Raw genomic sequence first — 56,293 nt, forward strand, 5'->3', positions numbered from 1 at the left:
CGCTGGTCGAGCTCGGCCACGGAAAAGGCCGCGCTCACGCCCAGGTGCTCGGGCGCGGCCTCGGGGCCCAGGCGGATGCCGTCCCAGATTTCGCGCTCCAGGTCTTTGGGCTGGCAGAACAGCGTGGTCTCGCCCTCGGCGGTGATCACCAGCCAGGCGTTGGGTTCGGAGAACCCGGTCAGGTAATAGAAATAGCTGTCGTGGCGGAACAGAAAGTCGCTGTCGCGGTTGCGCTGGCGTTCCAGCGCGGTCGGCACGATGGCGATGCCGCCGGGGCCCAGCTGGGCGGCCACGCGGGCGCGGCGTTCGGCGTAGAGGGAGTGGGTGGTGTGAGCGTCCATGGGGGCATTCTCCGTGTTTTGCAACGACCCCGTAGCGCCACTGCCCGGCGCGCAGTTCAACCAAGGATGCGGTGGAACCGGCTTTGCCGGGCCACTCGCATCGCCCCTTGGGGGGTGACGCCGCAGGCGGCGCGGGGGGAGCCGATTCGTTCAGCCCAACTCTTTCAGCGGCTCGGGCGTTCCCATGGCGGTCCAGGGCTGTCCCTCGGCGGATGGAAAGTCGGTCGTTTAGAATGCCGCCCGTCGAAAAAGAATTGGTCGGCTCGGTAATCCCGACCCCTGCTTGCTCAGCAGGTCTGCATCGCCCAGGCGATACCCACGGCATCAACCCGACTGAGGTCGGGCATGGTGTTCGCGTGGGTGACGTTTCGACCGATCTCCCGATCTCTGTGTCCGATTCAGAGTTCCAACGGAGATCACATGCGTCCTGAAACAAAAATCCATACCGTCGTCGCGATCCTGATGTCATTTGCCATGGCATCGCTCTTTTCAGGCTATTTCGCCTGGCTGAACCTTGGCTTCACGCCTGCGTGGATAAAGGCCTGGGGTCACAACCTCCTGAGAGCCTGGCCAATCGGCTTTGTCGCCGCTCTGCTTCTTGGGTATCCCATCAGAGTCCTCGCCACCCAGTTGGTCGCTGGCGCTGCACGCTAAGCCCGACCAAGGTCGGCTCTGGCCATTTGTCAGCGCGACAAATCCAACCATTCACCCATCGCAAAATTTTCGGAAATTGATATGACCCCCAAAGTTCTCATCGCCGGCGCTGGCCTCGGCGGCCTGGCCCTTGCCCAGATGCTCAAGGGCGCCGGCATTGCCGTCGAAGTCTTCGAGCGCGATGCCAGTCCGTTCGAGCGCGCCCAGGGCTATCGCCTGCACATCGATGCCGACGGCGTTGGCGGCATGAGTGCCGTCTTGCCCCCCCGCCTCCTTGCCTTGTTCGAAGCTACCGCGATGCGCGCGCTGCCCTACACGACGATGATCAACGGCGATCTGTCGTTGAAGAAGCGCATTCCGATCGATACCTACAGCCACACCGAGCACCATGTGACGGCAGGGCTTTCGACACACGTCAACGTGGACCGCGCCATCCTGCGTCAGATTCTTCTGACCGGTCTGGATGACGTCTGCCACTATGGCAATCCGGTGATCGCGTACGAAAACCATGAGGATGGCGTGGCAGCTGTTCTTGCCGACGGAACCAAGGTCACCGGGGACGTCCTGGTGGGGGCCGACGGTGTTCGTTCGGCCATCCGGCGGCAGCGCGCGCCGCATGCACAGACCATGGACACCGGTGTGCGGTGCATCTACGGTCGCTTGCCGGCCTCAGAAGCGCGCCGCCTCGCTCCGGCGCATGTCGTGGCAGATGTCTTCACCTTCAGTTCGGACGAGAGAAAAGTTCTTCTTGGCATGGGAGGCGTGCTCTTCCCGATGGAGCCATCGGCTGCCTCGAAATGCCTGGTCCCCGAGGCCAAACTTCCGGCGCGCGAAGACTATGTGGCCTGTATCGTTGCCGCCCGTTCGCAGTTCATCGGCAAGGACGATGCCGAAATGCGCAAGCTGAGCAGCGACGAACTTCAGCAACTTGCCGTTGAACTCATCAAGGACTGGCCTGACCAAGGGAAGACGTTGATCGCAGCCGGCGAGCGTGGCTCGTTCTTTTACGTGGAAATGTACAGCTCGATTCCCTGCGATCTCGGCTCTTTTCCCAATGTCACCCTCCTCGGTGATGCCGCGCATGCGATGTCGCCGAGCCTGGGGCGAGGAGCCAATGTCGCCCTTCGCGATGCGGCCAATCTCGGACGCCAGCTCATAGCGGTGGCAAACGGCCAGATCGCTCTTGGCGATGCGCTGCGCCTCTATGAGAAGGACATGGTCGAATACGGTTTCGAGGTCGTCCGCAATGCGGTGAACAAGGGCGTCATGGTGATCGGTCAGAACCCCTTGCCGGACACGGGTCGGTGAGGCGTGCGATGGTGTGGACGCAGTCCACACGGTGCACCCGGACAGTCAGCCCAGTTCCTTGAGCCGCTCGGGCGTGCCCACGTCGGTCCAGGGGCCGGTGTAGAGCTCGGCGCTGACCCGTCCGGCGTCCATGGCGCGGCGCAGCAGTGGCGCCAGCGGCTCGGCCGCGCCCTGGGGGTTGCCGGGCAAGACCTCGCACCAGGGCGCTTCAAAGAGCGCGCGGTGGTACAGGCCGATGGTGCTGTAGGTGAATCGCTCGCCGTCGGCCGTGTTGAGGGCGCGTCCGTCGGCCGACAGGCCGAAATCGCCCCGGAGGTTGTGCGCCGGGTTGGGCACGAGCCAGATGTGCGCCAGCATGCCGCTGGCGGCGAAGCGGTCCACGCTGGCCTGGCGGAAGGCGAAGTCGGGCGCGTACACGTCGCCCGCCAGCACCCAGAACACGTCGCCCAGCAGCGGCAGCGCGCGCGAGATGCCGCCGGCCGTCTCCAGCGCGTAGCCGAAGTCCTGGCCCTCGTGGGAAAACGCCAATTCGGCACCCGGGTGCGCCTGCGGCCAGCCGGCGAAGTGTTCTTCGATCTGTTCGCCCAGCCAGGCGGTGTTGACCACCAGCCGCGTGAAGCCACCCGCTTGCAGCGCCTCCATGGCCCACTGCATCAGCGGTTTGCCGCGCACCGTCAGCAGGGGTTTGGGCGTGGTGTCGGTCAGCGGGCGCATGCGCACGCCGCGTCCGGCAGCCAGCAGCATGGCGGCGGTGGGTGGGTGAAGGGGGTGGGTGCGCAGCATGGGTGTGGGGGTGCTTGGGCCCTCGAATTATGTGCGTGCGCCGCAGGTGGCCGACCCCCACCGCGCCGGGCCATGGGGCGGCCCGATAAAATCCTGGGTTTGGCGCTTTCGCGCCGCCATCCCCCCACCCTCCGGTTCCCCCCATGCTCGACGCCGCCAACACCCCCACCAGCCCCGCCCCAGTCGCCGCCCCCGGTGTGTCGCCCCAGACCCAGGCCAACGCCATCCGCGCGCTCGCCATGGACGCGGTGCAGGCCGCCAACTCCGGCCACCCCGGCGCCCCCATGGGCATGGCCGACATGGCGGTCGCCCTGTGGGGCCGCCACCTGCGCCACAACCCCACCAACCCGCAGTGGGCCAACCGCGACCGCTTCGTGCTGTCCAACGGCCACGGCTCCATGCTGATCTACGCGCTGCTGCACCTGACCGGCTACAAGCTGCCCATCGGTGAACTGAAGAACTTCCGCCAGCTCGGCAGCAAGACCGCGGGCCACCCCGAAGTCGGCCACACGCCCGGCGTGGAAACCACCACCGGCCCGCTGGGCCAGGGCATCAGCAACGCGGTGGGCATGGCGCTGGCCGAGAAGCTGCTGGCGGCCGAGTTCAACCGCGAAGGCCACGCCATCGTGGACCACCACACCTTCACCTTCCTGGGCGACGGCTGCCTGATGGAAGGCATCAGCCACGAAGCCTGTGCGCTCGCCGGCGCCTGGAAGCTCAACAAGCTGATCGCCCTCTACGACGACAACGGCATCTCCATCGACGGCCAGGTCGCGCCCTGGTTCATCGACGACACGCCCAAGCGCTTTGAGGCCTATGGCTGGAACGTGATCCGCGCCGTGGACGGCCACGACGTGGACGCCGTGGACCGCGCCATTGCCGCCGCCAAGAACTGCGTCGACAAACCCACGCTGATCTGCTGCAAGACCAGCATCGGCAAGGGCAGCCCGAACCGCGCCAACACCGCCAAGGCCCACGGCGAGCCGCTGGGTGCCGAAGAAATCAAGCTCACCCGCGAGGCCCTGGGCTGGAGCCACGCGCCGTTCGCGGTCCCGAAAGACGTGTACGCCGCCTGGGACGCCAAGGCCGCCGGCAAGACCACCGAGGCCGCCTGGGACGCGCAGTTCGCCACCTACAAGGCCGCCTTCCCCGAGCTGGCCAAGGAATTCACCCGCCGCATGAAGGGCGAGCTGCCCAAGCAGTTCCACCAGGTCGCCGTGGACGCCGTGCTCGCCGCCCACACCAAGGCCGAGACCGTGGCCAGCCGCAAGGCCAGCCAGATCGCGCTGGAAACCTTCACCGCCGCTCTGCCCGAGCTGCTCGGCGGTTCGGCCGACCTGACCGGCTCCAACCTCACCAACACCAAGTCCACGCCCAGCCTGCGCTTTGATCTGGCGGGCAACGTGGTGAAGACCGAGGCCGGCCAGGGTGGCCGCCACATCAACTACGGCGTGCGCGAATTCGGCATGGCCGCGATCATGAACGGCGTGGCCCTGCACGGTGGTTTCATCCCCTACGGCGGCACCTTCCTCACGTTCAGTGACTACAGCCGCAACGCGATCCGCATGGCAGCGCTGATGAAGCAGCGCGTGATCCACGTGTTCACGCACGACTCCATCGGCCTGGGCGAAGACGGTCCGACGCACCAGTCGGTCGAACACGCCGCCAGCCTGCGCCTGATCCCCAACCTGGACGTCTGGCGCCCGGCCGACACGGCCGAAACCGCCGTGGCCTGGGCCGTGGCCCTGCAAAACAGCCACAAGCCGACCGCGCTGCTGCTGAGCCGCCAGAACCTGGCCTACGCGCCCAAACACGACCTGGGCGACATCAGCCGCGGCGCCTACGTGCTGGCCGAGCCGACCGAGGTGGGGCTGAAGAAAAAGGCCCAGGCGGTGATCATCGCCACCGGTTCCGAAGTGCAGCTCGCGCTCAAGGCGCAGGAGCTGCTGGCCAAGGAACACAAGATCGCGGTGCGCGTGGTTTCCATGCCCAGCACCACCACCTTCGACCGCCAGGACGCGGCCTACAAGGCGAGCGTATTGCCCAAGGGCCTGCCGCGCATCGCGGTGGAAATGGGCTCCACCGACGGCTGGTGGAAATACGGCGTGGCCGCGGTCGTCGGCCTCGACACCTACGGCGAGTCCGCCCCGGCGCCGGTGCTGTTCGAGCACTTCGGCTTCACCGCCGGCAACGTGGCCGACACGGTGCGCACTGTGCTGGCCAAGTAAGCGAGTTTCGGTTTCTTTTTTCTTTTTCATCCATCCACAGGAGCAGAGGACATGGCTATCAAAGTCGGTATCAACGGTTTCGGCCGCATCGGTCGCAACGTGCTGCGCAGCGCGATCCAGAACTTCCCGGACATCGAGATCGTTGCCATCAACGACCTGCTCGAACCCGACTACCTGGCCTACATGCTCCAGTACGACAGCGTGCACGGCCGCTTCAAGGGCACGGTCAAGGTCGAGGGCGGCAACATCGTCGTCAATGGCAAGACCATCCGCCTGACGCAAGAGCGTGACCCGGCCAACCTCAAGTGGGCCGACGTCGGCGCCGACGTGGTCATCGAGTCCACCGGCCTGTTCCTCGACAAGGTCACGGCCCAGAAACACCTGGACGCCGGCGCCAAGAAGGTCATCCTCTCCGCCCCCTCCAAGGACGACACCCCCATGTTCGTCTACGGCGTGAACCACACCACCTACGCCGGCCAAGCCATCATCTCCAACGCCAGCTGCACCACCAACTGCCTGGCCCCCGTGGCCAAGGTCTTGAACGACAAGTGGGGCATCAAGCGCGGCCTGATGACCACCGTGCACGCCGCCACCGCCACCCAGAAGACCGTGGACGGCCCGTCCAACAAAGACTGGCGCGGTGGCCGCGGCATCCTGGAAAACATCATCCCCAGCAGCACGGGTGCTGCCAAGGCCGTGGGCGTGGTGATCCCCGAGCTGAACAAAAAGCTCACCGGCATGAGCTTCCGCGTGCCGACCTCCGACGTCTCCGTGGTCGACCTGACCGTGGAACTCAACAGCGAAGCCAGCTACGCCGAGATCTGCGCCGAAATGAAGGCCCAGAGCGAAGGCGCCCTGAAGGGCGTGCTGGGCTACACCACCGACAAGGTGGTGGCGACCGACTTCCGTGGCGAGACCTGCACCTCGGTGTTCGACGCCGACGCCGGCATCGCGCTGGACAGCACCTTCGTCAAGGTCGTGGCCTGGTACGACAACGAGTGGGGCTACTCCAACAAGTGCCTGGAGATGGCGCGCGTCGTGGCCAAGTAAGCTTCCAGACAGGGTTTTAGTAACAAAGGGCGCCCCGGGCGCCCTTTGTTTTTGATCTGATCCCACGGCTGCAGACCTATGCCGGGCTGATTCACTAAATGGTAGCGTGTTGGTAAATTCACCATTGACTTAAGATAAATAACGGCTAGAGTTTGCTGCATGTCTATTGGTGTGCGCCGGGGAGTAGTGTAGTGAAAATGGAAGATAAACAAAAAATCAACCGATCAAAACAGAATGAGGAGCACGCAACGCCCTTTAATTTGGAGGCAAATGGCGAAGGAATCGAGCTCGTTTTTGGATTGGTGGCGCCCACGGGAGTGGATTTAAGTAAAGTGAATGACAGCCTAAGGGCGCAGTTGAAAACTGTTAACTATAATGCGGAATTTATTAGATTAAGCGAACTAATAACCCCGTATTTGACATTGGGGAAATCCACTGGTCCAGCCTCTTCAAGTGAATACAGCAGGATTAAATCCTTGATGGAGAGTGGCACTAGCCTGAGAGAGAAAACTGGCCAGGACGATATTGTTGGACGCCTTGGAGTGGCAAGAATACGTTCGAAGAGAAAAGAGGCTACGGGCAGCGAATATAAACCAAGAGAGCGAACAGCCTATATTGTTAGTTCGTTTAAGCGCCCTGAAGAAGTTGAATTGTTTCGGCTAATTTATGGGAAGGCATTTACACTAATTTCGGTCTATTCTCCGAGGCAGAGTCGAATTGATGACTTGACGCGGCGGCTAAAGCCATCTACATCAGGAAGCAAGAAGGCCGCCGAAAATGCAGTTGAGCTTGTTGAGAGAGATTATGAAGAAGAAGGCCGGAAGCGTGGGCAACGGATGGGGAAGACTTTCCCATTGGCTGACTATTTCATTACAGTCGAATCAAAAGCTGAAATAGACAGAAACATTCTTCGATTGATTAAATTAACTTTTGGTTATCCATATATATCTCCCAGCAAAGACGAGCAAGGTATGTTTTTTGCTCAAGCGGCAGCGTTGAGATCATTGGATTTGTCTCGGCAGGTCGGGGCGGCCATTGTTGACAATGATGGTGCGATTTTGTCAACTGGTTGCAATGAGGTTCCAAAATCGGGAGGAGGACTGTATTGGGAGGATGATGAGATTCCAAAGCGTGATTTTGAGTTGGGGCATGATGCAAATGTGCAGGCTAAAGCAGATATTCTTGAGGACTTATTTCTTCATTTGAAGGAGAAGAAGTGGCTTTCTCCTGCAATTCAAACACAATCGAACAAAGCCTTGGTTGACAAATCACTGTTTGGCGATCAAGCTTTTCTCAAGAGTTCCCTTGTGTTTGATGTTATTGAATTTGGGAGAGCGGTCCATGCAGAAGCAGCTGCTATCTCTGAAGCGGCTAGGAGAGGTGTTTCAGTATTGCAAGGTCGTCTTTTTTGTACCACTTTTCCATGCCATATCTGCGCTAGGCATATCGTTGCGGCTGGATTGGATGAAGTAGTGTTTATTGAGCCTTATGAAAAGAGTCGAACGCGTGAACTATATTCAGATTCGGTGAGCGTGGAGCCGCAGGAGCCATCCCATAGCAAGGTAAATTTTAAGGCTTTTGTTGGTGTTGCCCCTAGAAAGTATATGGACTTTTTCCAAGCGCTGAATTCTCGTAAAACAGTAAATGGTAAAGTTCTTGATATAGAAGATATTTCTAATGAACCCAGAATTAAGCGAATTATCCTGACATATTTAATGGTTGAAGAGATAACTATTCGTGAAACAATCCCGATTGCAGCGACCACAAGGAGATAGGCATGGATGAAATTTCTCTTAGGAGCTTTTTTAATCAGTTCACTTCATCACAGAGAAACATTAGCAAATGGCCCACTTGGATGCAAGAGTCCACGAAGGTTGCATCAGCATCATTTCCAAAGCCAAATGCACCCACCGAACGAGTCAAAGTTGAAACAAATTCATCGGGCGGGCAAAAACCAAAAGATAAGCACTTCTTGTCGAAATAGGTGTGCGTAGTGGTCAAGTAAGCCCTTGCCCAACTCGCGCCACTGAATAAGCGCCTTCGGGCGCTTTTTTGTTGGGCAACGGGTGTGCATCGGGGCCCGTGAACCGAGGTGACAGCCGGGTGCTTGACACTAGACCGACCGGTCTATAGATTTGCCCCATGTCCGAAATGTCCACCCCAGGCACCCGCGAACGCCTCGTCGCCGCCATGACCGACGCGCTGCGCCGCCGTGGCCTGCACGGCGTCGGTCTGACCGAGTTGCTGCAGCAGGCCGGCGCGCCCAAGGGCGTGCTCTACCACCACTTCCCCGGCGGCAAGACCGAGCTGGCGATCGCGGCGATCGACGCGGTGGTGGACCGCATGCTGCGCGGGCTCGACGCCCTGCTGGCCGCCACACCCGACCCGCTCGACGCCCTGCGCCGCTGGCTTGCCGGCGCCACCGCCCGGCTGCAGGACAGCGGTTTCGAGTCCGGCTGCCCGCTGGCCACGGTGGCGCTGGAGAGCACCGCCCAGGACGCCGCGCTGCGCGAAGCGCTGGCCCGGGCGTTCACCCGGGTGCGCGAGCGCATCGCTCAGGCGCTGGAGCTGGCGGGCGAGCCACGCGTCCAGGCGCAGGGCCTGGCCGCCCTCATCGTGGCCGCCTACGAAGGCGGCCTACTGCAGGCCCGCGTGGCGCAGAGCAGCGAACCGATCCAGCAGGCCACGACGAGCCTGCTGGCCCTGCTGTCGGCGCGCCCGCCCGGCGCGGTCGCCCATCCTCAAGGAGTCTGATCCCATGCACCCCTCTGTCGATCTGGATACCCCGGCGGCACCCGTCACCGGTGAACGCCTGAGCCTGCGCGCGGCCGATGGCTACCCGCTGGTGGCCCACCGTTTCAGAAGCGCCACGCCTCCGCGCGCGCACCTGGTGGTGGGCGGTGCCACCGGCGTGCCTCAGGGCTTCTACCGGCGCTTCGCCGAGCACGCGGCGCAACGCGGCTTCGACGTGCTCACCCTGGACTACCGGGGCATCGGCCAGTCGGCCCCGGCCACGCTCAAGGGTTTCCGCATGGACTACCTGGACTGGGGCCGGCTCGATCTGGCCGCTGGCGTCGAGGCCATGCGCCAGGACGGCATGCCGCTGTACCTGGTCGGCCACTCCTACGGCGGCCATGCGCTGGGGCTGCTGCCCGACCCCGGCGCGGTGGACGGCGCCTACACCTTCGCCACCGGCGCCGGCTGGCACGGCTGGATGCCGCCGCTGGAGCGCCTGCGCGTGCTCTTCATGTGGCGCGTGCTCGGGCCGGTGTGGACGCGTGCGGCGGGCTACCTGCCCTGGAGCCGGCTGGGCATGGGCGAAGACCTGCCGCTGGACGTGTACCGCCAGTGGCGACGGTGGTGCAACTACCCGCGTTATTTCTTCGACGACCCGCGCATGCAGGCCGTCACCGAGCGCTTCGCCGACGTGCGTTTCCCCATCGTGGCGGTCAACGCGCTCGACGACGCCTGGGCGCCGCCGGCCTCGCGCGACGCCTTCATGGCCGGCTACCGCAACACCGAGGTGCGCGCCGTGAGCATCGACCCGCGCCGCGCCGGTCTGGGGGCCATCGGCCACATGGGCTACTTCCGTCCGAAAGCCCGGCCCCTGTGGAACGACGCGCTGGACTGGTTCGAGGCCCAGCGAGTGCGTGCCCAGCCGGTGGCGGTGGCTGGCTGAGCGCCGCCGTCTCAGTTGCAGCGCTTGAGCGGTTTGCCCGCGAGCAGGGCGCCCAGCCCGGCCACGGCGTCGCGTTGCGTGGGGGTGATGCGGGGCAGGCGCAGTGTGTAACTGACCGACTCGGCGCGCTCCTGCGCGATCCGGGCCGTGCGCACGCCGGTGCGCACGACGGCCTCCAGGGCCTTCTCGGCCGCGGCTTCGCTGGAATAGGTGCCCAGGGCCAGGCCGGGGCCCAGGCCGGCCGCGGACAACTCGCGGAACGCCACCTTCAGCTCCCGCAACTCGGCCTTCTTGCGTTCCACCTGTTCCTGGTTGTCGTAGCGGCCCATGTAGACGATCCAGCGCCCGCCGCTGCGGGCTTCGTTGAACTGCCAGCCGTTGCGTGGCAGGTCGAGCTGGCCCAGAGAACCGCGCAGCGCCTCGGTCTGGGCCTCGGTGAAGCCACCGGCCTGCCAGCAGGCCGTGGCCTCCGGTGCCTGGGCCACGGGGGCCGGCGCGGGAACGGGCGGTGGTGTGGATGGGCTGGCCGGTGGCGCGGTCTCGTTGGCCGGCGCCGCGACGGGTTCGGACGGTGTGGCGGGCGCCCCGGCATCCGGGGTCGCGGCCTCCGGGCTGGGCGCTGTTGTGGCGGCCGGGTTCAGCGGCGACACCGCGCGCGGCCCGTTGAGCAGGCGCAGCATGTCGGGTTGCACCTGCCCCTGCAGGCGTTCGGGTTCACGCTGTTCCTGGGGCGCCAGACCCAGCGCTCCCAGATAGCCCTGGGTCCAGGCGAAGTAGCCCGCGTTGGACACCAGCAGCAACCACAGCGCCCACCTCAGCATGGCCGCACGCTCACTTCCGAGCTGTTGATGGTGCGCATGCCCTGGTCGGTCAGCACCAGCAGGGCGCCCTGCTCGTTGACGCCGCAGGCCGACCCCTGGGTGCCGTCGGTGAGCTGCACCGCGCGGCCGTGCAGCGCGTCGCGCTGGGCGAAGCGCTGCGCAAACGCGGCAAAGCCCTGGGATTCAAAGGCCAGCACGTCGCGCACCAGCGCCGGGGCCACCCGTTCGAGCACCTCGCCCGCAGTGAGCCCGACCAGCACCTCGGCCAGTCCGGCCGGTGGCACGGGCGGCAGCGCCGCGCCGGGGCTGGCCAGGGCGCTCACGGCAGCGGCCTCGGGCCGGGCGATGTTGATGCCCACACCGATCACCACCAGCCGCCGCGGCCCGGTGCTTTCGGTGCCGTTGCTGGCGGTTTCCACCAGGATGCCGCCGAGCTTGCGTTCGTGCAGCCAGAGGTCGTTGGGCCATTTCAGTTGCACGTCGGGGTGCAGGCTCTGCGCCAGGCTCACGCCCACGGCCAGCGACAGCCCGGACCAGTCGGCCGGGGCCAGCGGTAGGGCCAGCGAGAAGGTGAGCGACTGGCCGGCGCGGCTGTGCCAGGCCTTGCCCAGGCGCCCGCGCCCGGCGGTCTGCTCCTCGGCGGCCAGCAGCACCGGCTCCATGGCGCCGGCGCGCGCGCGGCGCATGAGCTCGGTGTTGGTGGAATCGATGCTGGGCAGCACCTCGACGGTGAAACCCGGCAGATCGGGCACAACCGCCTGCCAGACGGCTTCGACGTGAGCGAGCAGGTCAGACATGGGCGCGAAGTGCCTTCAGACCAGAACACCGCGCAACCGGCTTTGCCGGGGCGCAGGTGTTGTCCCCCCTCAGGGGGGAAGACGCGAAGCGGCGCAGGGGGGTCATCCTAGCTTCGACGCTTTGCCGGCCCGCTTCGGCGCCAGCAGCGTGCCGCGGCAGCGGGGCGCGCCGCACCAGCAGGGGTACTCGGCCTTGAGCTTGGGCGTGTAGGGCTCGTCGATCACCAGGCCGTAGTCGTAGAACAGCTCTTCGCCCGCGGCGATGTTGCGCTGGGCCCGGATGAACACCCGGCCGTCGTCCACCTCGGCTTCGCAGTTGGGGTTGCAGCTGTGGTTGATCCAGCGCGAGGAGTTGCCGCCCACCTTGGCGTCGATCACGTGGTCTTCGTCGATGTGGAAATAGAAGGTGTGGTTCGGGTCGCTCGGGTCGTGCGGGTGGCGGCGCAGCGCCTCGTCCCAGGTGATGATCTCGCCCACGTATTCGATCAGGGTCTCACCCTCGGCCAGGTCCACCACGGCGTAGACGCCCTTGCCGTGCACGCCGGAGCGGCGCGTCTGGATGCGGCGGCTGCCCGAAGCGGGCTTCTTCGCGGCGGGCGCGGGGCGCGACGGGCGCGGGCTTTCAGCGAAACCAGTGGTTTTCGTCACGTCCAAAAATTTTGGTAAGGTTGTTTCATGCAGGTGCGCGCGTGTGTGTGCGTACCCATGTGTGCGCGTGTATGCGCGCGTGAAAGTTGATTGTAGAGATGAAAACCGAAGGTTTCGCCAAAACGCTGGTCATCGCCGAGAAGCCCTCCGTGGCTCAGGACATCGTGCGAGCGCTCACCCCGGTGGCGGGCAAGTTCGACAAGCACGACGATCATTTTGAAAACGACGCCTATGTGGTGACCTCCGCCGTGGGCCACCTGGTGGAGATCGCCGCGCCCGAGGAATTCGACGTCAAGCGCGGCAAATGGAGCTTTGCCCACCTGCCGGTGCTGCCGCCCTACTTTGAATTGAAGCCGATCGACAAGACCAAGTCGCGGTTGAGCGCGGTGGTCCGCCTGGCCAAGCGCAAGGACGTGGCCCGCCTCATCAACGCCTGTGACGCGGGCCGCGAGGGCGAACTGATCTTCCGCCTGATCGAGCAGTACGCCGGCGGCTTCAAGGGCGGGGCCTACCAGACGCTGGGCAAGCCGGTGCAGCGCCTGTGGCTGCAGTCCATGACGCCCGCGGCGATCCGCGACGGCTTCGAGCACCTGCGCAGCGACGCCCAGATGCAGGGCCTGGCCGACGCGGCGCGCAGCCGCTCCGAGGCCGACTGGATGGTCGGCATCAACGGCACGCGCGCCATGACGGCGTTCAACTCGCGCGACGGCGGCTTCTTCCTCACCACGGTGGGTCGGGTGCAGACGCCCACGCTGTCCATCGTGGTCGAGCGCGAAGAGAAGATCCGCGCCCACCGCAGCCGCGACTACTGGGAAATCCACGGCTCCTTCCTGGCCGAGGCCGGCGAGTACCCGGGCAAGTGGTTCGACCCCGCGTTCAAGAAACCCACCGGCGACGATGCCGACCCGGAGCAGCGCGCCGACCGCGTCTGGAGCCAGCGCGAGGCGCTCGCCATTGCCGACGCGGTGCGTGGCAAGGCCGCCAGCGTCAAGGAAGAAAGCAAACCCACCACCCAGGCCAGCGGCCTGCTGTACGACCTGACCAGCCTGCAGCGTGAGGCCAACGGCCGCTTCGGTTTCTCGGCCAAGACCACGCTGCAGCTCGCGCAAAGCCTGTACGAGCGCCACAAGGCCCTGACCTACCCGCGGACCGATTCGCGCGCCCTGCCCGAGGACTACCTGCCCACGGTGAAGCAGACCTTCGAGATGCTGGCCGGCAGCGGCATGAAGCACCTGGCGCCACATGCCCGGACCGCGCTCGACGGCGGCTACATCCGCCCGAGCAAGCGCATCTTCGACAACAGCAAGGTGTCGGACCACTTCGCCATCATCCCGACCTTGCAGGCACCGAGCGGCCTGTCCGAGGCCGAACAGAAGCTGTACGACCTGGTGGTGCGTCGCTTCCTCGCGGTGTTCTTTCCCAGCGCCGAGTTCATGGTGACCACGCGGATCACGAGTGCGGTCGGTCACCACTTCAAGACCGAAGGCAAGGTGCTGGTCAAGCCGGGCTGGATGGCGGTCTACGGCAAGGAGGCCGCCGAAGACGTGGTCGACGCGAAAGAGGGCGACAAGGGTCAGAACCTGGTGCCGGTGCGCGAAGGCGAGACTGTGCGCACCGAATCCGTCGAGACGAAAGGCCTGAAGACCAAGCCGCCCGCGCGTTATTCGGAAGCCACGCTGCTGGGCGCCATGGAAGGCGCGGGCAAGCTGGTGGACGACGACGAGCTGCGCGAAGCGATGCAGGAAAAAGGCCTGGGCACCCCGGCCACGCGCGCGGCCATCATCGAAGGCCTGCTGACCGAAAAATACATGCTGCGCGAAGGCCGCGAGATCATCCCCACCGCCAAGGCCTTCCAGCTCATGACGCTGCTGCGTGGTCTGGGCGTGGAAGAACTGTCCAAGCCCGAACTCACCGGTGAGTGGGAGTACAAGCTGGCCCAGATGGAGCACGGCAAGCTCAGCCGCGCCGCCTTCATGGGCGAGATCGCCGCCATGACCGAACGCATGGTGAAGAAGGCCAAGGAATACGACCGCGACACCATCCCCGGCAACTACGCCACCCTGCAGACGCCCTGCCCCAACTGCGGCGGCGTGGTGAAGGAAAACTACCGCCGCTACGGCTGCACCGGGGCCGACGGCAACAGCGAAGGCTGTGGTTTCTCGTTCGGCAAGTCGCCGGCGGGCCGCACCTTCGAGCCCGAAGAAGCCGAAACCCTGCTGCGCGACAAGAAGATCGGCCCGCTCGAAGGTTTCCGCTCCAAGGCGGGCTGGCCTTTCGTGGCCGAGATCGTGATCAAGTTCAGCGAAGAAGACCAGAACTGGAAGCTCGAATTCGACTTCGGCGACGACAAGAAGAACGAAGAGACCGGCGAACTGGTCGATTTCAGCGGCAGCGAGTCGCTGGGCGCCTGCCCCAAATGCGGCGGCGCGGTGCACGAGCACGGCGCCAACTACGTTTGCGAAAAGTCTGTGCCCACCATGGCGCAGGCCACGCCGAGCTGCGATTTCAAGAGCGGCAAGATCATCCTGCAGCAGCCGGTGGCGCGCGAGCAGATGCAAAAGTTGCTCGCCACGGGCAAGACCGACCTGCTCGACAAGTTCGTCTCCATGCGCACACGCCGCGCCTTCAAGGCCTTCCTGGCCTGGGACAAGGAAGCGGGCAAGGTGAACTTCGAGTTCGAGCCGCGCACCAGCAAATTCCCGCCGCGCAAGACGGCGGCCGGCGCACCCGCGCGCGCGGCCACGGGCAAGACCGCGCCCGCGAAGAAGGCGGCGCCGGCCAAGAAAGCCGCGGCCAAGAAGACGCCCGCGGTGAAGACCCCCAAGGCGCCACGCAAGACCACCGCGGCCAGCGGCAAACAGCCCAGCGCCGCGCTGGCGGCCGTGATCGGCGAAGGCGCCGTTTCGCGCCCCGAGGTGGTGAAGAAGCTGTGGGACTACATCAAGGCCAACGGCCTGCAGGACGCGACCGACAAGCGCCGGGTGAACGCCGACGCCAAGCTGCGCCCGGTGTTCGGCAAGGACCAAGTCACGATGTTCGAGATCGCCGGCATCGTGGGCCAGCACTTGGAATAACCCGCGCTGAGCGACCGGCCCTACTCCTGCGGCGTGGTTCTGCGCGGCGCGAACCGCACCGAGGCCCGCAGCCCCGGGTTGGGGCGGCCGGGCTGGGCGTCGTCCATGTGCACGGTGGCGCCGTGCTGCTGGGCGATTTCGTGCACGATGGCCAGCCCCAGGCCGGAGCCGTCCACATTGGTGCCCAGCGCCCGGTAGAACGGCTGCAGCACGAACTCGCGCTCGTTCTCCGGGATGCCCGGGCCGTCGTCTTCCACCTGCAGAATCATCACGCCGCTGAAGCGATCGACCAGCATGCGTGCCGTGACCACCCCGCCCCGGCCTGCGTAGTTGATGGCGTTGTCCACCAGGTTGCGGACCATTTCTTCGAGCAGGGTCGGGTTGCCTTCGATCAGGCATTCCTGGGGCACCTGCTCGGGGCCCTCGTAGCCCAGGTCGATGCCGTGTTCCAGCGCGCGTGGCACCGATTCGCGCACCACGTCCGTGACCAGCCGCGCCATGTCCACGGTGCCGCTGGGCAGGGTGCGGCCCGTGGTTTCGGCGCGCGCCAGTGCCAGCAACTGGTTCACCGTGTGGGTGGCGCGTGAGCTGGCGCGCGCGATCTGCTGCAGCGAGCCGCGGATCTCCACCGGATCGGTCTCGCGTTGGGCCAGCTCGGCCTGCATGCGCAGGCCCGCCAGGGGGGTCTTGAGCTGGTGCGCCGCGTCGGCCAGAAAGCGCTTCTGCGTCGTCAGCGAGGTCTTCAGCCGCGTCAGCAGGTCGTTGATGGACGAGACCAGCGGCGCCACCTCCTGCGGGATGAACGACTCTTCGATCGGGCTCAGATCGTCGGGCTTGCGCGCGCGGATGCGCTGCTCCAGCTCGTTGAGCGGGCGGATGCCGCGCACCAGCGCCAGCCAGACCAGCAGCACCGCCAGCGGCAGGATGACGAACTGCGGCACCATCACGCCCTTGATGATTTCGGTGGCCAGCGTGGAGCGTTTGCCCTTGGTTTCGGCCACCTGCATCAGCACCAGCCGCTGCATGCTGTTGTTGCGCGAGAGCCAGGTGTAGGCCACCCGCACCTCGTCACCGCGCACGATGTCGTCGCGCAGCAGCACCCGCCCGGGTTCGGGGGTTTCGTTGTCGCGCGGCAGCGGGAAATCGCTCTCGCCGCTGATGAGCTCGCCGCGCGGGTCCAGCACCTGGTAATAGACCAGATCGCTGTCGTCCGCGCGCAGCAGGTCGCGCGCCTGCGGCGTGAGGTTGAACGTGACCCGGCCATCGTTGCTGACCACGAACTGCGTGAGCGCCTGCAGGTTGAATTCGAGGGCGCGGTCGAAGGGCTTGCTGGCAATGCCCTGCGCGACGAACCAGGTCAGCGCCAGCGACAGCGGCCACAGCAGCAGCAGTGGCGTGAGCATCCAGTCCAGGATCTCGCCGAACAGGCTGCGCTGCTCACGCTGGAACAAGCCGAAGGACACCGGGCCGCTGTCCTGTTTGTTGTCTTCGGACATGTCAGCCGCAACGTTTCAACGCAGACCGACGCGGCGCGAAGTGTCCGAACCCAGGGCACCGTGGAACCGGCTTCGCCGGGCCACAGGTGCCGCCCCCCCCAGGGGGGTGACGGGCTGCAAGCCCGGCGCAGGGGGGATCAGATCTTCTCAAGGCAATAGCCCAGGCCGCGCACGGTGGCGATGCGGATCGGCCCCTTTTCGATCTTCTTGCGCAGCCGGTGGATGTAGACCTCGATGGCGTTGTTGCTCACCTCTTCGCCCCACTCGCACAGGCGCTCGACCAGCTGGTCCTTGCTCACCAGCCGCCCGGCGCGCTGCAGCAGCACTTCGAGCAGGCCGAGCTCACGCGCCGAGAGCTCGATCATCTTGCCGTCGATGGTGGCCACGCGGCCGGCCTGGTCGTATTCCAGCGGGCCGTGCTTGATGGTGTTGGTGCTGCCGCCCATGCCGCGGCGCGTGAGCGCGCGCACCCGCGCTTCGAGTTCCTGCAGCGAAAACGGTTTGGCCATGTAGTCGTCGGCGCCGTAGTCCAGGCCCTTGACGCGTTCCTCGATGCTGTCGGCCGCGGTCAGGATCAGCACCGGCAGCGCCGAACCGCGCGAGCGCAGGCGCTTGAGCACCTCCAGCCCGTGCAGCTTGGGCAGGCCCAGGTCGAGGATCAGCAGGTCGAACTCGTTGTTCGTCATCAGGGCCGCGTCGGCCTCGCTGCCACTGGCCACATGGTCCACCGCCGCGCCGGCCGCTCGCAGACTGCGCAGCAGGCCATCGGCCAGGACCTGGTCGTCTTCGGCAATCAGGATGCGCATGAAGGTCTCCTGGGGAGCGGGCGCGAGCGCCTTGTTATCGGGTCGGACGGGCCGGTTCGGACGCGTTCCGCGGCGTGTGCCCCATGCCGGCCAAAGGGGATCGGTCCATTTTAGTTCTCCATGCCGCCAGGGCATCACCCGCTGCGCATGAAACGACGCACAAGCCGGGGGCGGCGTGAAAGCGGCTTGGTCGGGCCTGTCCCCTTCGAGGGGGTGACGAGCGCAGCCCGGCGCGGGCGTGTTTCACCGGAGCTGGCGCCGGACGGGCTCCGCCGCTTCCGAGCCGTAGGCCTCCAGGCCGAGCGCCACCACGGTGGCCACCTCGTCGCCGACCTGGGCGCGGAATTCCGATTCGGCCTGTGCCACGGCCCGCCTGAACGCCTCCAGCCAGAGCAGGCCGGTGTCGGTGAACACGATGCGCCGGGCCCGGGCGTCCAGTGGGTCGGCCTCGCGCCGCACCAGGCCCCAGGCGTCGCACTGCGTCACCAGGTCGCCCATGGCCTGCTTGCTCATGCCGGCCAGCCGCGCCAGCTCGGTCAGGCGCGAGCCCTGCAGGCCGAGGTGGCGGGTGATGTGGATGTGGGCCGCCCCGACCTGCGCGCGCGCCGCCAGATGGGACAACGCCAGCGGCACATGGGGGTCGTGCGCCATCAGGTGCAGCACGCGCTCGTCAAAGCGGCGCAACGCATGGCCCAGCAGGCGACCCAGGTGGCCAGCGCGCCAGCGGTCATCGGGCAGGAGAGGGGGCGGGGTCATGGTCGAAAATGGTAAGGCAAACTGACGATATTTTGGTGTTTTGTTTTTCAACATCGCTGTAAACTGCTGTTCAAGCATCCAGCCTGTACACAAAAACACATTCTGGAAGCGAACACCCACTCACACGCTCAGGAGCCGTCACCATGGACCCCATCACCAAGCCCAATCCCCTCAACAGCGAAAAAGCCAAGGCCTTGCAGGTCGCGCTGGCTCAGATCGAGAAGCAGTTCGGCAAGGGCACGATCATGCGGCTGGGCGAGGGCGAGGTGATCGAGGACATCCAGGTCGTGTCCACCGGCTCGCTGGGGCTGGACATCGCTCTGGGCGTCGGCGGCCTGCCGCGCGGCCGCGTGATCGAGATCTACGGCCCGGAATCCTCCGGCAAGACCACGCTCACCCTGCAGGCCATCGCCGAGATGCAGAAGCTCGGCGGCCAGTGCGCCTTCGTCGATGCCGAACACGCGCTGGACATCCAGTACGCGCAGAAACTCGGCGTCAACCTGCAGGACCTGCTGATCTCCCAGCCCGACACCGGCGAACAGGCCCTGGAAATCGTGGACAGCCTGGTGCGTTCCGGCGCGGTGGATTTGATCGTGGTCGACTCGGTGGCCGCACTGACCCCCAAGGCCGAACTCGAAGGCGAAATGGGCGACTCGCTGCCCGGCCTGCAGGCCCGCCTGATGAGCCAGGCGCTGCGCAAGCTCACCGCCCACATCAAGAAGACCAACTGCATGGTCATCTTCATCAACCAGATCCGCATGAAGATTGGCGTCATGTTCGGCAGCCCCGAGACCACCACCGGCGGCAACGCGCTCAAGTTCTACGCCTCGGTCCGGCTGGACATCCGCCGCACTGGCACGATCAAGAAGGGTGAGGACTCGATCGGCAACGAGACCAAGGTCAAGGTGGTGAAGAACAAGGTCGCCTCGCCGTTCAAGACCGCCGAGTTCGACATCCTGTTCGGCGAGGGCATCAGCCGCGAGGGCGAAATCCTGGATCTGGGTGTGTTGCACAAGGTGATCGAAAAATCCGGCGCCTGGTACGCCTACAACGGCGAAAAGATCGGCCAAGGTCGCGACAACTCGCGCGAATTCCTGCGCGAGAACCCCGAACTGCGCGTCGAAATCGAAAACAAGGTCCGCACCGAGCTGGGTGTGCCGCTGCTGCCGGTGGAGGAGGCGCCCGCGCCTGCCAAGGGTGGCAAGGCCGCCAAGGCGGAGAAGGCCGACAAAGCCGACGCCGCTGCCGCACTCGAATGATGGGGTGCATCCGCTGCCCGCCAGCGGGGTTCGGCCATGGGGTTTGACCAGATATCGCTCAAGGGCCGGGCCCTGCGCCTGCTCTCGGGCCGCGAACATTCGCGCGCCGAGCTGCAGCGCAAACTGCAGGTCCATGAAACCGAGCCCGGCGAGCTGGCCCGCGCGCTGGACGAGCTCGAGGCCAAGGGCTTCATCAACGAACAGCGCGTGCTCGAATCCGTGGTGCACCGCCGGGCCGGCAAGATGGGCGCGATGCGGGTGCGTCAGGAGCTCCAGGCCAAGGGGCTCAGCGCCGAGGCGGTGGCGCGGGCGGTGGCCGAACTGCAGGGCTCCGAGGTGGAGCGCGCGCGCGAGGTCTGGTGCAAGAAATTCGGCGCGCCACCTTCGGACGCGGCCGAGCGCGGCCGGCAGATGCGCTTTCTGGCATCGCGCGGTTTTGGTACCGATGTGATCCGCCGCGTGGTCAGCGGCGACGAAGACTGACGGTTACAAGCCGAGCATCAGCTGCAGGTTCTGCACCGCCGCTCCGCTGGCACCCTTACCCAGGTTGTCCAGCCGCGCGATCAGCACCGCGTGGCGGTGTGCTTCGTTGCCGAACACGCGCAACTCCAGCCGATTGGTGTCGTTGAGCGCGGTGGCGTCGAGCTTGCCGTTGTCGGTGGCCGGCTGCACGCTGACCCATCCACCCGCCGCGGCGCTGGGCGCGTAGTGCGCCACCAGCGCTTCGTGCAGGTCGGCCAGCGTGGGTTGACCGGGCAGCAGGTCCAGGTGCAAGGGCAGCTGCACCAGCATGCCCTGGCGGAAATTGCCCACCGATGGCACGAACACCGGCCGGCGCGACAGGCCGGTGTAGCGCATGATCTCGGGCAGGTGCTTGTGGTTCAGGCCCAGCGCGTAGGTCTCGAACAAGGGCGCCTCGCCCTTCTCATACGCCTCGATCATGGTCCGGCCCCCACCCGAATAGCCGCTCACCGAGGGCAGCGCCAGCGGGTGGTCGGCGGGGATCAGCCCGGCGTCCACCAGCGGGCGGATCAGCGCGATGGCGCCGGTGGCGTAGCAGCCCGGGTTGGCCACGCGCGCGGCGTTCACCACCGCCTCGCGCTGGCCGGCGCAGAGTTCCGGAAAGCCGAACACCCAGCCGGGGGCGCAGCGGTGCGCGGTGGAGGCGTCGATGACACGGGGCTGGTGGCCGCTCATGCCGTCGATCATGGCGACGGACTCGATGGCCGCATCGTCGTGCAGGCAGAGGATGACCAGATCGGCCTGCGCCATGAGCTCGCGCTTGGCTTCGGGGTCTTTGCGGCGTTCGGGCGCGATGCTCAGCAATTCGATAGCAGGCATGCCTTGCAAGCGCTCGCGAATCTGAAGGCCGGTGGTGCCGGCTTCGCCGTCGATGAAAATCTTGGCCATGACGCTGGGTGCCTTGTCAGTTCTGGTTCAGAGGTGCGCCAATATAATTATGCATTATGTGAACGCGGCCGCACCCATATTGGTGCGTCGCAGCATGATACATTCCCCGGTTGCTGTGTCCAGTGCCCGCGCGCCGGCCGTTCCCTGTTCGGTCGGCTAAAGAAAACCCCCCAGTCTGAGAGAGACCTCATGAAGATTCACGAGTACCAAGGCAAGGAAATCTTGCGTCAATTTGGTGTGCCAGTGCCGCGTGGCATTGCCGCGTTCACGGTGCAGGAAGCGGTGGAAGCCGCGCAGAAACTGGGTGGACCGGTCTGGGTCGTCAAGGCCCAGATCCATGCGGGTGGCCGTGGCAAGGGTGGCGGCGTGAAGGTGGCCAAGTCGATCGACGACGTCAAGCGCCTGGCCGGCGAAATCCTGGGCATGCAGCTCAAGACCCACCAGACCGGCCCCGAAGGCCAGAAGGTGCGTCGCCTCTACATCGAAGACGGCGCCGACATCAAGAACGAACTGTACGTGTCGCTGGTCACCGACCGCGCGACCCAGAAAGTGGCGCTGATCGCTTCGAGCGAAGGCGGCATGGACATCGAGGAAGTCGCCCACGCCACGCCCGAGAAGATCATCACCGAGATGATCGACCCGCTGACCGGCATCACCGAAGCGCAGTCCCGCAAGGTCGCGGCCGCCATCGGGCTGACCGGCGCTTCCGTGGACCAGGCCGTGGACATCTTCGCCAAGATCTACAAGTGCTACATGGACACGGACGCGTCCCTGGTCGAGATCAACCCCCTGAACTGCGACTCCAAGGGCAACCTGATGGCCCTGGACGCGAAGTTCAACTTCGATGCCAACGCCCTGTTCCGCCACCCCGAGATCGTGGCCTTCCGCGATCTGGACGAAGAAGATCCGGCCGAAATCGAGGCTTCCAAGTTCGATCTGGCCTACATCAGCCTGGACGGCAACATCGGCTGCCTGGTCAACGGCGCCGGCCTGGCCATGGCCACCATGGACACCATCAAGCTGTTCGGCGCCGAGCCGGCCAACTTCCTGGACGTGGGCGGCGGTGCCACCCCCGAGAAGGTCACCGAAGCCTTCAAGATCATGCTCAAGAACGACAAGGTCAAGGCGATCCTGGTCAACATCTTCGGCGGCATCATGAAGTGCGACACCATCGCCACCGGTGTCATCACCGCCTGCAGGGCCGTGAACCTGCAAGTGCCGTTGGTCGTGCGCATGAAGGGTACCAACGAAGAGCTGGGCAAGAAGATGCTGGCCGAGTCCGGCCTGCCCATCATCAGCGCCGACACCATGGCCGAAGCCGCCCAAAAAGTGGTTGCCGCCGTCAACGCCTAAGCCCAGGAAAGCGAGAACAAGTCATGTCGATCTACATCAACAAAGACACCAAGGTCATCACCCAGGGCATCACCGGCAAGACCGGTCAGTTCCACACCGAAAAGTGCCAGGAATACGCAAACGGCAAGAACTGCTTCGTGGCCGGCGTGAACCCGAAGAAGGCCGGCGAGTCGATCTTCAACATCCCGATCTACAGCTCCGTCAAGGAAGCCGCGTCCGAAACCGGTGCCACCGTGTCGGTGATCTACGTGCCGCCCGCGGGCGCTGCCGCCGCGATCTGGGAAGCCGTCGAAGCCGATCTGGACCTCGCCATCTGCATCACCGAAGGCATCCCGGTTCGTGACATGCTGGAAGTGCGCAACCGCATGAAGGCCAAGGAAGCCGCCGGCGGCAAGAAGACGCTGCTGCTGGGCCCCAACTGCCCCGGCCTGATCACGCCCGACGAGATCAAGATCGGCATCATGCCCGGCCACATCCACCGCAAGGGCCGCATCGGCGTGGTGTCGCGCTCCGGCACGCTGACCTACGAAGCCGTGGCGCAGCTGACCGAGATCGGCCTGGGCCAGTCCAGCGCCGTTGGCATCGGTGGCGACCCGATCAATGGCCTCAAGCACATCGACGTGATGAAGGCCTTCAACGACGATCCCGACACCGACGCCGTGATCATGATCGGCGAGATCGGTGGCCCGGACGAAGCCGAAGCTGCGATGTGGTGCAAGGCGAACATGAAGAAGCCCATCGTCGGCTTCATCGCCGGTGTGACGGCCCCGGCCGGCAAGCGCATGGGCCACGCCGGTGCGCTGATCTCCGGTGGCGCCGACACGGCCGATGCCAAGCTCGCCATCATGGAAGAGTGCGGCTTCAAAGTGACGCGCAACCCGTCCGAGATGGCCAAGCTGCTCAAGGCCATGCTCTGAAGCCCCAGGGCTTCAGCGTGAAAAAGGCAACGCTTGCGTTGCCTTTTTTCATGCGCGGCCCATTGTGAGGCCGCAAACCCACAGACTGGCTTGATCTTCGCCAGATTCATGCAACAGAATGCGAAATCCTGCGGCGTGCATTTTTGGCGCGGCACGCGGCCCCGCCCCGGCTGTCGGCCACGGTGGCCCAGGTTCAGTCAACCCAGGAGGTCGGCCCTTGGCCACAAGCCGCAGACGCAAGCAACCCGCAGGACGGAGCGGCCCATGGCGCACCGATGCCCTGGTGGGCCTGCTGGTGGTGCTCGCCGCGTTCGGTGTGCATCTGTCGAGCGATCTTTTCCGCGATCTGGAGAGCCGCTTCTACGACTTCGCCAGCACCCGCAGCAGCCGGGTGCCCAGCGAGCGCATCGCCGTCATCGCCATCGACGATCAGAGCATCGCCAACATCGGGCGCTGGCCTTGGCCGCGCGAGGTGCACGCCGGCCTGATCGACCAGCTCGCCCAGGCCCAGGCCAAAACGGTGGCCCACACCGCCTTCTTTTTTGAACCCCAGACCGACCGGGGGCTGGCGAGTTTGCGCGAGCTGCGCGAGCAGATCGATGGCGCCCCACCGCCAGCGTCGGCGCTGGCCGATCTGGGTGAAACCGCGCGCAGCCACCTGCTCGACTTCATCGGCGCGGCCGAACAGAAGCTGGATGGGGACGCGCGTCTGGCCAGCAGCCTGGCCCGTGCCGGCAACGTGATCCTGCCTTCGCTGTACAGCCTGGGTGATCTCCAGGGCCGGCCAGACCAGCCATTGCCGGCCTTCGCGCTCCAAAGCGCACTGGCCGAGAGCAGCGGCGCCGGCTTGCCCGCGGTCCAATCGCAGCAACCCCTGGCGGCCATCGGGGCGGCCGCCCGTGGGGTGGCCCATCTCAACCAGCTCGCGGACAGCGACGGCGCGGTGCGCCGCGAGCCCTTGCTGGTGAACTTCGACGGCCATGTGATCCCGTCCATGGGCTTGATGGTGGCGGCGCACAGCCTGAATCTGGGGCCGCAGGATCTGCGCCTGTTGCCCGGGGAGGCGGTGCTGCTGGGGCGCACGCGCATCGAAACCGACGCATCGGGCACCGTGCTGCCCCAGTTCTACCCCGATCGCGATGGCCGCCCGGCCTTCGCCGTGGACTCGTTCTACGACGTTGCCTCTGGCAAGATTCCGGCCAGCAAATACGCCGGCAAGATCGTCATCATCGGCGCCACAGCCGCGGGTGTGGGCACCCCGTTCAACACCCCGGTCTCGCCCGCGCTCTCGCCCGCGGTCATCCTGGCGCACACCACGTCGAGCATCCTGAACGGCCATTTCATCGGGCAGCCGGTCTGGACCGGCGCCGTGGTGCTGGCGGCGTTGCTGCTGGTGGTGGCCTATCTTCTCGCCCTGTTGCCGCGCCTGTCGGCCGCCACCGGCGCCTGGACCACCGCGGGCCTGTTTGCGCTGTTCCTGGGGGTGGAGTATGGCCTGCTCTCGGCCGCGGCCACCTGGCTGCCGCTGGTGTTTCCCGCCGCGATGCTGCTGCTGGGGCATCTGGTGCTGACCACGCGGCGCTTCCTGGCCACCGAAGCGGGCAAGGCGAAGACCGACGAAGAGTCGGCCGAAACCAACCGCATGATGGGGCTGGCGCTGCAGGGGCAGGGCCAGCTCGACCTGGCCTTCGACCGGTTCCGGCGCGTGCCGCACAGCCGGTCGCTGATGGACAACCTCCAGCAACTGGCGCGGGATTTTGAGCGCAAGCGCCAGTTCCACAAGGTGCAGTCGGTCTACGAGCACATGGCCAGTCTGGACCGCGACGACGCCGAGGTCCGCGCCGGTCTGCGGCGGGCCCGCAAGCTGTCGCAGACCGTGGTGCTGGCGGGCGCCTCGTCCCACCCGGGCGGCAGCCTTTTGCTGGACGGTGCTGGGGTTGAGCAGCCCATGCTGGGGCGCTACCAGATCGAGAAGGAGCTGGGCAAAGGCGCCATGGGCGTGGTCTACCAGGGGCGCGACCCCAAGATCGGCCGCACCGTGGCCATCAAGACGCTGGCGCTGAGCGCCGAGTTCGAGGGCGCCGAGCTGGCGGATGCGCGCAAACGCTTTTTCCGCGAGGCCGAAACCGCCGGGCGGCTGCAGCACCCCCACATCGTCACCATCTTCGACGCCGGTGAGGAGCACGACCTGGCCTTCATCGCCATGGAGTTCCTGCAAGGCCGCGACCTGGTGGAGCACACCCGGGCGGACCGGCTGCTGCCGGTCGCGACCGTGCTGGACATCGGCGAGCGGGTGGCGTTGGCGCTGGACTACGCGCACCGGCAGAATGTGGTGCACCGCGACATCAAGCCCGCCAACATCATGTACGACCCCGCCTCGGACAGCGTCAAGGTGACCGACTTTGGCATCGCCCGCATCACCGACGCGAGTCGGACCAAGACCGGCATGGTGCTGGGAACACCGAGTTTCATGTCGCCCGAGCAGCTGGCGGGCCACCACATCGACGGCCGTTCCGATCTCTACTCGCTGGGCGTCATGCTGTTCCAGCTGCTCACCGGCGTGTTGCCGCTGCGTGGCGATTCGATGGCCGCGCTCATGTACCAGATCGCCAACCAGCCCGCCCCCGACGTGCGCAGCCTGCGACCCGATCTGCCTGAGGCGCTCACCGATATACTGGGCAAAGCGCTGTCCAAGACGCCACAAGACCGCTACCAGAGCGGTCGCGACATGGCGCAAGACCTTCGCCGGGTTGACAGAACGGCGGCAGACCGGGTCGTCCCCGGCGGGGCCCTGCCGATGGGGTCCGGTGGCAGCGGGTTCGAGAAAACCCAGTTGCAGACCGCGCGCGCAATTGAAAACGGATACGCCACCACAGTTGTCACACAATCGGTGGTTCAGGGCGGCGGGTCCGCCGAGGGCGGGTCCGATATCCGGCCATAGAGCCAAAAAACATGATTTTCGAGTACTTCAGTCTCACGGATCCCGGCATGGTGCGGGACAACAACGAAGATTCCATCGCCCTGGACGTGGACAACCACGTCGTGGTGCTGGCCGACGGCATGGGCGGTTACAACGCCGGCGAGGTCGCCAGCGCGATGGCCACCACCTTCATCAAGACAGAGCTGGGTCGCTGGATGACCGAGGGCGGGTACGAGGCCAATGGCCGTGAGATCAAGCGCGCCATGGAAATCTGCATCGACAACGCCAACCGCTCGATTTTCAACGCCGCCAATTCCAACCCCCAGTATGCGGGCATGGGCACGACGCTGGTGATGGCGGTGTTCCAGGGCGTGCGCTCGTTCATCGGCCATGTGGGCGACTCGCGCTGCTACCGGCTGCGCGGCGGCGAGTTCGTTCAGCTCACACGCGACCATTCATTGCTGCAGGAGCAGATCGACGCCGGCCTGATTTCCCAGGAGCAGGCCCAGTTCGCCACCCACAAGAACCTGGTCACCCGGGCCCTGGGGGTGGAAGACACGGTGTTGCTGGAAGTCAACGAATACCGGGCCGAGGACGGCGACCTCTACCTCTTTTGCTCCGACGGCCTGTCCGACATGATTCCGGACAGCCGCCTGGCCGCCATACTCGCGTCCGACGGCACGCTGGAGGCAAAAACCAACACCCTGATAGACGCCGCCAACGCCGCCGGGGGCCGCGATAATATTTCCGTGATATTGGCGTATGCTCGGTCCAAACCGTTACGCAAAGGCTTGCTGTCGCGCATGCTGGGGCAGTAACTGAGTTCTTTAGAATTAGTCCATCAGGTTCCACAGGAGTCGGCCATGCCGAAAATGATCGTTTCCATCGACGGCGTCGTCATCAAGGAGGTGCAGCTCACGAAGGATCGCACCACGCTCGGTCGCCGTCCCTACAACGACATCGTGATCGACAACCTCGCCGTCAGCGGGGAACACGCCGTGATGCAGATGTCGGGCGCCGACGTGTTCCTGGAAGACCTCAACAGCACCAACGGCACCTACGTCAATGGCAAGGCCATCAAGAAGCACCAGCTTCAGAATGGCGACACGATCGAGATCGGCAAGTACAAGATCAAGTTCGCGCACGAAGGCGCGCCCGACAACCACGAAAAAACCATGGTCATCCAGGCCGGTGCCGTGGTGGGCGCGGGTACGGCGCATCCGCCGGTGGGCAACGCCGCGATCAAGGTCATGTCCGGCGCCGCCGCCGGGCGTGAGGTGCCGCTGGTCAAGGTGGTCACCACCATCGGCAAGCCGGGTGTGGCGGTGGCGGCCATCACGCGCCGCCCTCAGGGTTACGTGGTCGCGCTGGTGGAAGGCGCCACCAGGCCCACCATCAATGGCAACCCCATCGGTTCCGATGCGGTCAACCTGCGCCATGGTGACCTGATCGAACTGGCCGGCACGCAGATGCAGTTCATCCAGCAGTGACGCTGGCCGGTGCCGCGCGCCGCTTTCGCTGACGGCGGCCACCCCGCATTGCCCGCTCCCCGCGCCCCATGCCGGCCCTGAGCAGACACGGCCCGCGCATCGCGGTCACCCTGCTGCCCCTGATTTTCGCCATCCTGCACGCGCTGGGTGTGTTGCCCATGGGGGTGCTGCAGCGCCTGGACGACATCGTCTACGACGCGCGCCTGCGCGCCACCATGCCCGGCACGCTCGACGACCGGGTGGTGATCGTCGACATCGACGAAAAGAGCCTGGCCGAGGTGGGGCGCTGGCCGTGGTCGCGTGACCACCTGGCCCGGCTGGTGGACACGCTGTTTGAAGACCAGGGCATCGCCGTGCTGGGGTTCGACACCGTGTTTGCCGAGGCCGATGACAGTTCCGGTCTGCGCCAGCTCCAGCGGCTCGCCGACGGTGCCCTGGCCGGTCAGCCGGGGTTGGCCGAGCAGATCGAACGTCTGCGGCCCGAGCTGGACCACGACGCCCGATTCGCCCGCTCGCTCAAGGGCCGGCCGGTGGTGCTCGGCTACTACTTCACCAGCGACCGGGACGGCCGCACCAGCGGCGTGCTGCCCGCCCCCGTGATGTTGCCCGAGGCCCTGCAGGGGCGCAGCATCCTGGCCACCCGATGGGACGGCTTCGGCGCCAACATCGCCCCGCTGGCGCAGGCCGCACCGCGGGCCGGCTTCTTCAATGCGGTGGCCGGCAGCGACGGCGTTGTGCGCTCGGTGCCTCTGCTGGCCGAACACGGCGGGCGTTATTACGAATCGCTGTCGCTGGCCATGTTCCGGTTGTTGCTCGGGTCGCCACGGGTGGAGCCGGGCTTCCCGGCCGAGCGATTCCTGCCACGCGACTACCAGGCGCTGGAAAGCGTGCGTCTGGTGCATGAGAACACCGCGCTGGCCATCCCGGTGGACGATCGATTGGCCGCACTGGTGCCCTTTCGCGGACGCGGTGGGCCACAAGGGGGTTCGTTCGCCTACGTGTCCGCCAGCGACGTGCTGGCGGGGCGCGTGCCAGCGGGGCGGCTGCGCAACAAGATCGTGCTCGTGGGCACCACCGCGCCGGGGCTGCAGGACCAGCGCATCACCCCCGTGGGCGAAGCCTACCCCGGGGTGGAGACCCATGCCAACCTGATCTCGCACCTGCTCGATGGCGAGGTGCTCGTCAAACCCGACTACGCGCTGGGCTACGAACTGGTGGTGTTGGTGGTGTCCGGCCTCGTGCTCGCCCTGGCGCTGCCGCTGCTCAGCGCCGCGCGCGCGGTGGGCCTGAGTCTGGGTGTGGTGGCTGCGGTGGTGGGCCTGAACGGCTGGCTCTACCTGGGCCATGGCCTGGTGCTGCCGCTGGCCAGCGTGCTGGTCATGAGCGCCCTGGCCTTCGCGCTCAACATGAGCTACGGCTACCTGGTGGAGAGCCGTGCCAAGCGCAAGCTCGCCCAGCTCTTTGGCACCTACGTGCCACCCGAACTGGTCGACGAGATGGTCCGGGACCCCAGTCGCTACAGCATGACCGCCGCCACGCGCGAGCTCACCGTGATGTTCTGCGACATGCGCGGCTTCACCCGGCTGTCCGAAACCCTGGAGCCCACCCGGCTCCAGGCTCTGCTCAACACCGTCTTCAGCCGCCTCACCCACACCATCCGCAGCCACCGGGGCACCATCGACAAATACATGGGCGACTGCGTCATGGCGTTCTGGGGGGCGCCGGTCGACACCGCCGACCATGCCAGTCTGGCGGTGCAGACCGCGCTGGAGATGGCCGAGGCCGTCCGGCGGCTGAACCAGGAGCACGCGCGCCAGGGGCTGCCGCAGATCGGCGTGGGCATCGGCCTGAACACCGGCCAGATGTGCGTGGGCGACATGGGGTCGGACGTGCGCCGCAGCTACACCGTGGTGGGCGACGCGGTCAACCTGGGTTCCCGGCTCGAAGGTCTGTCGCCCACCTACGGCGTGGACATCGTTGCCAGCGACGCCACCCGGGAGCAGGCGCCGCAGTTCGTCTGGCAGGAGCTGGACCGCGTGCGCGTCAAGGGCCGGGCCACCGCAGTGACCATCTACACGCCGCTGGGCACCCCGGAAACGCTTTCCGACAAACTGGCCGAGGAACTGCGGTTGTGGAACCGGGTCCTTCAAACCTGGCGGGCGCAGGACTGGGACGCGTGCGACGCGTGTTTGCTCCAACTGCAGCGCCAGAATGCGGAAAAAGTCCTTTACCGGCTCTATGCCCAGCGGGTAGCCTCCATGAGGCGGTTGCCGCCCGACCCGGCCTGGGACGGGGCCACCACGTTCGAAACCAAATAGAGGCCGCTTGAGCCGGCCACGAAACCAGGCGAATCTGCAGATGAGGGTACGAGTTCTGGGGTGCTCCGGCGCCATTGCGCAGGGGTGCCGCACCACCTCCTTTTTGCTCGACGACGACGTCCTGGTCGACGCCGGCACCGGCGTGGGCGACCTCAGCCTGGACGAAATGGCCCGCGTCAACCACGTGCTGCTCACCCATTCGCACCTGGACCATGTGGCCAGCTTGCCGCTCATGCTAGACGCCGTGGCCGCGCGCCGACTGGCCGCGGGCGCCGAACCGCTGCAGGTGCGCGCCCTGCAGAGCACCATCGACGCCCTCAAGGCCCACATCTTCAACAACCTCATCTGGCCCGACTTCTCCACCATCCCCAGCGCCGACACACCGCTCATGCGCTTCGTGCCCATCACCGTGGGCGAGGTGCTGCAGGTGGGCGGCAAGGCCATCGAAGTGTTGCCCGCCGTGCACACCGTGCCCGCGGTCGGCTTCGCCGCCGCCACCGCCTCGGGCCACTGGGTGTTCAGCGGCGACACCGAGCGCAACCCCGCCTTCTGGCAGCGCATCAACCAGCTGCCCATGGCCCTGCTCATCATCGAAACCGCGTTCAGCGACCGGGAAAAAGACCTCGCCCGGCGCAGCCTGCACCTGGCGCCCGGCACGTTGGCCGAAGAGCTCGACCAGATCGACCGCAACCAGCGTTACCCGATCTACATCACCCACACCAAGCCCGCCGAAACCGGCCTGATCATGGAAGAGATCCGCCGCTTCGACGACAGGCCCAACCGGCCCGACGACGTGCGGCACGACATCCGCTGGCTCAGCGCCGGACAGACCTTCGAGCTGTGACAAAACCGGTCGTCTGCGGGTGGGGTGACAAAAAATGTCAGTCACATCCGGATGCGGCGGGCACAAATTGTCACTTCTGCCGACGAGCTGTGAAAAAGGCCGCGAAAAGCCGGGCATTTCAGGCTGGCACGATCTCTGCTGCTCGGGTACCGTCGTTCTCCCACAACCCCATAGGAGTTTTACTCATGAAGCGTTCCATGCAAAAAGGTTTCACCCTCATCGAACTGATGATCGTGGTGGCCATCATCGGTATTCTGGCCGCCGTGGCCCTGCCGGCTTACCAGGACTACACCGTTCGCGCCCGCGTGACGGAAGGCCTGAGCCTTGCGGGTGACGCCAAGTCGCAAATCGGCACGGGTTCTGCCACCGCCGCCGATCTGGCCGTGACGACCCAGACCTGGAACGACCAGTCCGGTGGCGTCGGTGCCACCAGCAAGTACGTGACCAGCGTGCTCATGACCGAAGCCGCAAATGCGGCAGCGGTTACCGCTACCACGGGCGAAATCACGATCACCTATTCCACCCTCGTTGGCCCGGTCACCACCGGCACTGACGATACGCTGGTTCTGTCGCCCTGGATCAAGTACGGTTCTGCTTCCACCGATCAGGTGCAACTGGGCGCTTCCTATGCTGCGGCGGAAACCGGTGCCATTGACTGGAGCTGTCAGTCGGCGACGGAGGCCACCTCAACGGCACGTGGCCGTGCTGCCGCTACTGTGGGCACTTTGAAGGCCAAATTCGCCCCGAACGAATGCCGCTAATAACGGTTGCTGGGGTCGCGCGCAGGCGCGACATATAAAAAGAGGCGCTTCATGCGCCTTTTTTTATTATTTGCCTTTCTGTAAAAAGATCTCTGACAAAAGTCGCTTTCGAAAGGCCGAAAAATGTCCCATTGGGCAACAATGTCATCTGATGGTGTGACTTTGTTCACGAAATTCGTGGGGTTTGCCCCTGGCATGACTCCTGCGGCTGGTAGGTGATCTGCCATTAATGAGTTCCGTCGAGGTCATGATGAACACCAGTGCCCAGAGCGGTTTTACGCTAATCGAGTTGATGATTGTGGTCGCCATCATCGGTATTTTGGCGTCGATTGCATTGCCGGCCTATCAGGACTACACCATCAGGGCCCGGGTGACGGAGGGTGTGGTCCTGGCCGCGGATGCAAAAGCCCAGATTGGTGTCGGGGTGGCGACGCAAACGGACCTTGCCACCGCTGCGCGCGCTTGGAATCAGCAGGCCAATGGTGTCGGTGCGACCAGCAAGTACGTGACGCGGATATCGATGGAAGAGGCGGTGGGCGACACACAGGGCGAGATCACCATTGTGTACGCCGAGACTGTTGGTCCCATTACCCAGGGTGCTAGTGACTCGTTGATTTTGTCACCGTGGGTCAAATTCGGCTCTGGATCTTCTGATGTGGAACAATTGGGCGCTTCCTTTGGCGCAGGCATCACCGGCGCGATCGACTGGAGTTGTCAGTCCGATACCCGATCGCTTTCAACGATGAGAAACATGGTCGGCTCTTTGGGCACCTTGCCGGCAAAATACGCGCCCACGGAATGCCGCTGACAGTTGGTGTTGGCGGCCCTGCGGAGAGACGATCGAAGTACAGCCGCCTATCAAAACAATGGTCAATGGTGAAAAATCTGCGTGAACGCTTCCGTGCCGGGGGGGTGCATCTGCTGGCATCGGCGGCAGTGGCATCGCTGGTGGCCGTGCTGGTTTTTGGATTGTGGTATCCGGACGACTACCGTTACATGGCGGGGGGCAGCGAGCTGCTGGTTCTTATCATGTCGGTTGATGTGGTGCTAGGGCCGTTGTTGACTTTTGCCGTGTTCAACCGCCAGAAGGGCTGGGCCCATCTGAGACGTGACATAGTGACCATTGCCGTTTTGCAGTTGTCGGCGCTTGCTTACGGCATATACTCGGTCAGTATGGCCAGGCCAGTTGCCTTGGTGTTCGAATTCGACCGTTTTCGCGTCATTACTTCGGCCGAAGTGGTCACTTCCGAGCTGTCTGAAGCCCTTCCGGAATTCCGGCACCTGTCGCTGCTTGGACCGATCACTCTTGCACTGCGCCGGCCAGAGTCGGGCGATGAGCGATCTAATGCCCTGGCCACGGCCATCTTCGACGGCGTTGATACCAGCCAAAGACCAAAGTTCTGGATACCTTATGGTGCGTCCGAACGGGTACTGGCGGTAGAGGCAGGACGGCCGCTAGAGCAGTTGATACAGCAGTATCCAGATGCCGGCCTTGACACCGAAAAACTGCTTAAGAAACAAAATTTGGACCCTCGTGCTATGAAGTTTTTGCCCGTTCGGGCCAAAAACGATGCCGTGGCCTTGGTGCAAGCAGATGGACGGATCGTAGGGTTCCTGCCATACGACGGCTATTTCTGATGAGGGAACAAATGTCTGAATCTAAAGTCGCTTGGCACAGATACCTGTTGCTGCTAGCGATTTATGCCCTGTTGGGCCTGCTCTTTCAGGGCCTGTCTCTATATTTTGGATACAAACGCCATCTCTTTAGTGCCGAAATGCTGCTGGCATTTTTTCTGTTGGCAGCGGGTCTTCGATTTTTTGGAGTCGTAGCGTTCATATTTGCAGTGGCCTCCGAGTTGTCACTGGGAATGTCTTCCATTTTTTATCTGTTTGAATTAGGGCAGATATGGGATATGGCAGAGTTCCTGTTTGAAGCTCGCCCTTCGTATCTGGCGTCTTTGGTCCTGCTGATAGCGCTGATGGCTGCAGGAATCTTGTTGTCGATTCGTACCCTTAAAGGACTGCATCGAAGCCGACATCTCCTGCTTCAGATAATGGTTGCGCTGGGTCTGTTTCAATATCAATGGGTTTTGTCGGCGGAGGAGCAAACCTTCTTTTCCCCGACGTTTGCCGACAGAATGCACCTTCTATTTGGAAGCTCTGTGCATTTCGCCCGTGATGTCATGGTCATCAATAAAGGGCAGGCTATTGGCAATGGACCCGATGATGCCGAATACATACCGATTCAATACCCGTCCGCTGCAAAGTTGGTTTGGGGTCAAAAGCAGTTGCCGCCTCGTGTTCTTTTCATCATTGCCGAGTCATGGGGTCAACCGAAAGACCTTTCCATTCTGGAAGGGCAAATCCAGGCATTGCGACAAAGCCCCCATGTGAAAGATCTGACGTTAGATAGGGTTCATGCTGTTGGGGCGACTGCGGCAGGCGAGCTGCGTGAAATGTGTGGGATGATTCCAACGCGCTTGAACTTTCGAAAACTGACGGCGGAAGCTGTAGGCGACTGTTTGCCAGCACAGCTTCGCAAACAGGGTTACACCACAATTGGGATTCATGGGGCGCATGGATTCATGTATCGTCGATTGCTATGGTGGCCGGAGATAGGTCTGAAAGAGCTCATATTTAAAGAGGCATTGCCTCAAACCAAGCCGCTTTGTCATTCGTTTCCAGGATACTGTGATCGCCATCTCTTTGATATCGTGCGGAACCGCTTGAGTGCCGAAAAAGTATTCCTTTATTGGTTAACCTTGAATTCGCATATGCCCTACGATCGGCGAGATGTTGTCGATTATCGCGAGGAGTTGTGCCGTGGGGTATTTGGAGCGGCATATGACGAGCAGTTGTGCAACTATCAGAACCTGCACGTGCAGTTCTTCGAGCATTTGGCCAAACTCGCCGAAGATGAAACCATGCGGGGTGTCGAGGTGGTCGTGGTGGGCGACCACGCACCCATTTTCAACGATGAAGCGTCTCGCGGACATTTCGAGCGGAAACAGGTGTCTATGCTTCATTTCACGCTGCAATAAAGGCAGCTTTTCGATTGATTTCCGTAATGCTGCGGTATTTGTTCGCGCATGGATTTAATTTCATGCGATGCCGATTTGCATTCGGCGCAATAAGAAAAATTGATGTGTCAATGATTGACGTATAACCTTCCCACCAGGCTTAAACAGCGAAAAATGCAACCTCCAAATGTAGGCCATGCACAAGTGCCGATTGTTCTAATCGCTATTGGTCTTCTGATCTATCCTGCCTCTGCTTTTGCATACATTGACCCAGGCACAGGCAGCGCGCTGTTTTATGTGGTGACCGGAATTGTGGTTTCCATCTACTTCACCTTGCGAGGTCTTTACTACCGAGCCGCCAGCTGGCTGTTCAGCGTTCGACGGCGGGACCAAAAGTGTGAAATAGCCATCCATTGCGAAGATCCCCGCTATGAGATCACCTTTTTGCCTATCATTCGAGCACTTGATGCTCTGGGTGTCGACATTGCCTATTTCACAATGTATCCACGCGATGAATCGTTCGAGCCCTTGCCTCAGAATGTAATACATCGATCTGTTCCCGAAGGGATGTTGGGCTATGCCTATCTCAATAACGTCGAGGCGGTTGTACTGATTACGACAACCCCGCAATTGGATGTCATGACTTTTCGTCGTTCGGCGCATGTTCGGCACTATGCAATCGTGCAGCATGCATTGGGCGAGTCGCGGTTTGTAAGGCCATATGCCTATGATTTTTATGATTCTGTGTTGTGCTGCGGCCCTATTGTCAAGGCAAATATACAGCGCATGGAAAAAATCAGAGGCTTCAAAAGGAAAGATCTGTACGAAACCGGATTGCCGCATTTTGACGAGATGCTGAAGACGGCACGTGAGCTCCCACCTCTTTCCGGAGATCCGGTTGTTCTTATTGCCCCCAGTTGGGGGCCCCTCAGCATGTTCGAGGCGTTCGGGACTGACTTCGTAATCTCCATCGCCCAGCGATTTCGCGTAATTGTCCGCCCTCACCCTCAAATGAAGGTTTCTCAGCCCGAACTGTACGCACAGATATTGTCATTGCCGGGCGTGGAGGTCAATACCGATCGGACCCCGGTGGGTGCGATGGCAAGAGCGAACATATTGTTGAGTGATATTTCCGGCATTGCCCATGAGTTTGCATTCATCTTCGAGCGGCCCGTTGTCGCGATAGATCGTAAGATGAAGATGGGAGGGCTTGAAGGAGAGTTGCTCGGTGGTGACAGTGAACTCAAGCAACAGTGTTCCGACTTTATCGTCCCGGTGCTTCCAACCGAAATAGGCAATATTGCAGAACATCTTGAGAAAGTACTGAAAAATCACTCTGCGTCAAAACTTAAAGAAATTCGGAATACCTTGATATATAACTTCGGCGGCGCAGGCAGCATCGCTGCCCAGCACATCAAGCAGATATATCAACAAGAAAAAGGTCAAACGCAGGCCCATTTGGCAGAGGTCAATGCTTGATGGCCGATTTTTTTCAAATCCTACTTCTGCAACCCCTGATGGTGATTTATCAGGTTTTGTTTGATCTTCCCGTGTGGCTTGGTCAGGGCGAGAAGATTATTGTTTTCAGTATCCTGCTTAACTTCCTGCTTTTTCCTTTGTACAGACAGATGGAGGCAAGTTCGCGCCAAGGGCGCAGGCTGCGCGAACAGATGACGCGAGAAGTGGCCCGCATGAAAGCAAACTTCAAAGGGCGGGAGCGATATTTTTATATAAGAGCTGTGCACCGACAGTACCGCTACCACCCGATTCAGGCATTGTTCACTTCGAACGAACTGTTTTTACAGATCTTCATATTCGCGACTGTGTTTCATTTTCTGTCAGGTCCAGGCCTGCTCGACGGAGCGACATTCGGTCGGGTAGAGGACTTGGGACGACCAGATAAATTGTTGGACGGCATCAACCTGCTTCCTCTGCTCATGACCGTGATCAACGCGATATCCGTGCTCTATTACGTGAACGACAAAGGTCAGCGCCTGCAAGCCATGGCGCTGGCCTTGGTGTTTCTTGCCTTGCTTTATGCGAGCCCAGCGGGTCTTGTGCTGTATTGGACGATAAACAACCTCTGGTCGCTGTTGCGCAACATGCTTTCCAGAAGGCATTTGAACGAAATCGCCTCATGAATGTGTTGTTGATTTTTGTAGTCGGTGCGGTGGTTCTTGTGGGGGGGCTTCGGTTCTTGCGCCCCATACGGTCCATTATCGGAGCCAATGCTGCATTTGGGCTAGAACTCGTCTTGGCTTTTCTGATACCTGCGGCCGCACTGTGGTTAGAGTGCTCGCTGTGGGCACTGATTGCTTCGACCATATCAGTGGTGGCCGCGTACCGCTGGGTCTCACCATCGGTGCTGCAGAAGGCTTCTGATCTGCTGGGGCGTTACCGCTTACCCCTATATCTGCTTTCGGTGTTCGGAATTGCCTTGCTCGTGCTTGTTGCCATTCCCGTCACAACCTTCTTGACGTCACCTGGTGAGATTGGTATCCATTTTGACCGACTGCTGAAGGTGAACATGCGCAATGTGATGGTGGTGGTCTATTCGGCAGCCATCCTGTACATGATTGCTTACTATTCAGAGATTCGCTCCGGCATGACATTGCTGTCGATCGGCGCTTTCTTTCTGAGCTGGATCTATGCATTCGTTTTGCCATTTGGCTTTCCCATGCTAACGGGGCTTGCATTTGAGCAGCTTCAACGAACGCTCGCATCAACGTCTCTGAGAACATTGATTGACCTACTGGTCGTCGTTTCTATCGGCCTGACTTTGCGGTTATTTTGGAAACGTTTCGGTACGCGAGCGATCCTCGGGGCGATGTTGATCGCCAATTTTTCGATCCTTCTTGCAGCTGGTATCAGTATCAATCGGGATCAAGTTGGCATGTCCGGCGGTGGCGAGCCCGCATCAATGTCTGAAAAGACACTGCAGTTTTCCCGGTCTCATCCGAACACACTATTTATATTTCTCGACCGTTTCATGGGATCGCATGTCGAGTCAATCCTGGAGAGTCATCCCGATCTGGCACAACGTTTGAGTGGTTTTATCTGGTACCCACGTACTGTGTCAGCAGGGCAGAACTCGATCGCGGGACTGCACCCCTTGCTCGGAGGGTACGACTACACGCCTGTGGAAATGAACCGGCGAGGGATGCCTTTGCGTGACCTCGCAGTGGAAGCTTTCTCGATACTTCCGCGTAACTTTGCAGACAAAGGATATCGGGTCAATTTTGTGAACCCGAGAGGTCTTGGCTTCACGATGCAAGGTGATTGCGATTTTCTGCGATTCGATGGCGTTACCTGTACCCATATTCCGGCCAGTATTTCTCATCAGAAGGCAAAGGCCATGGGATTTCCAATCAATGCGCTGGCTGAGGCAAACTATGCGGATCTATTGGTTCTGCTTGGAGCCATGCGAGTGGCGCCTTATGCCATGAAGGAAGCGATCTACGTCAACGGACCATGGAAGCCTTTCCTGGACCATTCTGCCGGTACCACCTTCCGGGAGTGGGCTGAACTGGAGGCCATGGACCAGATGACTGAAATCGATGAATTCGGGCCCAGTTTCAACTTCATCTCGAACATCCTGCCGCACGAACCCTATTTCATGGGACTGGATTGCCTGCCAAAACCGGAGGCGCTCACGCTGTCAAAGGATGAACTGAAGAGCCACGGGCATGGCAGTCTTTTTTCACTTCAACATGCCAACACAGCACGCTGCGCCCTTCTTTCCGTCGCCCGGTTTTTCGACTATATGAAAGCCGAGGGTGTCTATGACAACACGACCATTGTCATTGCTTCAGACCATGGGATTGTGGGCAGTGTGCAGGATTCTTCACGAAGGGCAGTGGAAGGAGGCGCAACCGACAATGCGTATGTAAGCCTCCGCCCTCTGGTGATGCTAAAAAGAGCGGGAGGATCTGGACCGCTCAAAGTTTCGGAGGACTTTATGCCTAACGCGGAGGTTCCCAGTTCGCTGTGCAAGGATATCGGTGGTTGTGTCAATCCCTACTTGAACAAGAAATCCGTTGAAGCGATGGGTCGGGATGACCCCTTCTTCGCCTCCTTCGTTCCGTGGCAATTCAGTATGCAGAAACCCAACTCCTTCGTTATCACCAAACAATTGGTTTTGAAGGGCAAAGATCCATTTGACATACGTGGCTGGAGCACTCGTGAGCCATGAGTGTTCTCCAGTTTCAGTAGCTTGTACTGAATGTTGAGCATTTGTCTTTTTTCCATCAGCGAGGCAACGAGATTGACGATGTTTCTCTGTGGCGCTTTTCAGGCCTCCAACTTCTCTTGGTCATGAGCCGAATACTGTCAAAACCTGATGATGACGAGCTGCCCAGAATTGATCGGGCTAAGGTGGGCGAGTTCTTCGCGGAGCGCGCACGACGGATAGATCGCATTGGCCCGGTCCGTGCCGTGATTTACCAAGACAAACATGCAGATCTTGCCGAGCGACGCGATGCTGCAGAAAAGGCGTGCCTGACGCCGCTGCTGCGCCTCGGGGGCGTGGAGCGCTTGCTCGACGTAGGGTGTGGCACCGGCAGATGGGCAAGAGAATTGCTCGGACACTGTGCTGCCTACCACGGCATGGATTTCTCTCGCGAGCTGATTGCATATGCCAAATCTCATCTGGGTGAATCTGCTGACTGCCGATTTACTGTTGCAGCGGTGGACAATTTCACCTTGAACTCCTTGCATGAGTCGTTGCCTTTCGATCGGATACTTTGCGCAGGCGTCCTGATTTACCTGAATGACGATGAACTTTTAAGCGCGCTGCGCAACATCGCCGGAGTCATGGCCCCGAAGTCGCGCGCCGTGTTTCGAGAGCCAATGGCGGTTTCCCAGCGGCTGACAATCAAAGACCATTTTTCCGACGAGCTCGAACAGGCATACAACGCCATCTATCGGACGGAAGAACAAATCAGATCCTTGATTGTTGAGGCCATGTCAAGCTCGGGCTGCCGGTCGCTGGATAGCGGTGATGTTTACGCCGACGAATCCATGAACAACCGTGCCGAAACACGGCAGCGATGGTTGGTGGTTGAAAGGTGTGCATGACAATAGCGTTCTGCTTTGATCTTGACGGCACCTTGACCAAGACGGAGATCCTCCCATGTATCGCGTCTGAGTTAGGGATTTCACAAGAAGTTGCAACTCTGACCAGGGTCACGATGGAGGGCTTGATCACGTTCGAGGAATCACTCAGCCTTCGCGTGGCAATTTTGGGACGCGTGCCAATTGAGCGAGTTCATTCCATCATTGCCGACATTCCGATGGACGAGGTACTTCTAAGGTTTATTCGAAGCAAACCAAATCAGTGCTTCATCGTCACGGGAAATTTGGACATTTGGACATCGCGGGTTGTGGCAAACATGGGCTGCAAGGGCTACTTTTCCAAGGCGACGTTGGTCGAAGATCAAGTGCGACTCGAGACCGTGCTGAACAAGGGGGATGCCATCAATGATCTGCGGGCGTCCGGATATACCCGCATCATCGCGGTAGGGGATGGTTCCAACGATGTGCCGATGCTGCGGGAAGCTGACGTGGCGATTGCCTATGGCGGCACACATAGCCCAACCGCTTCTGCCATCGCGGCTGCCGACTATGTGATACACGATGGAGACACCTTATGCAGCCTGTTGAATACGCTGTCATAGCCGCCGCTGGGATCGGTTCGCGGCTCGGGCATGGTATGCCGAAGTGCATGCTGGAAATCGGCGGCGTCACGTTACTGAGTAGACTCATTCATGTTCTTGAGCCCGTCGTTCGACGCATTCATGTGGTCGTTGGCTATCGCGAGGAGATGATCGTCGATTTGGTGTCACGCAGGCATCGCAATGTTGTGCTCGTACGCAATCCTCACTATCGAACCACGAACACTGCCCAGAGCATGGCCCTCGGTGCCAGGGGCTGTAAGGGGAAAATTCTGTTTCTGGACGGAGATCTGCTGATTGAACCTCGCTCCTTGATGCGCTTCGTTTCGTTTTCCGCAGACAGCGATTTGACAATAGGGGTCACGCCTTCAATCAGCGAAAACCCAGTGTATGCTCACACGACGTCAGCCCCGGGTGGGAGCATGATCGTGACGGGCTTCTCACGCACTGATGCATCTTCCCTTGAATGGGCAAATGTTTTTTCGGGGAACGCGCAATTTCTCGATGAAGAGAAGGACTACGTGTTCAATCGGTTGGAACGGCATTTGCCAGCGGTTGCCTTCCCATTGAACTTGCGCGAAGTAGACACCGTGGCTGATCTGGTTGAGGCGAAAAGATTTGCCCAAGAACTGGCGGCGATCCAGGATGTATCCAAATAAGGCCACAAGGGTAATGATTCTGGTCACCCAGCGACAAAATGCCCGCTCTTCCCCCCCCGCTTCTCCACCAACCGCACCCCATTGACCGTCATTCCCCGATCCACCGCCTTGCACATGTCGTAGATCGTGAGCAGGGCCACGCTGGTGGCGGTGAGGGCTTCCATCTCCACGCCGGTCTGGCCGGTGCATTCGGCCGTCGCGCGGCACAGCACGCTGCTGGATGACGCCTCCACCTCGAACTCCACCGCCACGCGCGTGAGCGCGATGGGGTGGCACAGGGGGATCAGTTCGCTGGTTCTTTTGGCGCCCTGGATGCCCGCGATGCGTGCGATGCCCAGCACGTCGCCCTTTTTGGCGTTGCCGCTCTGGATCAGCGCCAGCGTGGCGGGCTCCATGTGGATGCGACCTTCTGCCACGGCCACGCGGTGGGTGTGGGCCTTGGCGGCCACGTCGACCATGTGGGCCTGGCCCTGGGCGTCGAAGTGGGTCAGCGGGCTGCTGTCGGAGGGGGTTTTGGGGGTGTTCATGGGGGTGCTTTGCGCGGTCTTTACAGAAACCTGGGGGACTTGGCGGCATCATACGGGGATGCGTTTCTCCTTCAGGCCTCTCTTTTCGCCACCGGCGCGACCTGTTTCCACGGCGCTGCTGCTCACGGCGCTGGCCGTTGTGCCGGCGGCGCTTTCCAACGCGCAGACGGCCGCTGTGGATGCACCGGTCACTTCGGGCCTGCCCACGCTGGGCGATGGTTCCGACATGTCCATCGCGGCCGAGCGGCGGCTGGGTGACAGCATCGCGCAACAGCTCTACCGCGACCCCGACTACCTGGACGACCCGGTGCTGGTGGACTACCTGCAGTCGCTCTGGGTGCCGCTGCTGGGCGCGGCGCGCACGCGCGGGGACGTGCCCGCCGAGCTGTCCGAGCGGCTGGCCTGGGAACTGATGATCTCGCGCGACAAGCGCGTCAATGCCTTCGCCCTGCCCGGCGGCTATCTGGGGGTGCACCTGGGGCTGCTGGCGGTGACCGAAACACCGCAGGAGGTGGCCAGCGTGCTGGCGCACGAGTTGAGCCACGTGTCGCAGCGCCACATCGCGCGCATGCTCTCGCGCCAGGACAAGCAGGCGCCCTGGCTGCTCGGCGCCATGGTGCTGGGGGTGCTGGCGGCGCGGGCCAACGCCGATGTGGCCAACGCGGCCATCGTCGGCAGCCAGGCGGTGGCGGTGCAGACCCAGCTCAATTTCTCGCGCGACATGGAGCGCGAGGCCGACCGTGTGGGGTTTGGCGTGCTCACGGGCGCGGGGTTCGACGGCCGGGGTTTTGTGAGCATGTTCGACAAGCTGCAACAGGCCGGGCGGCTCAACGACGACGGCTCTTTCCCCTACCTGCGCAGCCACCCGCTGACCAGCGAGCGCATCGCGGACATGCGCGCCCGCCTGCCCCTGGCCAGCGGCGCCGGGGCCGGCCCCCGTGCCGACGCCCCCGGGGTCGCCGCGCCGGTGCCCGCCGCGCAGGGCGGTCTGACCTTGACGCTGCCGCCGTCCACCCCGGGCCGCGAGGGCGCGATGCCGCGCTTGCCCGGCGCCCCGGCGTCGGCCACACCGGCCTTGCACGCGCTGATGTCGGCGCGGGCTCGGGTGCTGGCCGAAAACGGGCCGGACCGCTGGCGCGCCTGGTTGCGCTCCGGGCAGTCGGCCGATGCCCGGCCCGGTGACCGCTACGCCGCGGCGCTGTCCGCGCACCGCCTCGGGCAGCGCGATCTGGCCTTGAACCTGGCGCAGCGTCTGCGCACGGAAGCGGTGCCGGCAGCCCCCGAAACGCGGTGGGCGGTGGATGCGCTGTTGATGGAGCTGATGCTGCCGAGCGCAACCTCAGGCGGCGCGGCCGGCGCGGCGGTGCAGGGGCCGCTGGGGGCACTGCGCGACGCGGCGCTCGCCAGCCACCAGCGCGCGGCGGTGTTGCTCGGGGCCCAGGCGGCGCTGGCCACCGGTGCGCCACGGCAGGCCGCGGCTCGGCTGCAGGAGTGGGTGGCGGCGCATCCGCGCGACGCGCAGGCCTGGCAGACGTTGGCGCGGGCGCAACTGGCGCTGGGTCAGCGCCTGCGCTCCGTGCGCTCCGAGGCCGAGGCCCGTGCGGCCCAACTGGATTTCGCCGGGGCTGTCGAGCGTTTCAGGGCCGCGCAGGCGCTGCCCGCTGCCGAGCGCGCCGCCGACGGCATGGAGCTGGCGATCGTGGACGTGCGCCGCCGCGAGGTCGAGGCGCAGTTGCGCGAATCAACGCGAGAGGACTGATTTCAGGGCCGTGTCCACCACCAGCATCAGCGCCGAATAGATCAGCGAGCCCAGCAGCGCGGCGCCGAAACCGTTGACGCCGAAGCCGTCGAGCAGGCTGGCGGCGGCCCAGAACATCAGGGCGTTGATGACGAACAGGAACAGGCCCAGCGTGACCACCGTCACTGGCAGTGTCAGGATCACCAACACCGGGCGCACCAGCGTGTTGAGCAGGCCGATCACCGCCGCGGCGATCAGGGCCGAGGTGAAGTTGGGGATCTGCACGCCGGGATAGAGGTAGGCCACGAGCAGCAGGGCGCAGGCCGCGAGCAGCCATTTCAGGATGAGTTTCATGTGGGGCAGCATAGCACCGGACATGAAAAAGGCGGCCTGCTCGCGCAGGCCGCCCGGTGGCAAACGCCGCGCGGGTTACGCCTCTTCCGGCACCGGATGGCGGGCCGCCATCACCTTGCCGATCACGAGCACCAGCAGCGCGCCCACCACGGCGGCCGCGTACTTCACCACCGGGGTTTGCGGCAGCTTGAGCATCCAGGCCATGTTTTCCGGGTCGGCGAGGGCCGGGTCGGTGACCAGCATGCCCCCGGCGATCCAGCCCAGCAGCATGCCGCCGCCCGTGATGATGATGGGGAAGCGCGCCATCAGCTTGATGACCAGCTGACTGCCCGAGACGATGATCGGGATGGAGATCAGGAGGCCCAGGATCACCAGCAGCAGCGAGTGTTCACCCGCGTGTTGCGCTGCGCCGGCGATGGCGATGACGTTGTCCACGCTCATGACCAGGTCGGCCACGATGATGGTCTTGATGGCCGCGAACAGCTTGTCGCTGCTGGCGATGTCGCCGTGACCGTCTTCGTCCGGCGCCAGCAGCTTGACACCGATCCACACCAGCAGCACCGCGCCCGCGAGCTTGAGGAAGGGCACGTTGAGCAGCGTCATCGCGAAGGCGATCAGGATCACGCGCAGGACGATGGCGCCGGCGGTGCCCCAGATGATCCCCTTGGTGCGTTGCGCGGGCGGCAGCTTGCGGCAGGCCAGCGCGATCACGACCGCATTGTCCCCGCCAAGCAGGATGTCGATGATGATGATCTGGCCCAGCGCGACCCAGAACGCAGGTGAAGTCAGGAAATCCATAAATGCCTCGTGGTGGTGTGTTCAAAAGGGTCGGAAGCGGGGCCTGCCCGTCGTCCGCCCGACCTTCTCATGTTCGGCCACCCTGGGTGATCGGAAGGCACTGTCTCACCTGCCTGCGACGGCGCGGCTGCGCTGGCGAAGGGAGGAACGGACATGCCTTGATCGGCCCGTGGGGAGCCCATCAAAGGTCTTGCTCGGCCTGGCGATGGAACGCCGGGCCCGGGCTGCCGGAAGCGGGTGGCACCGCTTCGTATTGACGACAGCCCGAATGTCCGGCCGCCCGGGGCGCAGGGCGCTCATGGGCGGCGGAGCGGAGAGCTACTCCCCTTCGAGACCCGCGATTGTACCGACCCGGGACGCCCCATGACTGCCGTTGCGGATACGCAGTTCCCACAGAGCGAGCCGGTGTTCCGGCGCCGGTACCGGCCGCGAAACGGGGGCGCTGGCTATGATTCGTCCCCCATGGCTGGCATACACATCACCGACATCGAGGCCGCGATCAACCACTGGCGTGAGCGCTCACCCTCGCCCGATGGCCTGTCGCTGGCGCCACAGACGCGCGCGCTGGCCGAGGTGTACGCGCTCATGGTGTACTTTCGCGAGACCGAGGCCGACGAAACCTCCCTGCCCACTCCGGCGCGCGAGGCCTGGCTCGCCTGGTTCGACAGCACGCCCGACACACCCTGCATCGCCATTTGCTCGACCAGCCAGGGCGACGAGGTGTGCAAGGGGTGCGGGCGCACCTTTGACGAGGTGCAGCACTGGACCGAAATGACCCCGGGCGAGAAGCGCGCCAGTTGGCGGCGCATCACGCTCGACGGCAGCGCCTGGCGCTTCAACCGCTACGCCGAGCGGGCGCTGGAAGACACCGGTTCCTAGGCCGGAACCGTGTAGTTGGCCTGGGTCACGTAGTCGATGCCGCAGCTCAGGTCGCTGATCCAGTTGATGAACTCACCCACCGCCGCGCCCGCCAGCGGGGCGCCGTGTTGCGGCACGATCATGTCGATGGGCAGGGTGCGGGCCATGTTGGCCCACAGCCGCAGCACCTTGGACGACACCATGTAGCGCCGGTGAAAAGCTTCCATCTTCGGGATGTGGGGCGCCAGCGAGGTGACGGGTTTGGCGGCATCGGCCGAGGTGCCGATGGAAACGCCCAGGTCGCCCGAGAAGAGGATGCGGCTCACCGGGTCCCAGAACTGGAAATTGCCCTCGGAGTGCATGAAGTGCGCGGGCAGCGCCACCAGCTCGGAGCTGCCCAGGGGAATGCGCACGCCCGGGTCGGGGATGCCGATGATGCGGCCGGCCGTTTTGCCGGGTTTGCAGAAGTGGGGCGCGAAACGCTCCCACAGGCGTGAGATGTACAGCGTGGCCTGGGTGCTGGTCATCCAGCGGTCCAGCGAGGCGATGATGTCCGGGTCGGCGTGCGAGGCCAGGATCTTGGACAGCTTGCTGGGCGGGAAAAAGCGGCCGATGGTGAGCAGCAGCTCGTTGTAGGCCATGTTGCCACCCGGATCGATGATGGCGCCGGTGTCACCATGGATGACCAGGAACTGGTTGGCCTGCACGGCCTGACCAGGTTCGCCGTCCTCGTCGCTCAGGTGGGCGAACATCAGGCAGACATGGCCGTTTTTGTTGAAGAGTTCGATGGCCATGGGGTCCTTCGGTGGTCGGGCAGGGTTGAGGGCAACGAATTCTAGGTATTCGAGCAGGGCCGATGGTGGTTGGCTGTCGTTTGTCCGGCGCACTCTGTCGGAAATACCGCGCTCCGCCCGGACGGGCTGCCCACATTTCCCGGCCGGGTGAGACATCGGTCACACCCGGGCCGGATGGGGCGCGTGATCAGGCCCGGCGTGCCAGTTCCTCGGCCTTGCCGATGTAGCTGCCGGGCGTCATGGCCAGCAGGCGGTCTTTTTCCGGCTGGGGGATCTCCAGGCTGCGGATCAGCGCGTGCAGGGCCTCGGCCGTCACGGTCTTGCCGCGCGTGACTTCCTTGAGTCTTTCGTAGGCGCCTTGCACGCCGAAACGGCGCATCACGGTCTGGATCGGCTCGGCCAGCACTTCCCACGATCCGTCCAGGTCGTCGGCCAGCGCTTCTTCATTGAGTTCGAGCTTGCCCAGGCCCACGCCCAGCGCGTGGTAGGCCAGCACCGCGTAGCCCAGCGCCACGCCCATGTTGCGCAGCACGGTGGAGTCGGTCAGGTCGCGCTGCCAGCGGGAAATCGGCAGCTTTTCGGACAGGTGCTTGAGCAGGGCGTTGGCCAGACCCAGGTTGCCCTCGGCGTTCTCGAAGTCGATCGGGTTGACCTTGTGCGGCATGGTGCTGGAGCCGATCTCGCCGGCCTTGAGGCGCTGCTTGAAGTAGCCCACGCTGACGTAGCCCCAGATGTCGCGCGCCAGGTCGATCAGGATGGTGTTGGTGCGGGCGATGGCGTCGAACAGCTCGGCCATGTAGTCGTGCGGCTCGATCTGGATGCTGTAGGGCTGGAAGGTCAGGCCCAGGCCGAGCGGTTCGGGCTGCTCGATCACGTTGCGGCTGAAGGCTTCCCAGTCGAAATCGGGCCAGGCCGAGAGGTGGGCGTTGTAGTTGCCCACGGCGCCGTTCATCTTGCCCATGAGCTTGACGCTGGCGATCTTCTCGCGCGCGGCGGCCAGGCGCACCACCACGTTGGCCAGCTCCTTGCCCACCGTGGTGGGGCTGGCGGTCTGGCCGTGGGTGCGGCTGAGCATGGGCACGGCGGCGAAGGCGTGCGCCATCTCGCGCAGTTTGGCGATCACGCCGTCCAGCGCGGGCAGCAGCACCGCGTCGCGCCCGCCCTTGAGCTGCAGGGCGTGGCTGGTGTTGTTGATGTCTTCGCTGGTGCAGGCGAAATGCACGAACTCGGCGGCCTTTTCCAGCTCGGGGCGGGCGTCGAATTTCGATTTGATCCAGTACTCCACCGCCTTCACGTCGTGGTTGGTGGTTTTCTCGATGTCCTTGATGGCCACCGCATCGGCTTCGCTGAAGTTCTTCACCAGGCCCAGGAGGTAGGTGCGGGCGCCGGGCGTGAGCGGCTTGAATTCGTCGAAACCAGCGTCGGACAGGGCGATGAACCAGGCGATCTCGACCTGCACGCGGCGGTGCATGTAGCCCTGTTCGCTCATGAAGGGCCGCAGGCTGGCCAGCCGGCCGGCGTAGCGGCCGTCCAGCGGGGACAGGGCGGAAACGGGGGTCAGGGCCTGGGAGGCCATGGGGGGGTGAGCGGTGGGGGCGGGGGTGGTCGGGCGCATCCCCCAATTGTAGGAGGCACGGCCCCGGCGGCCCGGTGCCGTCTGGCGCCGCGCGCTGGCCAGTGCCGGTGGCCGGGTGTTCCGCCGTGGTGCTGTCAGCCCTGTGGGGCCCGCGGCTGGCTAAAATGGCCGACCCGGGGAAACCTGTCTCACGAAGCACCGTCCATGAAACTCATCGGCGCCATCACCAGCCCCTACGTGCGCAAAGTGCGTGTCGTCATGGCCGAGAAAAAGCTCGACTACCAGTTCCTGCCGGAAGACGTCTGGTCGGCGAGCACCCAGATCGGCACCTCCAACCCGCTGGGCAAGGTGCCGTGCCTGGTGATGGAGGGCGGTGAAGCGGTGTTCGATTCGCGGGTGATCGTTGAATACCTCGACACCCTCTCGCCCGTGGGCAAGCTGATCCCGGCCCAGGGCCGCGAACGCGCCGAAGTCAAGACCTGGGAAGCGCTGGCCGACGGCCTGCTGGACGCGGCCATCCTGGCCCGGTTGGAAGCGACCTGGGCCGGCCGCACCGACGAGCAGCGCAGCGACGCCTGGATCGAACGCCAGATGGGCAAGGTGCACGCGGCGCTCAAGTCCATGAGCCAGGGCCTGGGCGACAAGCCGTTCTGCTCGGGCATCCACCTGAGCCTGTCCGATCTGGCGGTGGGCTGTGCGCTGGGCTACCTGGACTTCCGTTTCCCCGACATCGACTGGCGTTCGTCCTACCCGAACCTGGCCAAGCTCAGCGAGAAGCTCTTCCTGCGCCAGAGTTTTGTGGACACACGGCCGGATTGACGGCCCACCCCCGCGCCCATTCGGAACGCCCTCTCACTTCCATTTGATGGAATTGAAAGAATCTCTCAGACCCGTTCCAGAACCATCGCAATGCCCTGCCCCACCCCGATGCACATGGTGCACAGGGCGTAGCGGCCACCGCTGCGGTGCAGCTGGTTGACGGCGGTGGTGGCCAGGCGGGCGCCACTCGCGCCCAGCGGATGGCCCAGGGCGATGGCGCCGCCGTTGGGGTTGACGCGAGCGTCGTCGTCGGCCAGGCCCAGGTCGCGCAACACGGCCAGGCCTTGCGCGGCAAACGCCTCGTTGAGTTCGATCACGTCCATCTGCGCCAGCGAGAGCCCGGTGAGCGCCAGCACCTTGCGCGTGGCGGGCGCCGGGCCCATGCCCATGGTGCGCGGTGGCACACCAGCGGTGGCCATGCCCACCACCCGGGCGCGCGGCCTGAGGCCATGTCGCGCAGCGGCGCCTTCGCTGGCCAGCAGCAGTGCGGCGGCGCCGTCGTTCACGCCCGAAGCATTGCCGGCGGTCACGCTGCCGTCGGGCCGCACCACACCCTTGAGCTTCGCCAGCGCTTCCAGCGTGGTGGCGCGCGGGTGTTCGTCGCGGTTCACCACCAGGGCATCGCCCTTCTTCTGCGGCACATGCACCGGCACGATCTCGGCGTCGAACACGCCCGCCTCTTGCGCCGCAAGGGCCTTGGTCTGCGAGGCCACGGCCATGCGGTCTTGGTCGGCGCGCGAGATGTTGAACTCGGCCGCCACGTTCTCCGCAGTCTCGGGCATGCTGTCCACGCCGTATTGCGCCCGCATCAACTTGTTGACGAAGCGCCAGCCGATGGTGGTGTCCTCGACGCTGTTGGCGCGCGAGAAGGCGCTGGTGGCCTTGGGCATCACGAACGGCGCGCGGCTCATGCTCTCTACACCGCCCGCGATCATCAGCTCGGCCTCGCCGCTTTTGATGGCGCGCGCCGCGGTACCCAGCGCGTCCAGGCCCGAACCGCACAGGCGGTTCACGGTGGAGCCGGGCAGCGAGACCGGCAGGCCGGCCAGCAGCGCGCTCATGCGCGCCACGTTGCGGTTGTCTTCGCCGGCCTGGTTGGCGCAGCCGTAGATCACGTCGGTCACCGCCTCCCAGTCCAGTTGCGAGTGACGTTCCATCAAAGCCCGCAGAGGAATGGCACCCAGGTCGTCGGCGCGCACGCTGGAGAGGACACCGCCGTAGCGGCCAAAGGGTGTGCGCACGGCGTCGCAGATGAAGGCGTGGGTCATGGGGTCTCCATTCAGGGAAATTGGGCGCTCTGATGCAGCTGCCAGATGCGGCCCAGCAGCGCGCGGGCCTCGGCTTCGCCGATCACCGGCGTGGCCAGCTCCAGCAGCTTGCCCTCCAGGTCGGCATCGGACAGCGGCAGTTCCGGGTCGCCCTTGCGGTCGGGTTGCAGCAGCGTCAGCTGGCGGCCATCGCGCAGGGTGATAGCCACGCGCGCACCGCGACGGCCCGGGAAGGCCGCGTCCACCTCGGGATCCTTCGCCTTGTGGATGCGCTGCATCAGCGCACGCGTGGCCGGATCGTTCAGGCGGTCGGTCTCGAAGGCCGAGAGGCGCACGCTGCCGTGCACCAGCGCGGTGGCCACCATGTAGTGCAGGCTGAAGCGGGCCTGGTCGGCGTTTTGCGGGTCCACGTGGGGGGCGATGTCCAGCGTGGGCTGGTAGACGCCGAGCGCCACGTGCTCGATGTCCGCGTGGCTGAAGCCGTGTTGGCGCTGCAGTTCCAGCGCGCCGTCGATGGCGGCGAAGGTGTGACCGCAACCGATGTGGTTCTTGAAGGTCAGGCGGGTGATGTGGAAGTCCTGACCCAGCGTGGCGCCCACGGCTGACCAGTCCGGCCCTTCGCTCATGGCCTGCCCAAGCCCCGACTCGCCTTCGAGCACATCGAGCGAGCTGCGCATGCCGCCCACGGCCAACTGCGCGGCCAGCACGCCGGCCTCGGCCGCTCGCCCCGCGTGCAACGGTTTGGCCATGGCTTCCCCGCGGAAGGCCTGCTGCAAACCTGCGGTGAAGGTGGCGGCGATGGCCAGCGCGTGGGCAAACGCGGCCTCGTCCAGTTTCAGCAGACTCGCTGCAGCGGCGGCCGCACCAAAGCTGCCCATGGTGCCGGTGTTGTGCCAGTACTTGTAGTGCGGGCGGCCCATCACCACGCCGATGCGGGTGGAGATTTCGTAGCCCAGCACCACGGCGCGCAGGAACTCGGGACCTCCCGCCTCTGTGGATTGCGCCACAGCCAGCGCCGCCGCGATGGTGGCCGCTCCGGGGTGGTACATCGCGTCGCGGAAGCTGTCGTCCACCTCGGCCGCATGCGCGGCGGTGCCCTGGATCAGGGCAGCCGCGCGCGTGGTGGCTTGTCGCCCCTGCACCAGTTGGGCCGCGCCCCGGTCCAGGTCATCGGCCATGGTCTGGGTCAGCACCCGCACCGCAGGGGTGTCGAGGCCCGGGTAGATCGAGGCGTACCAGTCGATCACCGCGCGCTGGGCGTGGTGCGCCACCTCGGCGGGCAAAGGTGTCCGGGCAAAACCCGTGGCAAAGCGCGCGAAGGTTTCAACAGCGTGCATCGTCAGTTCTCCGTGGTGAGCAGGTGGCGCAGGTCGCCGGCCACAAAACCCGGCCCGCAGAGCTCGGCCAGCCACCGCAGGTCGTCCTGCAGCGCATCGGCACCGCGCTCGCGCGCCCAGAATACCGGGCCACCCTCCCAGCGCGGGAACCCGTAGCCGTTGACCAGCACCACGTCCACGTCGGTGGCACGCTCGGCCACGCCTTCGGCCAGCAGCAACGCCGCCTCGTTGACGATGGCCAGCAGCGCGCGCCGCACGATCTCGTCGTCGCCGAGCTCGCGAGGTTGCAGCCCCTTGTCCGCACGGACCCGCGCGATGAGTGCGTGCACCGCCTCGTCCACCTGGGGCCCCTTGCTGCCTTCTGGGTAGCGGTAATAGCCAGCACCCGTCTTGCGACCCAGGCGCCCCGCTTCGCACAGCCGGTCGGGAATGTGCACATAGCGCGCCTTCGGGTCGCGCGTGGCGGCCTGGGCCTGGCGCATGCGCCAGGCGATGTCCAGGCCCGACAGGTCGGCCACCGCAAACGGCCCCATGGCGAAGCCGAAAGCCTGCAGCGCAGCGTCGACCTGCTCGGGCCAGGCGCCCTCTTCCACCATGTATTCGCACTGACGGCGGTAGGCCGCGTAGAGCCGGTTGCCGATGAAGCCGAAGGCGTTGCCGGTCAGCACCGGCAGCTTCTTCAGACGCTTGCCCACAGCCAGACCCGTGGCCAATGCATCGGGCGCAGACGCCTGGCCGCGCACCAGTTCCATCAGCTTCATGACGTTGGCCGGGCTGAAGAAGTGCAAGCCGATCACGTCCTGAGGCCGTGACGTGGCCGCCGCGATGGCGTCCAGGTCCAGGTACGAGGTGTTGGAGGCCAGCACCGCACCCGGTCGCGCCACGGCGTCGATGCGCTGGAACACCTGCTGCTTCACCCCCAACTCTTCGAACACGGCTTCAATGATCAGATCGGCCTTCGCCAGTTCGGCCCAGTCCTGGCTGGTCTGAAGCCGCGCTTCAACCGCTGCAGCCCCACTGGCGCTGAGCTTGCCGCCCTGCACCCGCGTTGCGTAGTGCGCATGGATGCGTTGGGCGCCGCGCTCCAGCGCAGCGGCGTCCTGCTCCAGCAGTAGCACGCGGTAGCCCGCGTCGAGCGCGGCGATGGCGATGCTCGAGCCCATGGTGCCGGCGCCGATCACCGCCACGCACTCCACCGTGCGCGGCGTGGCCTCACCCAGCGATGGGTGTTTGGCGCTGTCGCGCTCGGCAAAAAACTGGTGGCGCAAGGCACGGGCCTCGCGCGAGACGCGCAGCTGCTGGAACACCGCGCGTTCGTCGGCCAGGCCGTCATCGAAACCGACATGGGCCGTGGCCGTGATGGCGTCGATGGCCGCCAGCACCGCAGGCCGGCGTTTTCCGGCCTTGTGCGCTGCGGTCGTGGCCTCCGCCACGTCTGCGGTCGCGGCCGGCGGCACCCTCCGTTCGCGCACCAGCCGCTTCTCTCCCTTGAGCTGCCGGGCGTGCGCGACCGCTGCGCCGCGCAGATCGCCGGTGGCGATCAGGTCCAACAAGCCGGCTTCGAGTGCCGTCGCGGCGGGCATGCGTTCGCCCGAGCAGATCATGCGGATCGCGCGGGGGATGCCGACGATGCGGGGCAGCCGCTGCGTGCCGCCCGCGCCGGGAATGATGCCCAGCGTCACCTCGGGCAGGCCCACCACGGTGCCCGGCGCGGCCACCCGGGCGTCGCAGCCCAGAGCGAGTTCAAAGCCACCGCCCAGCGCGGCGCCGTGCAACGCGGCGACCACCGGCTTGCCGCAGGCTTCGATGGCCGCGATCACGGCCGGCAGCTGCGGTTCGGTCAGCGGCTGACCGAACTCGCGCAGGTCCGAGCCGGCAATGAAGGTGCTGCCGGCGCCGATGAGCACCGCGCCCTGAAGCGTGTCGTCGCTGCGCAGGGTCTCGATGGCGTCCATCAGGCCCTGCCGCACGGCGGCCGACCCGGCGTTGATGGGCGGGTTGTCGATCACGATGACGGCGATCCCGCCATCCCGCTCCAGGTGCACGCGTGGCGTCATGGGGTGCTCCTCAGGCCAGCACGACCACGCCGTCGGCGGCGCTCACGCCCTGGCCCTGTGCGCGCACGAACACCGGGTTGATCTCGGCCTCCAACAGACGGTCCCCGAGTTGGGCTGCCATGCGGGAGAACGCCACGATGGCGTCCACCAGCGCCTCCACGTCGGCCTTGGGCCGGCCCCGGAAGCCGTCGAGCAGCGGCCAGGTCTTGAGGTCTTTCGCCATCGACAGCGCATCGGCGCGGCTCAGCGGATGGAGGCCCTGCGCATCCTGCGCCAGCAGGCGCATGGTGGTGTCCTTGAACAGCTCGGCCGTCACACCCCCCATGCCCAGCAGCACGGCCGTGCCCAGCGCATCGCGGTGCATGCCCAGGATCAGCTCGGTGCCGCCGCCCACCATCTCCTGCACGAGGAAGCGGTCGGGGCGCACGCCGGCTTTGGCGTGCACGTCGGCGGTCATGCTGATCAGGCGCTCACCCACGGTCTCGGGCGTGAGGCCGATGGCCACGCCCCCGACATCGCTCTTGTGCGTGATCTGCGACGACAGGATCTTGAGCACCACGCGGCCACCCAGCCCGCGCGCGGCGGCCTCGGCTTCGGCCGGGGTGGTGACGATGCGTTCGGCCGCACACGGCACGTTGAAGCGGGCGAACAGCTGCTTGGCCTGGGCTTCGTCCAGCGAGCCCGAAGGCAAGGCACCCGTGTCGACGGCGCTTCCCGCATCCGTCTCTTCCACCGGTGCGACGAAGTTGTCGACCTTGAACATGGCCGCCAGCGCCGCGGTGCAGCTCTCGGCCGCGGCAAAGGCGGGCACGCCGTGGCACGTGAGCAGGGCCCCCACTTCGGGCGCGTGCGGGCTCACGTAGGCCATCACCGGCTTGTCCGAATCTGGCAGGCAGTCGCGGATGGCGTTGGCCATCAGCTCGGGCATGGCCAGGCTGGACGAGCCGACGATGATCACCAGCGCGTCGTAGCTCGGGCTGGCCAGCAGGGCGCGGATGGCGCCGCGCAGCAGGTCGGGCCGCAGCCCGGCCAGGGTGACGTCGATCGGGTTGCGGTCCAGCACGGCTTCGCTGCCGGTCTGCAGGGCGCGCAGCGCCTCGGCCGTGGCGGCATCGGGCGCCGGTGTCTCGAAACCGGCCACACCCAGGTCGTCGGACACCAGCGTGCCGGCGCCGCCGGTGCTGGTGAGGACGGCCACGCGCTGGCCGCGCAGGTGGCGCCCGGTGGCCAGCGCCACAGGAATGTCCAGCAGGTCGTTGAAGGTCTGCGCGCGGATCACGCCCACCTGTTTGAACAGCGCGTCGTACATGCGGTCGGCGCCGGCCATGGCGCCGGTGTGAGACACGGCGGCCTGGGCACCCGCTTCCGAGCGGCCGATCTTGAAGGCCACCACCGGCTTGCCCTTGCGCGCGGCCTTGAGGCAGGCGGCACGGAACTTGGCCGGGTCACGCACGGTCTCGACGTACAGCGCGATCACCTGGGTGGCCGGGTCATCGGCCAGGTGGTCGATGAAATCGGCCAGCTCCAGGTCCACCTCGTTGCTGGTGGAGATCAGCTTGGAGAGGCCAATGCCGCGAGCGGCCGCCCGCGACAGCAGCGAGCCGAGGATGCCGCCGCTTTGCGACACCACGCCGATGCCGCCCACCGGAAACTCATCCATCTCCAGCGCGCCGGTGGCCGAGAGCACGATGGCGTCGGTCAAGTTCACCAGCCCGATCGTGTTGGGGCCCAGGATGCGCATGGACCCGGCCGCCTCTACCAGCTGCTTCTGGCGGCGCGCGCCGTCTTCACCGGTCTCGGTGTAGCCACTGGCCAGCACGATGGCGGCCGCACAGCCGCGCGCCGAGAGTTCCTTCACCGCGAGGTGGGCACGCTCGGCGCCGAGCAGCACGATGGCGACATCGGGCGTTTCCGGCAGCGATGCGATGTCGGCATAACACGGCAGGTCGCCAATCCGGTCGGCCTTGGGATTGACCGGCAGGATGCGACCGGAAAAACCGTGTTTCTGCAGGTAGGCCACCGGGCGTCCGGCGGTTTTTCCGGGGTCGGCCGAGGCACCGATGATGGCCACGCTGCGTGGTTGGAGCAGGCGAGAGATGGCGTCCATGGTCTTCACTCCTTGCTCGCGGCCTTGGCCAGAAACGCTTCCACCGAGGCGCGGTGTTCGCTGCTGGTGTAGCAGATGCCCTGCGCCTGGCTGCCCTGCGCGAACACATCGTGTGAGCTCAGCTCGAAGCTCTGGTTGAGGATGGTCTTGGTCAGCGCGATGGCCGTGCCGGACGCCCGGCTCAGTTCGGCGGCCCAGGCCTGGGCGTCGGCCAGCAGCGTGTCGGCGCTGGTCTTGCGGTCCACGATGCCCAGCGCCACCGCTTCGTCCACCTTGACCTGGCGGCCGGTGAAGATCAGTTCCTTGGCCTTGGCCAGGCCCACGCGGCGCGGCAGGAAATACATGCCGCCGCCGTCCGGGACGATGCCGCGCAGCACATACGACCAGGCAAAGCTCGCCCATTCGCTGGCGATGATGAAGTCGCAGGCCAGCGCGGTGTCGGCCCCCAGGCCGGAGGCCGCGCCGTTCACGGCGGCGATCACCGGCTTGGGGCAGGTGTGCAGCAGCGACTGCGTGTGGTGCACCCGCTGCTGACGGTGCCAGCCGTTGAAGCCCACTTCGCCCGCCGGGGCGTTCATGCGCTTTTGCATGCCGCTGATGTCGCCTCCGGCGCAAAAGCCCTTGCCGGCGCCGGTGAGCACCAGGGCGCGGATCGCCTTGTCGGCGGACACCGACTCCAGCGCGTGGATGAATTCCGAGCGCATGCCATCGCTCATGGCGTTGCGCTTGTCGGGGCGGTTGAGGGTGAGCGTGGCAATGCCCTCGCTCACGTTCAGTTCAATCAGTGTGTAGTCCATGTCAGGCATCCGTGTTCAGTCGGCCTTGATGTTGTTTTCCTTGACGATCTTTCTCCAGCGCGCTTCTTCGGCCTTCACGTAGCGGTCGAACTCGGCGGGATCGGATGCGTTGACGACCAGACCCTCGTGTTCCACCTTCTTCACGAACTCGGGGCTTTGCGCGGCTTTCTTGACGGCGGCGTTGAGCTTGGCGATCACG

The 56,293-nt window shown here is 64.3% G+C and carries 50 protein-coding genes (2 of these 50 only partly in view); 30 read left to right on the forward strand and 20 right to left on the reverse strand.

Annotation, left to right across the window (positions count from 1 at the left end; all coding sequences use genetic code 11):
* On the reverse strand, nt 1–341 hold the 5' portion of the coding sequence (locus tag AC07YZ_RS20150; RefSeq protein WP_494796067.1) for an aminopeptidase P N-terminal domain-containing protein. 1,054 nt of this gene lie to the left of the window's left edge; only the first 341 of its 1,395 coding nucleotides appear in the window; its start codon is at nt 339–341; the stop codon falls past the left edge of the window.
* A 420-nt stretch (nt 342–761) separates the two neighbouring features.
* Between AC07YZ_RS20150 and AC07YZ_RS20155 the strand changes: the two genes are divergently transcribed.
* Nucleotides 762–995 (forward strand): DUF2798 domain-containing protein, encoded by a 234-nt coding sequence (locus AC07YZ_RS20155; RefSeq protein WP_494796068.1) that lies wholly within the window; start codon nt 762–764, stop codon nt 993–995.
* 81 nt (nt 996–1,076) lie between these two features.
* A complete protein-coding gene (locus AC07YZ_RS20160) occupies nt 1,077–2,303 on the forward strand; it encodes an FAD-dependent oxidoreductase (RefSeq protein WP_494796069.1) in 1,227 nt (408 codons plus the stop codon).
* Between the two features lie 45 nt (nt 2,304–2,348).
* Here AC07YZ_RS20160 and AC07YZ_RS20165 read toward each other — a convergent pair whose 3' ends face one another.
* Entirely contained in the window at nt 2,349–3,047 is a 699-nt protein-coding gene (locus AC07YZ_RS20165; RefSeq protein WP_494796176.1) for a nucleotidyltransferase family protein, read from the reverse strand.
* A gap of 182 nt (nt 3,048–3,229) precedes the next feature.
* Here AC07YZ_RS20165 and tkt point away from each other — a divergent pair, with 182 nt between their 5' ends.
* The 5 genes from tkt (at nt 3,230) to AC07YZ_RS20190 (ending at nt 10,043) form a co-directional block, all read left to right on the forward strand.
* Nucleotides 3,230–5,314: a transketolase gene (tkt, locus tag AC07YZ_RS20170; protein WP_494796070.1), complete on the forward strand. Its 2,085-nt coding sequence runs from the start codon at nt 3,230–3,232 to the stop codon at nt 5,312–5,314.
* Between the two features lie 51 nt (nt 5,315–5,365).
* Nucleotides 5,366–6,364 carry a type I glyceraldehyde-3-phosphate dehydrogenase gene (gene gap / locus AC07YZ_RS20175; RefSeq protein WP_494796071.1) on the forward strand — a complete coding sequence of 333 codons (999 nt, stop codon included), beginning with the start codon at nt 5,366–5,368 and terminating at the stop codon, nt 6,362–6,364.
* A 197-nt stretch (nt 6,365–6,561) separates the two neighbouring features.
* Complete coding sequence (locus AC07YZ_RS20180; RefSeq protein ID WP_494796177.1) at nt 6,562–8,139, forward strand: anti-phage dCTP deaminase; 1,578 nt, start codon at nt 6,562–6,564, stop codon at nt 8,137–8,139.
* A gap of 367 nt (nt 8,140–8,506) precedes the next feature.
* Nucleotides 8,507–9,118, forward strand: coding sequence for a TetR/AcrR family transcriptional regulator (locus AC07YZ_RS20185; protein ID WP_494796072.1), 612 nt, complete (start codon nt 8,507–8,509; stop codon nt 9,116–9,118).
* Between the two features lie 4 nt (nt 9,119–9,122).
* On the forward strand, nt 9,123–10,043 hold the full coding sequence (locus AC07YZ_RS20190) for an alpha/beta hydrolase family protein (RefSeq protein ID WP_494796073.1): 921 nt from the start codon (nt 9,123–9,125) through the stop codon (nt 10,041–10,043).
* A gap of 11 nt (nt 10,044–10,054) precedes the next feature.
* Here AC07YZ_RS20190 and AC07YZ_RS20195 read toward each other — a convergent pair whose 3' ends face one another.
* The 3 genes from AC07YZ_RS20195 to AC07YZ_RS20205 all read right to left on the reverse strand — a co-directional run bounded on the left by AC07YZ_RS20195 (nt 10,055) and on the right by AC07YZ_RS20205 (nt 12,309).
* On the reverse strand, nt 10,055–10,864 hold the full coding sequence (locus AC07YZ_RS20195) for an SPOR domain-containing protein (RefSeq protein WP_494796074.1): 810 nt from the start codon (nt 10,862–10,864) through the stop codon (nt 10,055–10,057).
* Nucleotides 10,858–11,661, reverse strand: coding sequence for a biotin--[acetyl-CoA-carboxylase] ligase (locus tag AC07YZ_RS20200; RefSeq protein ID WP_494796075.1), 804 nt, complete (start codon nt 11,659–11,661; stop codon nt 10,858–10,860). Before AC07YZ_RS20200 ends, AC07YZ_RS20195 begins: the two co-directional genes overlap by 7 nt.
* Before the next feature lie 102 nt (nt 11,662–11,763).
* Nucleotides 11,764–12,309 (reverse strand): SET domain-containing protein, encoded by a 546-nt coding sequence (locus AC07YZ_RS20205; protein WP_226490492.1) that lies wholly within the window; start codon nt 12,307–12,309, stop codon nt 11,764–11,766.
* Nucleotides 12,310–12,407: 98 nt separating this feature from the next.
* Here AC07YZ_RS20205 and AC07YZ_RS20210 point away from each other — a divergent pair, with 98 nt between their 5' ends.
* Nucleotides 12,408–15,383 carry a DNA topoisomerase III gene (locus AC07YZ_RS20210; RefSeq protein ID WP_494796076.1) on the forward strand — a complete coding sequence of 992 codons (2,976 nt, stop codon included), beginning with the start codon at nt 12,408–12,410 and terminating at the stop codon, nt 15,381–15,383.
* A 20-nt stretch (nt 15,384–15,403) separates the two neighbouring features.
* On the opposite strand, the gene AC07YZ_RS20215 is transcribed toward AC07YZ_RS20210, so the two are convergent.
* The 3 genes from AC07YZ_RS20215 to AC07YZ_RS20225 form a co-directional block, all read right to left on the reverse strand.
* Nucleotides 15,404–16,879: a sensor histidine kinase gene (locus AC07YZ_RS20215; RefSeq protein WP_494796077.1), complete on the reverse strand. Its 1,476-nt coding sequence runs from the start codon at nt 16,877–16,879 to the stop codon at nt 15,404–15,406.
* Nucleotides 16,880–17,016: 137 nt separating this feature from the next.
* Complete coding sequence (locus AC07YZ_RS20220; RefSeq protein WP_068176542.1) at nt 17,017–17,685, reverse strand: response regulator; 669 nt, start codon at nt 17,683–17,685, stop codon at nt 17,017–17,019.
* 243 nt (nt 17,686–17,928) lie between these two features.
* Entirely contained in the window at nt 17,929–18,441 is a 513-nt protein-coding gene (locus AC07YZ_RS20225; RefSeq protein ID WP_494796078.1) for a MarR family winged helix-turn-helix transcriptional regulator, read from the reverse strand.
* A gap of 143 nt (nt 18,442–18,584) precedes the next feature.
* Here AC07YZ_RS20225 and recA point away from each other — a divergent pair, with 143 nt between their 5' ends.
* Nucleotides 18,585–19,700, forward strand: a complete 1,116-nt coding sequence (gene recA / locus AC07YZ_RS20230; protein WP_226490488.1) for a recombinase RecA — start codon at nt 18,585–18,587, stop codon at nt 19,698–19,700.
* Nucleotides 19,701–19,736: 36 nt separating this feature from the next.
* A complete protein-coding gene (gene recX / locus AC07YZ_RS20235) occupies nt 19,737–20,183 on the forward strand; it encodes a recombination regulator RecX (RefSeq protein ID WP_494796079.1) in 447 nt (148 codons plus the stop codon).
* A 3-nt stretch (nt 20,184–20,186) separates the two neighbouring features.
* On the opposite strand, the gene argC is transcribed toward recX, so the two are convergent.
* On the reverse strand, nt 20,187–21,110 hold the full coding sequence (gene argC, locus AC07YZ_RS20240) for an N-acetyl-gamma-glutamyl-phosphate reductase (protein ID WP_226490486.1): 924 nt from the start codon (nt 21,108–21,110) through the stop codon (nt 20,187–20,189).
* Between the two features lie 189 nt (nt 21,111–21,299).
* Between argC and sucC the strand changes: the two genes are divergently transcribed.
* The 17 genes from sucC to AC07YZ_RS20325 all read left to right on the forward strand — a co-directional run bounded on the left by sucC (nt 21,300) and on the right by AC07YZ_RS20325 (nt 41,064).
* The gene (gene sucC, locus AC07YZ_RS20245) at nt 21,300–22,463 is read left to right on the forward strand and encodes an ADP-forming succinate--CoA ligase subunit beta (RefSeq protein ID WP_226490485.1); all 1,164 of its coding nucleotides are present in this window, start codon (nt 21,300–21,302) and stop codon (nt 22,461–22,463) included.
* Between the two features lie 23 nt (nt 22,464–22,486).
* A complete protein-coding gene (gene sucD / locus AC07YZ_RS20250; protein ID WP_226490484.1) occupies nt 22,487–23,380 on the forward strand; it encodes a succinate--CoA ligase subunit alpha in 894 nt (297 codons plus the stop codon).
* A gap of 217 nt (nt 23,381–23,597) precedes the next feature.
* Nucleotides 23,598–26,321, forward strand: coding sequence for a CHASE2 domain-containing serine/threonine-protein kinase (locus tag AC07YZ_RS20255; protein ID WP_494796080.1), 2,724 nt, complete (start codon nt 23,598–23,600; stop codon nt 26,319–26,321).
* A gap of 11 nt (nt 26,322–26,332) precedes the next feature.
* The gene (locus tag AC07YZ_RS20260; protein ID WP_226490482.1) at nt 26,333–27,118 is read left to right on the forward strand and encodes a Stp1/IreP family PP2C-type Ser/Thr phosphatase; all 786 of its coding nucleotides are present in this window, start codon (nt 26,333–26,335) and stop codon (nt 27,116–27,118) included.
* Between the two features lie 45 nt (nt 27,119–27,163).
* Nucleotides 27,164–27,790, forward strand: coding sequence for an FHA domain-containing protein (locus tag AC07YZ_RS20265; RefSeq protein WP_226490481.1), 627 nt, complete (start codon nt 27,164–27,166; stop codon nt 27,788–27,790).
* A 68-nt stretch (nt 27,791–27,858) separates the two neighbouring features.
* Nucleotides 27,859–30,108, forward strand: a complete 2,250-nt coding sequence (locus AC07YZ_RS20270; RefSeq protein WP_494796081.1) for a CHASE2 domain-containing protein — start codon at nt 27,859–27,861, stop codon at nt 30,106–30,108.
* Nucleotides 30,109–30,148: 40 nt separating this feature from the next.
* Nucleotides 30,149–30,952 carry a 3',5'-cyclic-nucleotide phosphodiesterase gene (locus AC07YZ_RS20275; protein WP_226490479.1) on the forward strand — a complete coding sequence of 268 codons (804 nt, stop codon included), beginning with the start codon at nt 30,149–30,151 and terminating at the stop codon, nt 30,950–30,952.
* 185 nt (nt 30,953–31,137) lie between these two features.
* Nucleotides 31,138–31,713, forward strand: a complete 576-nt coding sequence (locus tag AC07YZ_RS20280) for a pilin (protein ID WP_494796082.1) — start codon at nt 31,138–31,140, stop codon at nt 31,711–31,713.
* Nucleotides 31,714–31,942: 229 nt separating this feature from the next.
* Nucleotides 31,943–32,521: a pilin gene (locus AC07YZ_RS20285; RefSeq protein WP_494796083.1), complete on the forward strand. Its 579-nt coding sequence runs from the start codon at nt 31,943–31,945 to the stop codon at nt 32,519–32,521.
* 65 nt (nt 32,522–32,586) lie between these two features.
* A complete protein-coding gene (gene tfpZ / locus AC07YZ_RS20290) occupies nt 32,587–33,351 on the forward strand; it encodes a TfpX/TfpZ family type IV pilin accessory protein (RefSeq protein WP_494796084.1) in 765 nt (254 codons plus the stop codon).
* Nucleotides 33,352–33,362: 11 nt separating this feature from the next.
* The gene (locus AC07YZ_RS20295) at nt 33,363–34,754 is read left to right on the forward strand and encodes a sulfatase-like hydrolase/transferase (RefSeq protein ID WP_494796085.1); all 1,392 of its coding nucleotides are present in this window, start codon (nt 33,363–33,365) and stop codon (nt 34,752–34,754) included.
* Nucleotides 34,755–34,907: 153 nt separating this feature from the next.
* Complete coding sequence (locus AC07YZ_RS20300) at nt 34,908–36,212, forward strand: CDP-glycerol glycerophosphotransferase family protein (RefSeq protein WP_494796086.1); 1,305 nt, start codon at nt 34,908–34,910, stop codon at nt 36,210–36,212.
* Nucleotides 36,212–36,874 carry a YidC/Oxa1 family membrane protein insertase gene (locus AC07YZ_RS20305; RefSeq protein ID WP_494796087.1) on the forward strand — a complete coding sequence of 221 codons (663 nt, stop codon included), beginning with the start codon at nt 36,212–36,214 and terminating at the stop codon, nt 36,872–36,874. Before AC07YZ_RS20300 ends, AC07YZ_RS20305 begins: the two co-directional genes overlap by 1 nt.
* Nucleotides 36,871–38,925, forward strand: coding sequence for a hypothetical protein (locus AC07YZ_RS20310; protein ID WP_494796088.1), 2,055 nt, complete (start codon nt 36,871–36,873; stop codon nt 38,923–38,925). Before AC07YZ_RS20305 ends, AC07YZ_RS20310 begins: the two co-directional genes overlap by 4 nt.
* Before the next feature lie 122 nt (nt 38,926–39,047).
* Entirely contained in the window at nt 39,048–39,809 is a 762-nt protein-coding gene (locus AC07YZ_RS20315) for a class I SAM-dependent methyltransferase (protein WP_494796089.1), read from the forward strand.
* Entirely contained in the window at nt 39,806–40,408 is a 603-nt protein-coding gene (locus AC07YZ_RS20320; protein WP_226490471.1) for an HAD-IB family phosphatase, read from the forward strand. Before AC07YZ_RS20315 ends, AC07YZ_RS20320 begins: the two co-directional genes overlap by 4 nt.
* On the forward strand, nt 40,381–41,064 hold the full coding sequence (locus tag AC07YZ_RS20325) for an NTP transferase domain-containing protein (RefSeq protein WP_494796090.1): 684 nt from the start codon (nt 40,381–40,383) through the stop codon (nt 41,062–41,064). Before AC07YZ_RS20320 ends, AC07YZ_RS20325 begins: the two co-directional genes overlap by 28 nt.
* 23 nt (nt 41,065–41,087) lie before the next feature.
* On the opposite strand, the gene moaC is transcribed toward AC07YZ_RS20325, so the two are convergent.
* The gene (gene moaC, locus AC07YZ_RS20330; RefSeq protein WP_226490469.1) at nt 41,088–41,591 is read right to left on the reverse strand and encodes a cyclic pyranopterin monophosphate synthase MoaC; all 504 of its coding nucleotides are present in this window, start codon (nt 41,589–41,591) and stop codon (nt 41,088–41,090) included.
* A gap of 58 nt (nt 41,592–41,649) precedes the next feature.
* On the opposite strand from moaC, the gene AC07YZ_RS20335 reads away from it, so the two are divergent.
* Nucleotides 41,650–43,350 (forward strand): M48 family metalloprotease, encoded by a 1,701-nt coding sequence (locus tag AC07YZ_RS20335; RefSeq protein WP_494796091.1) that lies wholly within the window; start codon nt 41,650–41,652, stop codon nt 43,348–43,350.
* Here the strand turns inward: AC07YZ_RS20335 and AC07YZ_RS20340 are convergent.
* Entirely contained in the window at nt 43,333–43,683 is a 351-nt protein-coding gene (locus AC07YZ_RS20340) for a phage holin family protein (RefSeq protein ID WP_226490467.1), read from the reverse strand. The genes AC07YZ_RS20335 and AC07YZ_RS20340 overlap by 18 nt on opposite strands.
* 75 nt (nt 43,684–43,758) lie before the next feature.
* On the reverse strand, nt 43,759–44,481 hold the full coding sequence (locus AC07YZ_RS20345) for a TerC family protein (RefSeq protein ID WP_226490466.1): 723 nt from the start codon (nt 44,479–44,481) through the stop codon (nt 43,759–43,761).
* Nucleotides 44,482–44,943: 462 nt separating this feature from the next.
* On the opposite strand from AC07YZ_RS20345, the gene AC07YZ_RS20350 reads away from it, so the two are divergent.
* A complete protein-coding gene (locus tag AC07YZ_RS20350; RefSeq protein ID WP_226490465.1) occupies nt 44,944–45,360 on the forward strand; it encodes a DUF3717 domain-containing protein in 417 nt (138 codons plus the stop codon).
* Here AC07YZ_RS20350 and AC07YZ_RS20355 read toward each other — a convergent pair.
* Both AC07YZ_RS20355 and purB read right to left on the reverse strand, forming a co-directional pair.
* Nucleotides 45,357–46,133 (reverse strand): oxygen-binding di-iron domain-containing protein, encoded by a 777-nt coding sequence (locus AC07YZ_RS20355; RefSeq protein ID WP_226490464.1) that lies wholly within the window; start codon nt 46,131–46,133, stop codon nt 45,357–45,359. The genes AC07YZ_RS20350 and AC07YZ_RS20355 overlap by 4 nt on opposite strands.
* A gap of 187 nt (nt 46,134–46,320) precedes the next feature.
* The gene (gene purB / locus AC07YZ_RS20360; protein ID WP_494796092.1) at nt 46,321–47,709 is read right to left on the reverse strand and encodes an adenylosuccinate lyase; all 1,389 of its coding nucleotides are present in this window, start codon (nt 47,707–47,709) and stop codon (nt 46,321–46,323) included.
* A gap of 204 nt (nt 47,710–47,913) precedes the next feature.
* On the opposite strand from purB, the gene AC07YZ_RS20365 reads away from it, so the two are divergent.
* Nucleotides 47,914–48,528 (forward strand): glutathione S-transferase C-terminal domain-containing protein, encoded by a 615-nt coding sequence (locus AC07YZ_RS20365; RefSeq protein ID WP_494796093.1) that lies wholly within the window; start codon nt 47,914–47,916, stop codon nt 48,526–48,528.
* 65 nt (nt 48,529–48,593) lie between these two features.
* Here the strand turns inward: AC07YZ_RS20365 and pcaF are convergent, their stop codons facing one another.
* The 6 genes in view from pcaF to AC07YZ_RS20395 are tightly spaced (at most 15 nt apart) and all read right to left on the reverse strand, a layout consistent with a single transcriptional unit that may run on beyond the window.
* A complete protein-coding gene (gene pcaF / locus AC07YZ_RS20370; protein WP_494796094.1) occupies nt 48,594–49,796 on the reverse strand; it encodes a 3-oxoadipyl-CoA thiolase in 1,203 nt (400 codons plus the stop codon).
* 11 nt (nt 49,797–49,807) lie between these two features.
* Nucleotides 49,808–51,133, reverse strand: coding sequence for an MmgE/PrpD family protein (locus tag AC07YZ_RS20375; protein ID WP_494796095.1), 1,326 nt, complete (start codon nt 51,131–51,133; stop codon nt 49,808–49,810).
* 2 nt (nt 51,134–51,135) lie between these two features.
* Complete coding sequence (locus AC07YZ_RS20380; RefSeq protein ID WP_494796096.1) at nt 51,136–53,190, reverse strand: FAD-dependent oxidoreductase; 2,055 nt, start codon at nt 53,188–53,190, stop codon at nt 51,136–51,138.
* A 10-nt stretch (nt 53,191–53,200) separates the two neighbouring features.
* Entirely contained in the window at nt 53,201–55,297 is a 2,097-nt protein-coding gene (locus AC07YZ_RS20385) for an acetate--CoA ligase family protein (protein ID WP_494796097.1), read from the reverse strand.
* 5 nt (nt 55,298–55,302) lie between these two features.
* On the reverse strand, nt 55,303–56,094 hold the full coding sequence (locus AC07YZ_RS20390; protein WP_494796098.1) for an enoyl-CoA hydratase/isomerase family protein: 792 nt from the start codon (nt 56,092–56,094) through the stop codon (nt 55,303–55,305).
* Between the two features lie 15 nt (nt 56,095–56,109).
* Nucleotides 56,110–56,293: the 3' end of a tripartite tricarboxylate transporter substrate binding protein gene (locus AC07YZ_RS20395; protein ID WP_494796099.1), read on the reverse strand. 791 nt of this gene lie beyond the right edge of the window; only the last 184 of its 975 coding nucleotides appear in the window; its start codon lies off the right edge, out of view — the gene reads right to left on this strand; it ends in the stop codon at nt 56,110–56,112.

The sequence above is a fragment of the Hydrogenophaga sp. GW101-3F08 genome, assembly GCF_059424585.1.

What these genes read in the sequence shown, in the direction of transcription:
- AC07YZ_RS20345 (WP_226490466.1), bottom strand. Translation starts at nt 44,481, where the DNA reads ATGGATTTCCTGACTTCACCTGCGTTCTGGGTCGCGCTGGGCCAGATC.
- AC07YZ_RS20325 (WP_494796090.1), top strand. Translation starts at nt 40,381, where the DNA reads ATGCAGCCTGTTGAATACGCTGTCATAGCCGCCGCTGGGATCGGTTCG.
- AC07YZ_RS20160 (WP_494796069.1), top strand. Translation starts at nt 1,077, where the DNA reads ATGACCCCCAAAGTTCTCATCGCCGGCGCTGGCCTCGGCGGCCTGGCC.
- AC07YZ_RS20355 (WP_226490464.1), bottom strand. Translation starts at nt 46,133, where the DNA reads ATGGCCATCGAACTCTTCAACAAAAACGGCCATGTCTGCCTGATGTTC.
- recA (WP_226490488.1), top strand. Translation starts at nt 18,585, where the DNA reads ATGGACCCCATCACCAAGCCCAATCCCCTCAACAGCGAAAAAGCCAAG.
- AC07YZ_RS20375 (WP_494796095.1), bottom strand. Translation starts at nt 51,133, where the DNA reads ATGCACGCTGTTGAAACCTTCGCGCGCTTTGCCACGGGTTTTGCCCGG.
- tkt (WP_494796070.1), top strand. Translation starts at nt 3,230, where the DNA reads ATGCTCGACGCCGCCAACACCCCCACCAGCCCCGCCCCAGTCGCCGCC.
- sucD (WP_226490484.1), top strand. Translation starts at nt 22,487, where the DNA reads ATGTCGATCTACATCAACAAAGACACCAAGGTCATCACCCAGGGCATC.
- AC07YZ_RS20310 (WP_494796088.1), top strand. Translation starts at nt 36,871, where the DNA reads ATGAATGTGTTGTTGATTTTTGTAGTCGGTGCGGTGGTTCTTGTGGGG.
- AC07YZ_RS20200 (WP_494796075.1), bottom strand. Translation starts at nt 11,661, where the DNA reads ATGTCTGACCTGCTCGCTCACGTCGAAGCCGTCTGGCAGGCGGTTGTG.
- AC07YZ_RS20315 (WP_494796089.1), top strand. Translation starts at nt 39,048, where the DNA reads ATGAGCCGAATACTGTCAAAACCTGATGATGACGAGCTGCCCAGAATT.
- AC07YZ_RS20350 (WP_226490465.1), top strand. Translation starts at nt 44,944, where the DNA reads ATGGCTGGCATACACATCACCGACATCGAGGCCGCGATCAACCACTGG.
- gap (WP_494796071.1), top strand. Translation starts at nt 5,366, where the DNA reads ATGGCTATCAAAGTCGGTATCAACGGTTTCGGCCGCATCGGTCGCAAC.
- AC07YZ_RS20300 (WP_494796086.1), top strand. Translation starts at nt 34,908, where the DNA reads ATGCAACCTCCAAATGTAGGCCATGCACAAGTGCCGATTGTTCTAATC.
- AC07YZ_RS20275 (WP_226490479.1), top strand. Translation starts at nt 30,149, where the DNA reads ATGAGGGTACGAGTTCTGGGGTGCTCCGGCGCCATTGCGCAGGGGTGC.
- recX (WP_494796079.1), top strand. Translation starts at nt 19,737, where the DNA reads ATGGGGTTTGACCAGATATCGCTCAAGGGCCGGGCCCTGCGCCTGCTC.
- AC07YZ_RS20210 (WP_494796076.1), top strand. Translation starts at nt 12,408, where the DNA reads ATGAAAACCGAAGGTTTCGCCAAAACGCTGGTCATCGCCGAGAAGCCC.
- AC07YZ_RS20390 (WP_494796098.1), bottom strand. Translation starts at nt 56,094, where the DNA reads ATGGACTACACACTGATTGAACTGAACGTGAGCGAGGGCATTGCCACG.
- AC07YZ_RS20265 (WP_226490481.1), top strand. Translation starts at nt 27,164, where the DNA reads ATGCCGAAAATGATCGTTTCCATCGACGGCGTCGTCATCAAGGAGGTG.
- AC07YZ_RS20185 (WP_494796072.1), top strand. Translation starts at nt 8,507, where the DNA reads ATGTCCGAAATGTCCACCCCAGGCACCCGCGAACGCCTCGTCGCCGCC.
- AC07YZ_RS20180 (WP_494796177.1), top strand. Translation starts at nt 6,562, where the DNA reads ATGGAAGATAAACAAAAAATCAACCGATCAAAACAGAATGAGGAGCAC.
- AC07YZ_RS20195 (WP_494796074.1), bottom strand. Translation starts at nt 10,864, where the DNA reads ATGCTGAGGTGGGCGCTGTGGTTGCTGCTGGTGTCCAACGCGGGCTAC.
- AC07YZ_RS20305 (WP_494796087.1), top strand. Translation starts at nt 36,212, where the DNA reads ATGGCCGATTTTTTTCAAATCCTACTTCTGCAACCCCTGATGGTGATT.
- AC07YZ_RS20220 (WP_068176542.1), bottom strand. Translation starts at nt 17,685, where the DNA reads ATGCGCATCCTGATTGCCGAAGACGACCAGGTCCTGGCCGATGGCCTG.
- argC (WP_226490486.1), bottom strand. Translation starts at nt 21,110, where the DNA reads ATGGCCAAGATTTTCATCGACGGCGAAGCCGGCACCACCGGCCTTCAG.
- AC07YZ_RS20335 (WP_494796091.1), top strand. Translation starts at nt 41,650, where the DNA reads ATGCGTTTCTCCTTCAGGCCTCTCTTTTCGCCACCGGCGCGACCTGTT.
- moaC (WP_226490469.1), bottom strand. Translation starts at nt 41,591, where the DNA reads ATGAACACCCCCAAAACCCCCTCCGACAGCAGCCCGCTGACCCACTTC.
- AC07YZ_RS20380 (WP_494796096.1), bottom strand. Translation starts at nt 53,190, where the DNA reads ATGACGCCACGCGTGCACCTGGAGCGGGATGGCGGGATCGCCGTCATC.
- AC07YZ_RS20340 (WP_226490467.1), bottom strand. Translation starts at nt 43,683, where the DNA reads ATGAAACTCATCCTGAAATGGCTGCTCGCGGCCTGCGCCCTGCTGCTC.
- AC07YZ_RS20155 (WP_494796068.1), top strand. Translation starts at nt 762, where the DNA reads ATGCGTCCTGAAACAAAAATCCATACCGTCGTCGCGATCCTGATGTCA.
- AC07YZ_RS20385 (WP_494796097.1), bottom strand. Translation starts at nt 55,297, where the DNA reads ATGGACGCCATCTCTCGCCTGCTCCAACCACGCAGCGTGGCCATCATC.
- AC07YZ_RS20280 (WP_494796082.1), top strand. Translation starts at nt 31,138, where the DNA reads ATGAAGCGTTCCATGCAAAAAGGTTTCACCCTCATCGAACTGATGATC.
- AC07YZ_RS20270 (WP_494796081.1), top strand. Translation starts at nt 27,859, where the DNA reads ATGCCGGCCCTGAGCAGACACGGCCCGCGCATCGCGGTCACCCTGCTG.
- AC07YZ_RS20260 (WP_226490482.1), top strand. Translation starts at nt 26,333, where the DNA reads ATGATTTTCGAGTACTTCAGTCTCACGGATCCCGGCATGGTGCGGGAC.
- sucC (WP_226490485.1), top strand. Translation starts at nt 21,300, where the DNA reads ATGAAGATTCACGAGTACCAAGGCAAGGAAATCTTGCGTCAATTTGGT.
- AC07YZ_RS20190 (WP_494796073.1), top strand. Translation starts at nt 9,123, where the DNA reads ATGCACCCCTCTGTCGATCTGGATACCCCGGCGGCACCCGTCACCGGT.
- pcaF (WP_494796094.1), bottom strand. Translation starts at nt 49,796, where the DNA reads ATGACCCACGCCTTCATCTGCGACGCCGTGCGCACACCCTTTGGCCGC.
- AC07YZ_RS20320 (WP_226490471.1), top strand. Translation starts at nt 39,806, where the DNA reads ATGACAATAGCGTTCTGCTTTGATCTTGACGGCACCTTGACCAAGACG.
- AC07YZ_RS20165 (WP_494796176.1), bottom strand. Translation starts at nt 3,047, where the DNA reads ATGCTGCTGGCTGCCGGACGCGGCGTGCGCATGCGCCCGCTGACCGAC.
- AC07YZ_RS20225 (WP_494796078.1), bottom strand. Translation starts at nt 18,441, where the DNA reads ATGACCCCGCCCCCTCTCCTGCCCGATGACCGCTGGCGCGCTGGCCAC.
- AC07YZ_RS20295 (WP_494796085.1), top strand. Translation starts at nt 33,363, where the DNA reads ATGTCTGAATCTAAAGTCGCTTGGCACAGATACCTGTTGCTGCTAGCG.
- AC07YZ_RS20365 (WP_494796093.1), top strand. Translation starts at nt 47,914, where the DNA reads ATGAAACTCATCGGCGCCATCACCAGCCCCTACGTGCGCAAAGTGCGT.
- tfpZ (WP_494796084.1), top strand. Translation starts at nt 32,587, where the DNA reads ATGGTGAAAAATCTGCGTGAACGCTTCCGTGCCGGGGGGGTGCATCTG.
- purB (WP_494796092.1), bottom strand. Translation starts at nt 47,709, where the DNA reads ATGGCCTCCCAGGCCCTGACCCCCGTTTCCGCCCTGTCCCCGCTGGAC.
- AC07YZ_RS20215 (WP_494796077.1), bottom strand. Translation starts at nt 16,879, where the DNA reads ATGTCCGAAGACAACAAACAGGACAGCGGCCCGGTGTCCTTCGGCTTG.
- AC07YZ_RS20285 (WP_494796083.1), top strand. Translation starts at nt 31,943, where the DNA reads ATGAGTTCCGTCGAGGTCATGATGAACACCAGTGCCCAGAGCGGTTTT.